This window comes from uncultured Phyllobacterium sp. (assembly GCF_902479695.1).
Lineage (GTDB): Bacteria > Pseudomonadota > Alphaproteobacteria > Rhizobiales > Rhizobiaceae > Phyllobacterium > Phyllobacterium calauticae.
In genome coordinates this window covers 1-49,683 of the sequence record NZ_CABSQF010000034.1, presented here as the reverse complement: position 1 = coordinate 49,683, position 49,683 = coordinate 1, and the positions used below count along the sequence as shown (strand labels likewise).

General features: G+C 60.9%; 45 protein-coding genes and 1 pseudogene. 23 read left to right on the top strand and 23 right to left on the bottom strand.

The features are described 5' to 3' along the window. Nucleotides 1-239: 239 nt before the first annotated feature. Nucleotides 240-449 (top strand): annotated as a pseudogene (locus RDL77_RS18470) (pyridoxal phosphate-dependent aminotransferase); the annotation flags it as partial. 99 nt (nt 450-548) lie between these two features. Next, nucleotides 549-965, top strand: coding sequence for a DUF423 domain-containing protein (locus tag RDL77_RS18465; RefSeq protein ID WP_288194159.1), 417 nt, complete (start codon nt 549-551; stop codon nt 963-965). A gap of 51 nt (nt 966-1,016) precedes the next feature. Here the strand turns inward: RDL77_RS18465 and RDL77_RS18460 are convergent, their stop codons facing one another. After that, nucleotides 1,017-1,472, bottom strand: a complete 456-nt coding sequence (locus RDL77_RS18460; RefSeq protein ID WP_288194157.1) for a hypothetical protein — start codon at nt 1,470-1,472, stop codon at nt 1,017-1,019. A 213-nt stretch (nt 1,473-1,685) separates the two neighbouring features. Between RDL77_RS18460 and RDL77_RS18455 the strand changes: the two genes are divergently transcribed. The 7 genes from RDL77_RS18455 to RDL77_RS18425 all read left to right on the top strand — a co-directional run bounded on the left by RDL77_RS18455 (nt 1,686) and on the right by RDL77_RS18425 (nt 8,707). Beyond that, nucleotides 1,686-2,306, top strand: coding sequence for a TetR/AcrR family transcriptional regulator (locus RDL77_RS18455; RefSeq protein ID WP_288194155.1), 621 nt, complete (start codon nt 1,686-1,688; stop codon nt 2,304-2,306). Nucleotide 2,307: 1 nt separating this feature from the next. Continuing rightward, nucleotides 2,308-3,471 carry an isovaleryl-CoA dehydrogenase gene (locus RDL77_RS18450; RefSeq protein ID WP_288194154.1) on the top strand — a complete coding sequence of 388 codons (1,164 nt, stop codon included), beginning with the start codon at nt 2,308-2,310 and terminating at the stop codon, nt 3,469-3,471. Nucleotides 3,472-3,569: 98 nt separating this feature from the next. Continuing rightward, entirely contained in the window at nt 3,570-3,959 is a 390-nt protein-coding gene (locus tag RDL77_RS18445) for an AbrB/MazE/SpoVT family DNA-binding domain-containing protein (protein WP_288194153.1), read from the top strand. Continuing rightward, nucleotides 3,956-4,339, top strand: a complete 384-nt coding sequence (locus RDL77_RS18440) for a type II toxin-antitoxin system VapC family toxin (RefSeq protein WP_288194152.1) — start codon at nt 3,956-3,958, stop codon at nt 4,337-4,339. The genes RDL77_RS18445 and RDL77_RS18440 overlap by 4 nt, the downstream gene beginning before the upstream one ends. Nucleotides 4,340-4,347: 8 nt before the next feature. After that, nucleotides 4,348-5,955: a carboxyl transferase domain-containing protein gene (locus RDL77_RS18435; protein WP_288194150.1), complete on the top strand. Its 1,608-nt coding sequence runs from the start codon at nt 4,348-4,350 to the stop codon at nt 5,953-5,955. 20 nt (nt 5,956-5,975) lie between these two features. Continuing rightward, nucleotides 5,976-7,985, top strand: coding sequence for an acetyl/propionyl/methylcrotonyl-CoA carboxylase subunit alpha (locus tag RDL77_RS18430; protein WP_288194162.1), 2,010 nt, complete (start codon nt 5,976-5,978; stop codon nt 7,983-7,985). Nucleotides 7,986-8,179: 194 nt separating this feature from the next. Then, nucleotides 8,180-8,707, top strand: a complete 528-nt coding sequence (locus RDL77_RS18425; protein WP_223611346.1) for a Dps family protein — start codon at nt 8,180-8,182, stop codon at nt 8,705-8,707. A gap of 80 nt (nt 8,708-8,787) precedes the next feature. On the opposite strand, the gene RDL77_RS18420 is transcribed toward RDL77_RS18425, so the two are convergent. After that, nucleotides 8,788-9,033 (bottom strand): hypothetical protein, encoded by a 246-nt coding sequence (locus RDL77_RS18420; protein ID WP_223611347.1) that lies wholly within the window; start codon nt 9,031-9,033, stop codon nt 8,788-8,790. A 497-nt stretch (nt 9,034-9,530) separates the two neighbouring features. On the opposite strand from RDL77_RS18420, the gene RDL77_RS18415 reads away from it, so the two are divergent. Both RDL77_RS18415 and RDL77_RS18410 read left to right on the top strand, forming a co-directional pair. Beyond that, nucleotides 9,531-9,719 carry a hypothetical protein gene (locus RDL77_RS18415; protein ID WP_288194148.1) on the top strand — a complete coding sequence of 63 codons (189 nt, stop codon included), beginning with the start codon at nt 9,531-9,533 and terminating at the stop codon, nt 9,717-9,719. A 131-nt stretch (nt 9,720-9,850) separates the two neighbouring features. Then, nucleotides 9,851-10,711 carry a LysR family transcriptional regulator gene (locus RDL77_RS18410; RefSeq protein WP_288194147.1) on the top strand — a complete coding sequence of 287 codons (861 nt, stop codon included), beginning with the start codon at nt 9,851-9,853 and terminating at the stop codon, nt 10,709-10,711. A gap of 175 nt (nt 10,712-10,886) precedes the next feature. On the opposite strand, the gene RDL77_RS18405 is transcribed toward RDL77_RS18410, so the two are convergent. Both RDL77_RS18405 and RDL77_RS18400 read right to left on the bottom strand, forming a co-directional pair. Then, nucleotides 10,887-11,153 carry a sel1 repeat family protein gene (locus tag RDL77_RS18405; protein WP_223611350.1) on the bottom strand — a complete coding sequence of 89 codons (267 nt, stop codon included), beginning with the start codon at nt 11,151-11,153 and terminating at the stop codon, nt 10,887-10,889. 133 nt (nt 11,154-11,286) lie between these two features. Further along, nucleotides 11,287-11,454, bottom strand: coding sequence for a hypothetical protein (locus tag RDL77_RS18400; protein WP_288194146.1), 168 nt, complete (start codon nt 11,452-11,454; stop codon nt 11,287-11,289). Nucleotides 11,455-11,624: 170 nt separating this feature from the next. On the opposite strand from RDL77_RS18400, the gene RDL77_RS18395 reads away from it, so the two are divergent. From RDL77_RS18395 to RDL77_RS18380, 4 genes are all read left to right on the top strand, one after another. Beyond that, nucleotides 11,625-11,972, top strand: a complete 348-nt coding sequence (locus RDL77_RS18395) for a DUF2147 domain-containing protein (RefSeq protein WP_223611351.1) — start codon at nt 11,625-11,627, stop codon at nt 11,970-11,972. A gap of 509 nt (nt 11,973-12,481) precedes the next feature. Then, nucleotides 12,482-12,958, top strand: a complete 477-nt coding sequence (locus RDL77_RS18390; RefSeq protein WP_223611352.1) for an SRPBCC domain-containing protein — start codon at nt 12,482-12,484, stop codon at nt 12,956-12,958. Between the two features lie 61 nt (nt 12,959-13,019). Further along, nucleotides 13,020-13,808, top strand: coding sequence for a DUF899 domain-containing protein (locus tag RDL77_RS18385; protein WP_288194145.1), 789 nt, complete (start codon nt 13,020-13,022; stop codon nt 13,806-13,808). Between the two features lie 27 nt (nt 13,809-13,835). After that, nucleotides 13,836-14,240 carry a GFA family protein gene (locus RDL77_RS18380; protein WP_288194143.1) on the top strand — a complete coding sequence of 135 codons (405 nt, stop codon included), beginning with the start codon at nt 13,836-13,838 and terminating at the stop codon, nt 14,238-14,240. A 33-nt stretch (nt 14,241-14,273) separates the two neighbouring features. On the opposite strand, the gene RDL77_RS18375 is transcribed toward RDL77_RS18380, so the two are convergent. Then, nucleotides 14,274-14,975, bottom strand: a complete 702-nt coding sequence (locus RDL77_RS18375) for a glutathione S-transferase N-terminal domain-containing protein (RefSeq protein ID WP_223611355.1) — start codon at nt 14,973-14,975, stop codon at nt 14,274-14,276. Between the two features lie 170 nt (nt 14,976-15,145). Here RDL77_RS18375 and RDL77_RS18370 point away from each other — a divergent pair, with 170 nt between their 5' ends. Together RDL77_RS18370 and RDL77_RS18365 are read left to right on the top strand one after the other, a co-directional pair. Next, nucleotides 15,146-16,654: an AMP nucleosidase gene (locus tag RDL77_RS18370; RefSeq protein ID WP_223611356.1), complete on the top strand. Its 1,509-nt coding sequence runs from the start codon at nt 15,146-15,148 to the stop codon at nt 16,652-16,654. Between the two features lie 579 nt (nt 16,655-17,233). Then, on the top strand, nt 17,234-18,247 hold the full coding sequence (locus RDL77_RS18365; RefSeq protein WP_288194142.1) for an endonuclease/exonuclease/phosphatase family protein: 1,014 nt from the start codon (nt 17,234-17,236) through the stop codon (nt 18,245-18,247). Here the strand turns inward: RDL77_RS18365 and RDL77_RS18360 are convergent, their stop codons facing one another. Continuing rightward, nucleotides 18,248-18,553 carry an NIPSNAP family protein gene (locus RDL77_RS18360; protein WP_288194140.1) on the bottom strand — a complete coding sequence of 102 codons (306 nt, stop codon included), beginning with the start codon at nt 18,551-18,553 and terminating at the stop codon, nt 18,248-18,250. A 95-nt stretch (nt 18,554-18,648) separates the two neighbouring features. Then, the gene (locus tag RDL77_RS18355) at nt 18,649-20,316 is read right to left on the bottom strand and encodes an electron transfer flavoprotein-ubiquinone oxidoreductase (RefSeq protein ID WP_288194139.1); all 1,668 of its coding nucleotides are present in this window, start codon (nt 20,314-20,316) and stop codon (nt 18,649-18,651) included. 426 nt (nt 20,317-20,742) lie between these two features. On the opposite strand from RDL77_RS18355, the gene RDL77_RS18350 reads away from it, so the two are divergent. From RDL77_RS18350 to RDL77_RS18340, 3 genes are all read left to right on the top strand, one after another. Continuing rightward, entirely contained in the window at nt 20,743-21,342 is a 600-nt protein-coding gene (locus RDL77_RS18350) for a hypothetical protein (protein ID WP_288194137.1), read from the top strand. 71 nt (nt 21,343-21,413) lie between these two features. Then, nucleotides 21,414-22,244, top strand: a complete 831-nt coding sequence (locus tag RDL77_RS18345; RefSeq protein ID WP_288194136.1) for a uracil-DNA glycosylase family protein — start codon at nt 21,414-21,416, stop codon at nt 22,242-22,244. A gap of 102 nt (nt 22,245-22,346) precedes the next feature. Further along, a complete protein-coding gene (locus tag RDL77_RS18340; protein ID WP_223611363.1) occupies nt 22,347-23,594 on the top strand; it encodes an MFS transporter in 1,248 nt (415 codons plus the stop codon). 2 nt (nt 23,595-23,596) lie between these two features. On the opposite strand, the gene RDL77_RS18335 is transcribed toward RDL77_RS18340, so the two are convergent. Next, complete coding sequence (locus RDL77_RS18335) at nt 23,597-24,511, bottom strand: DMT family transporter (protein ID WP_223612367.1); 915 nt, start codon at nt 24,509-24,511, stop codon at nt 23,597-23,599. 292 nt (nt 24,512-24,803) lie between these two features. On the opposite strand from RDL77_RS18335, the gene pepN reads away from it, so the two are divergent. Next, nucleotides 24,804-27,449 (top strand): aminopeptidase N, encoded by a 2,646-nt coding sequence (pepN, locus tag RDL77_RS18330; RefSeq protein WP_288194135.1) that lies wholly within the window; start codon nt 24,804-24,806, stop codon nt 27,447-27,449. A 302-nt stretch (nt 27,450-27,751) separates the two neighbouring features. Beyond that, nucleotides 27,752-30,097 (top strand): PAS domain-containing sensor histidine kinase, encoded by a 2,346-nt coding sequence (locus RDL77_RS18325; protein WP_288194134.1) that lies wholly within the window; start codon nt 27,752-27,754, stop codon nt 30,095-30,097. Nucleotides 30,098-30,103: 6 nt separating this feature from the next. On the opposite strand, the gene RDL77_RS18320 is transcribed toward RDL77_RS18325, so the two are convergent. The 4 genes from RDL77_RS18320 to RDL77_RS18305 all read right to left on the bottom strand — a co-directional run bounded on the left by RDL77_RS18320 (nt 30,104) and on the right by RDL77_RS18305 (nt 36,864). Beyond that, a complete protein-coding gene (locus tag RDL77_RS18320) occupies nt 30,104-33,088 on the bottom strand; it encodes a bifunctional [glutamine synthetase] adenylyltransferase/[glutamine synthetase]-adenylyl-L-tyrosine phosphorylase (protein WP_288194133.1) in 2,985 nt (994 codons plus the stop codon). Continuing rightward, a complete protein-coding gene (locus RDL77_RS18315; protein ID WP_223611367.1) occupies nt 33,085-34,488 on the bottom strand; it encodes a HAMP domain-containing sensor histidine kinase in 1,404 nt (467 codons plus the stop codon). The genes RDL77_RS18320 and RDL77_RS18315 overlap by 4 nt, the downstream gene beginning before the upstream one ends. Further along, entirely contained in the window at nt 34,485-35,171 is a 687-nt protein-coding gene (locus tag RDL77_RS18310) for a response regulator transcription factor (protein ID WP_223611368.1), read from the bottom strand. Before RDL77_RS18310 ends, RDL77_RS18315 begins: the two co-directional genes overlap by 4 nt. A gap of 157 nt (nt 35,172-35,328) precedes the next feature. After that, nucleotides 35,329-36,864, bottom strand: coding sequence for a Do family serine endopeptidase (locus RDL77_RS18305; protein WP_223611369.1), 1,536 nt, complete (start codon nt 36,862-36,864; stop codon nt 35,329-35,331). Nucleotides 36,865-37,049: 185 nt separating this feature from the next. On the opposite strand from RDL77_RS18305, the gene RDL77_RS18300 reads away from it, so the two are divergent. Beyond that, nucleotides 37,050-37,916 (top strand): MBL fold metallo-hydrolase, encoded by an 867-nt coding sequence (locus RDL77_RS18300; RefSeq protein ID WP_288194131.1) that lies wholly within the window; start codon nt 37,050-37,052, stop codon nt 37,914-37,916. 10 nt (nt 37,917-37,926) lie between these two features. On the opposite strand, the gene RDL77_RS18295 is transcribed toward RDL77_RS18300, so the two are convergent. From RDL77_RS18295 to RDL77_RS18245, 11 genes are all read right to left on the bottom strand, one after another. Further along, nucleotides 37,927-38,406 carry a cytochrome c-type biogenesis protein gene (locus tag RDL77_RS18295; protein WP_288194129.1) on the bottom strand — a complete coding sequence of 160 codons (480 nt, stop codon included), beginning with the start codon at nt 38,404-38,406 and terminating at the stop codon, nt 37,927-37,929. Further along, entirely contained in the window at nt 38,403-40,397 is a 1,995-nt protein-coding gene (locus tag RDL77_RS18290) for a heme lyase CcmF/NrfE family subunit (protein ID WP_288194127.1), read from the bottom strand. The genes RDL77_RS18295 and RDL77_RS18290 overlap by 4 nt, the downstream gene beginning before the upstream one ends. Then, nucleotides 40,394-40,840: a cytochrome c maturation protein CcmE gene (gene ccmE, locus RDL77_RS18285; RefSeq protein ID WP_288194125.1), complete on the bottom strand. Its 447-nt coding sequence runs from the start codon at nt 40,838-40,840 to the stop codon at nt 40,394-40,396. Before ccmE ends, RDL77_RS18290 begins: the two co-directional genes overlap by 4 nt. Further along, the gene (gene ccmI, locus RDL77_RS18280) at nt 40,840-42,018 is read right to left on the bottom strand and encodes a c-type cytochrome biogenesis protein CcmI (RefSeq protein WP_374042750.1); all 1,179 of its coding nucleotides are present in this window, start codon (nt 42,016-42,018) and stop codon (nt 40,840-40,842) included. The genes ccmE and ccmI overlap by 1 nt, the downstream gene beginning before the upstream one ends. Nucleotides 42,019-42,116: 98 nt before the next feature. Beyond that, a complete protein-coding gene (locus RDL77_RS18275) occupies nt 42,117-42,554 on the bottom strand; it encodes a hypothetical protein (protein ID WP_288194122.1) in 438 nt (145 codons plus the stop codon). An 88-nt stretch (nt 42,555-42,642) separates the two neighbouring features. Continuing rightward, the gene (locus RDL77_RS18270) at nt 42,643-43,986 is read right to left on the bottom strand and encodes an ATP-binding protein (RefSeq protein ID WP_223612369.1); all 1,344 of its coding nucleotides are present in this window, start codon (nt 43,984-43,986) and stop codon (nt 42,643-42,645) included. Between the two features lie 79 nt (nt 43,987-44,065). After that, nucleotides 44,066-44,737, bottom strand: coding sequence for a response regulator transcription factor (locus tag RDL77_RS18265; protein WP_223611375.1), 672 nt, complete (start codon nt 44,735-44,737; stop codon nt 44,066-44,068). 52 nt (nt 44,738-44,789) lie between these two features. After that, nucleotides 44,790-45,089, bottom strand: coding sequence for a hypothetical protein (locus RDL77_RS18260; RefSeq protein ID WP_374042749.1), 300 nt, complete (start codon nt 45,087-45,089; stop codon nt 44,790-44,792). Nucleotides 45,090-45,188: 99 nt separating this feature from the next. After that, nucleotides 45,189-45,407, bottom strand: coding sequence for a hypothetical protein (locus tag RDL77_RS18255; RefSeq protein ID WP_223611376.1), 219 nt, complete (start codon nt 45,405-45,407; stop codon nt 45,189-45,191). 28 nt (nt 45,408-45,435) lie between these two features. Further along, the gene (locus RDL77_RS18250) at nt 45,436-49,257 is read right to left on the bottom strand and encodes a glycoside hydrolase/phage tail family protein (RefSeq protein ID WP_288194119.1); all 3,822 of its coding nucleotides are present in this window, start codon (nt 49,255-49,257) and stop codon (nt 45,436-45,438) included. 12 nt (nt 49,258-49,269) lie between these two features. Next, a partial coding sequence (locus RDL77_RS18245) for an NlpC/P60 family protein (protein WP_288194118.1) occupies nt 49,270-49,683 on the bottom strand: 414 nt, incomplete at its 5' end.

Sequence of the window (49,683 nt, the reverse complement as noted above, 5' to 3'; positions counted from 1 at the left end):
GTTATCGACTTATCGACAGAAAGGGCGAGTGATAAGCCCCAGCGGGCCGGTGGTGTACCAGCGGCGGTTGCCGCGACTGCGGGCGTCGCGACCGACGGCCCGGGGGAGGCGGGGCAAAAAAAAAGCCCAGGGCCCCGACCCCCCCCCCCCCGACGGCCCCCCGCCCCAAGACCAGGCCACCGGACCCGCCGCCCACCCTCCGGCCGAGCGCCCCCCCCGGGCACCCCGGGGCCGCCCACCCCCCCGCCACCGATTTCGCCGCCATCGACTGCGGGCGCGATGGTGCCTATGCCGCCAGCGTGCTGAGTGGTCTCATCGAGCGCGACATTTTCGTCCGCAAGCCCATGGCCCCCGTGCTTGACCGCTGCATTCGTGTCAGTGTCGGACTGGAGGAGGAACTGGACCTGTTCGAGGAAAAGCTCGCCGAGACGCTGGCCGCATTGAAATAGATCTCGGAAATAGATCTGGGAAATAGATCCGGGAAACAGATCTGAAAAGCACACTGGGAAAGCAGACCACAGCTGCACCGACATAGACTGGAACCGAACATGGCATTGAATGGCGACACCCACCTTGGGGATACCAACAGCGGCACCCCGCACCGGCACGACCTCAACCGGACATTCGCCGGCCTCGGCGGCCTGATCGGCGCCGCTGGCATCGCCGCCTATGCAGCCGCCGCGCACAGCGCCAGTCCGCATATGGCAACCATTGCGCCCATCCTGTTCATCCACGCCCCGGCTTTCCTCGCCCTCGCGGTGCTGGCGAAAATCAGCCGCGCAGCCTATGGCGGCGGCCTCGCGCTGTTGCTCGGCCTCCTCCTGTTCATCGGCGATCTTGCCTCCCGCGATATCACCGGTGACCGCCTGTTCCCCGGCGCCGCACCCGCCGGCGGTACACTGCTCATTCTCGGCTGGCTGCTCGTTGCCGCCACAGCCTTCCGCACATTCGATTTCAGGAAATAGCTGCCACGATACAGAGAGATATGACGCTCTGCCGTCTGACGACCGGCGAGATCAGCTTATTCCCTTCAGCTTGTTGTTGCACAGCTTGTAGTAACCACCGCCTTTCTCGATCCAGCGCATGCCCCCCAGCGTATTGTTGTCCTTGTTGATGTGATAGTGCTCCAGGCAGGTGTGCATGCGCGCCTTGGCCGGTTTCTCCGCCGCAAATTTGCTGGAAACGGCGCCCGGAAACACGAGTGATTTCGGCAGTCCGGCCGTCGGGGCGGCCTTTGGCGCAATCTCCGGTTTTGCCTCCGGTGACGCAGTTTCCGCCGCCGCAGACGCCGCTTTTGCGCATTCCTGCTTGCGGAATTCGTTCCAGCCCGTTGTGCTGCCTGCCGCTTGCGCAGCTTTGTACTTGGCACTGCACTCCTTCATTGAAACGGCCTGCGCCGGCACACCCCCTGCCAGCAGAACAATTGCAGCGGCCAGCGCAGGCAACAGATGTTTGAATTCTCGACCAACCATGCTTTTCAACTCTCAGTCTTATGAAAAACGCTATTCAATCAAAGGCCTATTGAAGACTGGCAATGAACTGAATCTACCCGATTTTGCGCCGCGGCACCATCGGACGCCTCTTATCACTTCGTCTGAGAGCCTTCGTCTCCCAGTTGTGCAAACCAGTATCGAGGGTTGAATTTGCCTCTTGAATGAATTGAACGTTCGTTTTATTAATATCCTATGGCGAGAACAATTGGCTCAGACGGCGAGAAGACCCAGGCTGCGATTCACCTCGCGGCACGGCGGCTGATTGCCAAGGTCGGCTACGAGGCCATGTCGATGCGCCAGCTGGCGGAAAAGGTCGGTGTTCAGGCGGCGGCCCTCTACCGCTATCACCCGACCAAGCAGGAACTGCTGTTCGCCGTGATGCGCGACCACATGGACCGGCTGCTGGCGGCCTGGCGGACCGAGAGCCAGACCCTGACCACGCCGCTGGAGCGGCTTGCCGCCTTCATCCGCTTTCACATCCGCTATCACGTGGAGCGCCCGGACGATGTGCACATTGCCAATATGGAGCTGCGCAGCCTGCAGGGTGACAAGCTGGCCATTCTGGTGGAATTGCGGGCGGTCTACGAGAACGAGCTGCGGCTGATCCTCGAGGCGGGCAGCACGTCCGGTCAATTCGATATCGACGACATTCCGCTGACGACCCGGGCCATCATTGCGATGACCACCGGCGTGAATGTCTGGTTTCGCCCGGATGACAGGCTTACTGTCACGCAGATTGCGGAAAAATACGTCACTATGGGATTGCGCCTTGTGGGCGCCAAGAATGTCACGACAAAGGACATGGGAGAGTAGCATGTATCAGTCAGGTCTGCGATTTGGACTTTCAGATGATCTCGAAGCGCTGCGCGAGACGGTGCACCGGTTCGCGCAGGAACGCATCGCACCGCTTGCCGCCGAAACGGACCGGTCCAACCAGTTCCCCATGCATCTCTGGCAGGAAATGGGCGCGCTCGGCCTGCTCGGCATGACGGCAAACCCGGATTTCGGCGGCTCGGGCCTCGGCTATCTCGCCCATGCCATTGCCGTGGAAGAGATTTCCCGGGCATCGGCGTCCGTCGGCCTGTCCTACGGCGCGCACTCCAACCTCTGCGTCAACCAGATCAACCGCTGGGGCACGGACGCGCAGAAGGCGAAATACCTGCCGAAGCTGTGTTCGGGCGAGCATGTGGGCTCACTCGCCATGTCCGAGCCGGGCGCGGGCTCCGACGTCGTGTCGATGAAGCTGCGCGCCGACAAGAAGAATGACCGCTATGTGCTGAACGGCAACAAGATGTGGATCACCAATGGTCCCGATGCCGATACGCTGGTGGTCTACGCCAAGACCGATCCCGCCGCCGGGTCGCGCGGCATGACGGCGTTTCTGGTCGAGAAGGGTTTCAAGGGGTTCAGCACGGCGCAAAAGCTCGACAAGCTCGGCATGCGCGGCTCCAACACCTGCGAACTGGTGTTCGAAGATTGCGAAATCCCGTTCGAGAACGTGCTCGGCGAAGAGGGCAAGGGCGTGCGCATCCTCATGTCCGGCCTCGACTATGAACGGGTCGTGCTTGCCGGCGGTCCGCTCGGCATCATGGCCGCCTGCCTCGACGTGGTGGTGCCCTATGTGCATGAGCGCAAGCAGTTCGGCCAGCCGATCGGCGAATTCCAGCTGATGCAGGGCAAGCTTGCCGATATGTACACGACGATGAACGCCTCGCGTGCCTATGTCTACGCGGTGGCTGCCGCCTGCGACCGCGGCGAGACCACGCGCAAGGATGCCGCTGGCTGCATTCTCTATGCGGCGGAAAAGGCCACCTGGTGCGCTCTGGAGGCCATCCAGGCGCTGGGCGGCAATGGTTACATCAATGATTACCCGACAGGACGCCTGCTGCGCGACGCCAAGCTCTATGAAATCGGCGCAGGCACCAGCGAAATCCGCCGCATGCTGATCGGGCGCGAAATGTTCGGGGAGAGCGCCTGAATGGCATGAATTCTATTTTATGTCATTCTTTGGTAGAATTGCCATGTTTTATGAATGATGGCAGGTTTCTTCCATTGTTCTCAAAGAGGTCTTCAACAATGGCACGCAAGAAGAATGAAGGTTTCCGTGAGGAATCGCAAGCGTTTGACCACGATACCGACGCCACGTCGGCACCGTTTTCCTGGGCTGTGACTGCTACGATAGGTGATGGCGGCCGCTTGGTTATCCCGGCCGAGATGCGCAAGCTCATGAACGTGAAGCCGGGCGACACCGTCGCCCTGCGCATGGTCGACGGTTATCTTCAGGTTGCCTCCCAGAGTGCGACGCTGAAAAAGATCTGGGAGAGCGCCGAAAAGCTCAAAAGGCCGGGTGTCAGTCTGGTGGACGAATTCATTGCGGACAGACTGGCCGAACAACGCGCTTCCGATGCGCGGTTTGACAGGCTGGCGCGCGAAGCTGCGGAAATCGCCAAGGCGCAGAAGAAATGACGAGGATTGTTCTTGATGCGTCAGCTGTTTTGGCCGTTCTCTTGCAAGAACCCGGTGCAGACCGTGCGCAGGCCTGCCTTTCCGGCGCGCTCTGCACGACCGTCAACCTGGCCGAGATCATGGCCGCCTGCGCCGACAAGGGCCTTTCCCTTGCCGTTCCCGATGCACTGATGACCGGACACAGTGTCCGGTATGTTGATTTCGACAAGGATCTCGCACTGACCGCCGCCTTGCTGCGCCCCGCAACCCGCCACAAGGGTCTTTCTCTCGGCGACCGCGCCTGCCTTGCTCTTGCCATACGGGAAGGCGCCACTGCCATTACCACCGACCGCGCCTGGGCTGACCTTGATGTCGGCTGCCACATCGAAGTGATCCGATAGGAGAATACATGAGCATACTTCAGTCCCAGATCACCACCACATCCGAAACCTTTGCCGCCAATACGGAGCGCATGCGCGCCCTTGTCGATGACATCAAGGCCAAGGCTGCGCTGGTGAGCAAGGGCGGCACCGACGAAGCGCGCAAGCGCCACACCGCGCGCAACAAGCTGCTGCCGCGCGACCGGCTGGTACAGTTGCTTGATCCCGGTTCGCCCTTTCTGGAAATCGGCCAGTTTGCCGCCTGGGACATGTATGGCGACAATGTTGCATCGGCGGGGCTGATCGCCGGTATCGGGCGCGTGTCCGGCAAGGAGGTGATGATTGTCGTCAACGACGCCACGGTCAAGGGCGGCACCTATTATCCGCTGACCGTGAAGAAGCATCTGCGCGCGCAGGAAATCGCGCTGCAGAACAACCTCCCCTGCATCTATCTCGTCGATTCCGGTGGCGCGAACCTGCCGAACCAGGACGAGGTTTTCCCGGACCGCGAGCATTTCGGGCGCATCTTCTACAACCAGGCGAACATGTCAGCGGCGGGTATTCCGCAGATCGCGGTGGTCATGGGCTCCTGTACGGCGGGCGGTGCCTACGTGCCGGCCATGTCGGAAGAAACCATCATGGTCAAAGGTCAGGCGACCATCTTTCTCGCAGGCCCGCCACTGGTGAAGGCCGCGACCGGCGAGGACGTGACGGCGGAAGACCTTGGCGGCGCCGAGGTGCACACGCGCGAGTCCGGCGTTGCCGATCACTATGCCATGGACGATGCCCATGCCCTTGCCATCGCCCGGCGCATCGTCGGAAACCTGAATCGAAAGAAGGTGATAGGGCTCGACCTTCGCAAAGTGAGTCCGCCCCTTTACGATCCGCATGAACTCTACGGCATCGTGCCCACGGACCTGCGCCAGCCCTACGACGTGCGCGAAGTCATCGCCCGCGTGGTCGACGGTTCCGAATTCGATGAGTTCAAGCAGAATTACGGCACCAGCCTCATCACCGGCTTTGCCCATCTCTATGGCATGCCGGTCGGCATCATCGCCAACAATGGCGTGCTGTTTTCCGAAAGCGCGCTGAAGGGCACGCACTTCATCGAGCTGTGCACCCAGCGCGGCATTCCCCTGGTCTTCCTGCAGAACATCACCGGCTTCATGGTGGGCCGTTCCTATGAAGCGGGCGGCATCGCCAAGGATGGCGCCAAGCTGGTGACGGCGGTTGCCACGGCGCGCGTGCCCAAGGTGACGATGATCATCGGCGGATCGTTCGGCGCGGGCAATTACGGCATGTGCGGCCGCGCCTTCTCGCCGCGCTTCCTGTGGATGTGGCCCAATGCCCGCATTTCCGTCATGGGCGGCGAACAGGCGGCAACGGTGCTGGCGCTGGTCAAGCGCGAGGGGATCGAACGCAAGGGCGGTGACTGGCCCGCGGCCGACGAGGCAGCCTTCCGCGCGCCGATCCTGGAAAAATACGAGCGCGAGGGCCACCCGCTCTATTCCTCGGCGCGCCTGTGGGACGACGGCATCATCGACCCGGCCAAAACCCGCGAGGTTCTCGCCCTTTCACTTTCCGCAGCCCTGAATGCACCCGTGGAGGATACCACATTCGGTATCTTCAGGATGTAAGGAGAAAAACCATGACAAAAATGTTCTCCAGAATCCTCATTGCCAATCGCGGTGAAATTGCCTGCCGGGTCATCCGCACGGCGCAGAAGATGGGTATCGGTACCGTTGCCGTCTATTCCGACGCCGATGCCGATGCGCTGCATGTGGCAATGGCCGACGAGGCCGTGCATATCGGCGGCTCCTCCGTATCGGAAAGCTATCTGCGCGCCGACCGCATCATTCAGGCGGCCATCGATACGGGCGCCGAAGCCATTCATCCCGGCTACGGGTTCCTGTCGGAAAACCCCGGCTTTGTCGATGCCGTGGTCAAGGCCGGACTGGTGTTCATCGGCCCCTCGGCCGATTCCATCCGCGCCATGGGCCTGAAGGACGCCGCCAAGCGGCTGATGGAAAAGGCGGGCGTGCCTGTCGTTCCCGGCTATCACGGTGAAGCACAGGAACTCGTCGTGCTCGCCTCCAAGGCGCGCGAGATCGGCTATCCCGTGCTGATCAAGGCGCGCGCCGGCGGTGGTGGCAAGGGCATGCGCAAGGTCGACAGCCCCGATGATTTCGCCGAAGCGCTGGGCAGCGCCCGGCGCGAAGCCAAGAGCGCTTTCGGCGATGACCGTGTGCTGGTGGAAAAATACGTCTCCAAGCCGCGCCATATCGAAGTGCAGGTGTTCGGCGACAATCACGGCAATGCCGTGCATCTCTATGAACGCGACTGTTCGCTGCAGCGCCGCCACCAGAAGGTGATCGAGGAAGCCCCTGCTCCCGACATCACGCCGGAGATGCGCGCGGCGATGACCGACGCCGCCGTGAAGGCGGCCAAGGCCATCCATTATTCTGGCGCGGGCACGATCGAATTCATCGTCGATGCCAGCCAGGGCCTGCGGCCGGACGGCTTCTGGTTCATGGAAATGAACACGCGGCTGCAGGTCGAGCATCCCGTGACCGAAATGATCACCGGGCTTGACCTGGTGGAATGGCAGCTGCGCGTGGCAGCAGGCGACCCCCTGCCGCTGACGCAGGCGCAAATCCCGCTGAATGGCCACGCCGTGGAAGCGCGGCTTTATGCGGAAGACCCGGCCAAGGGTTTTCTGCCAGCCATCGGCACGTTACATCACCTCGCCTTTCCCGCTGCCGTCAGGGAAGGCACGGTGCGGATTGAGACCGGCGTGCGCCCGGGCGACACCATTTCCCCCTATTACGATCCGATGATTGCCAAGATCGTCGTTCACGCCAAAGATCGCGCGACCGCGCTGCAAGCCATGGAAGACGCCCTTCTGAACACGGAGATTGCCGGAACGGTCACCAATGCAGCATTTCTCGCCGCATTGGCGCGGCATCCGGGTTTTGCCGCCGGTGATGTCGATACCGGCCTGATCGACCGGGATCTTCACAGTCTGGTCGTTCCCGTGGCCATGCCGGCGGGCGCAAAGGAGCTGGCCGTGCTCTATGCCAGCGGCCTTCTGACAAAGGTCACCTCCGACGATCCCTGGACGGCACTGCGCGGCTACAGCCATCTGGCGCCGCCGCAATACCCGGTTACGCTGGGCGAGCCCGGCCATACGCTCCGCTATGGCATTACGGTTCTGGATGACGATCGCTTCGAGGTCGCTGTAGCCGACGCCACCCTTGACCTGCGGGTGCGGCGCGATGGCAGCGGCTGGCACATCACCGGCAAGGGCATCAACCTGCGGGCGAAGACCGCGGCAATACCGCAAGGCATTGCGGTCATCGCCAGGGGCGTGGTGGCAATTTTTGCCGTGCCTGATCCCCTGCAGCAGGCCGACGAGGCCGGAGGTGCGGGTGACCGGCTGACCGCGCCGATGCCGGGTCTGGTGAAATCCGTCCGGGTCTCTGCCGGCGATCTCGTCAGGAAGGGACAGGTTCTCCTGGTGCTGGAGGCCATGAAGATGGAACATTCCATCACCGCTCCGCATGACGGAAAAATTGCCGAGATCGTCAACGAAGGGGCTCAAGTCAAGGAGAAGACGGCCCTTGTGCGCTTCGAAGAGGCGGAAGTCGCCGCGTTGACCAAGATTTGAAGCAGAAATGACAAACAGTCGTGCTAGTCGTATATCTGTGACGAGTGGAACGAATTTGACATTCGCATCCCATTTGACATGACGCGCGGCATGCGAATGTATCGAAGGGATGCAAATGTCAGAATCGGACCGCTAGCACCACTTGCCTACTCAAGTCGTAAGAATTTCCCATTCACAGCAGAGGAGATCGACCCATGGCTACCAAATCATTGCAGACGATCAAACGCGCGCCCACCGCAACGCCCACCGATCTCGGCGCGGACGCGACCCGCGACATCGCAGCCGCCGTCAACGCGCTGCTCGCCGATACCTTCGCGCTCTACATGAAAACGAAAAACTTCCATTGGCATATGAGCGGGCCGCATTTTCGCGATTATCACCTGATGCTGGATGAACAGGGCGCCCAGATTTTTGACATGACCGACGTTCTGGCGGAGCGCGTGCGCAAGATCGGCGGCACAACATTGCGCTCCATCGGGCAGATTTCCGCCCAGCAGCGCCTGCTCGACAACGACGCCAATTTCGTGACGCCTGAGGACATGCTGGCCGAACTGCGCGACGACACGAAGAGCTTTATCAGCTATCTGCGGCAGGTGCATGAGCTTTGCAGCGAATACCATGACAGTGCCACCACGAGCATCATCGAGAATTACATCGATGAATCCGAGCGCCGCCACTGGTTCCTGTTCGAAGCAACCCGCACCGGTCCTGCCAGCGTCTGATGTGCTGAAAACGGTTTTATCGACAGAACGGCATGAACAGCGCCTCTATCGGCAACAGGGGTTCATGCCGTTCAATCCTTTTAATCGTTCGCCTTGGTCATTTTCGCGCGTTTGTCGCGGTTTTGCGTATCGGCAATCAGGGCTTCCACGGCGGAAATGTTCAACGCCAGTGTGGCTATCCTTTTCAAGGTATTATTGTCAGGAAAAGCATTGGTCTTTGCAGTCAAAATTATCAACTCTTTTTGAGCATGGCTCAACCTTGATAATAATGCCCCAAGCTCGTCCTGCATAACTTCCCCATCTTCTTTAAGAATCAAAAATTCCATAAACTGTTTACTTAGCTGATATCCCGGTGTTCGCAACCCCTAAGAGTTGCGAAAGTCTCACTAAAAAACCACATTAAATCGAATTAACTATCATAATTCTAATGATAGGTTTAATCATAGCCCATCACAGAAATTCATAACAAAAAGACAAAACAACATAAAAAATGAGCATTGTTACAAAATCAATTCTAATATGATAAATATATATCTGAATTAAAACTTTATACTACACATCGTTTAGAAGAAAATATTTGCATTACTGTGACAATTCAAAGCATCTTCCTCCAGATTCTCCCGAATGTGCAGCCGCCCCCTGAAATCAGGCCGGTAACTCAGACCTGCCGGGTTGCCGCGACGCTCCCATGACAACAATGCCCCCTCACCGCGATACAGTCTAACGGCCAGGTTGCAATCACAGCAATAATCTCGTCCTGATTGCGTCAATAATGTGGAATTGCCGAAGAAGAGTGTTCAGCGTCGAACCGGCAGCCGTATCAATGGCACGGCTGGTTCGAGTGCCGCAGGAGTACCTGCAGCCGCTTCAGGCGATAACAGCAGGCGATCCCGGCTACGTCCTGGCGCGTGATGCCGGCATCACGCAGCAAATGTTCACCCGGCTTGCGCGACAGTACCGCGAGTTGGCGAGCCTCGCGATCAGCGATCCGCAAACCCTTCCAAAGATTTGAAAACAAGCAGAAAACAGACATGGAGCTGGTCTCGAATGGCGAATAGTCACCATGCTTGACGCAAGCATTGACATACATCAAACGAATAGAAATTATGCCTGTCATTCGAAATTTTAATTGCAGGAAACACCATGAACCCGCCGCTCGACAGCGATCTGCTCCGCACGTTCCTGGCCGTGGCAACGGCCGGCAATGTCACCCGCGCGGCGGAAAGGATCGGGCGCACGCAATCGGCCGTGAGCGTCCAGATCAAGCGGCTTGAGGAGGTTCTGGGAGAAAGCGTTTTTGCCCGCGGCTCGCGCGGCGTTGCGCTGACCGCGCAGGGCGAAGCACTGCTCGTCAACGCGCAGCGCATCGTCGCGCTGCTGGATGAAACCATGGCGACGATCCGGGCCAAGCCGCTTGGCGGCCCCGTGCGGATCGGCCTTCCCGAAGAATATGGCTACACGATCCTGCCGCGCGCCCTCGCCGCCTTTGCCAGCCAGCATCCGCAGGTGGAAGTAACGGTCAAATGCGGATATTCGGCGCAACAGCTGGCCGCACTGGATGCGGACGAGCTTGATCTTGCCGTCATATTCAACTGGGAGCCGCCGGCAACCGGCGAGGTTCTGTTTGTCGACCCGACTGTCTGGGTCACCTCGGAGGTGCATTGCGTGCATGAAATCACGCCCGTTCCCATCGCGATCTACGAGCGATCGGATTGGTGCAGGAAATTCGCCATGGGATCGCTGGAACGCAACAGGATCGATTATCGCGTGGCCTATAGCTGCGATACGGGCGGAGGCTTGAAAATAGCAGCGGTTTCTGGCCTTGCCATCGCCCCGCTCGCGCGCAGCAATATTCCGCCGGGCTGCCGTGAACTGACGGAAGCAGAGGGATTTCCGGTCATTGATTCATCAAATGTCGTGCTGCGGCGCAATCCGCGGATGATGAGCCCCGCGATTGACGGGATGGCCAAGGTGATCCGCGATGCGTTCCAGCCGACGGGCTGAGCCATTGTTGTCTCGTGCCGCTGTGGCTTGAGCGCTCATGCGTGGTTCGACAAGCTCACCATGAGGAAGAGTGAGGATTGCAGGGAGTTACGTTCTGCAACGTTTGTGATTAACCTTGCACCAAACCACCTCCCTCATGGAGAGCTTGTCGAACCACGCACCAAGCATCGGCAGTTCAGTGCGTGGTCATCCATTCGCGGGCTTCGCGCATGGCCGTCGCCAGATCGGCCTTGGACATGGTTTTCACCAGTTCGGCGCGCAGTTCCGCAGCCCGGTCGCTGCCTTTGATTGCCGCAATGTTGAACCATTTATGCGCGGCGACATGATCAACGGCACAGTCACGGCCCGTGGCATACATGATGCCCATTTCAAAGAGGATGTCCGTTTCTGCGGTGCCGCCGACATGTCCGGCATCGATATTCTGAAGATCAAAGCGTGCCATTTTACCGAGTCCCTGTTTAAACCGATAAGCCCTGTTAGACTTCTGAGAACCGCCTGATTTGTTTGTTTTGGCGTGCTCTTTCGATGTTTTCGAGAATGCCACACAGCCCTCAAATTGCTGTTAAGGGGCATGATTAACTGGAGCCAAACAAAACAAAAACAACTGGTAAACTTCGGAATTCATTAAATATATCGCCCCAGCAATTGCAGGCATTTGGATCAAATTCGCTTAAAATGCCGCTGTCCGATTTCAAGCCTTTGCTAACCAAGGCACAGCTTCTTTTTGCCGGGCTTAGAGCCATTCACACGGGAATCTCCTCGCCGTTCCGCAACGCCTGCCTGCAAAAAACCCCGGCTGCGAGCGCGCATAAGGCTTCCTTTCAGGATTTTTTTGAATTACGTTTACGTAAGGGACATGCAAATGGACGCGGAGAGATCCCATTTGCCGCACAACCCTTATTGGGAGGAACATATGAATCGCAAACTCTTATTGGCATGCGCCGGCGTTGTATTGATGGCAGGTCCGGCACTGGCCGAGGAACCGATCGTCGGCACGTGGAAGCGGCCGACCGGCACGCTCATCCAGTACTCGTCCTGCGGCGCCGACAAGTATTGCGGCACGGTCTTGACCGGCGAGTACAAGGGCAAATCCATCGGCGAGATGTCCGGCAAGGGCGGGTCCTACAAGGGACAGGTCAACAAGCTCGACGAGGGCAAGACCTATAATGGCAAGGCCAGCGTCAGCGGCAACACCCTGTCCCTGTCCGGTTGCGTGCTGGGCGGGCTCATCTGCAAGAGCGAAAGCCTGACACGCCAGTAATTTTCAGACGGCATGCCAAACCCCGTGAAAGCGTAGAGCTCTCGCGGGGTTTTTGTTTGCTTGCATCAGATATGGCCGGCCCGGCCGGGTTGCGCCGTCTTGCGATGCGCTTACCGCTGCCCGTATCGTGCACCGAAACCCCAAGGCGTGCACCGCTTGCCCTCTCCAGGTCTTTGAACGCGGCTTCGATATCCCGCTCCTTCGCTGCGCCCGCCGGTCTGATCGACAGCGACAGGGCCGGAACAACCGGCATGGACCCAACACGTGCAGCGCGGCGTGTAATATGACCTGACATGTCTCATCTGCGTCTCCGGAATCGTGAATCGCAAGGCGGTCCTTGCCGGAGCGGAAACTGATGCCGGATGTGGCGCTTTCCAAGGAAAATGTGTGACGCAAAAAAGTAAGCCCCGGCAATGTTGACGTTGGCAAAATCAGAGTGTATTAAACCAAAAGGTTATTTAACCTATGAGTTAGATATGATCGGTTCGGAATGGGAAGGAAGAGGAACCATGACCGCAGCGCTGGCCCGCAGGGACAATGATCGCGAACTGACAATCGTCCGGATCGTCGATGCGCCGGTGGCGCTCGTTTTCAAGGTCTGGTCACAGCCGGAGCATGTCGTGCGCTGGTGGGGCCCGAAGAATTTCACCTGTCCGAACTGCCAGATCGATTTCAGGGAGGGCGGTGCCTATCGCTCGTCCATCCGCTCTCCCGATGGCGAGGACGCCTGGATGGTCGGCCGCTACACCCAGATCGTCGAGCCGGAGCGGATCGTCTTCACCTTTGCCTGGGAGGATAGCGATGGCCTGCGCGGGCCGCAGACATTGGTAACCGTCACCATGAGCGCGCAGGGACAGCGCACGCGGCTCGTCTTCCATCAGGCACCGTTCGATTCCGCCGACGACCGGGATTCGCATGAGAATGGCTGGACCGAATGCATGGAACGGCTGGAGGCCTATGTCGAGCCGCTGGGCCGCCTTCACTGAGGAGCGCATGCCCCCCGCTCACGGACTGATTATCGCTTGAGCCAATATCAAGGAGGAAACGATGAACACCCATGCACACCCGGACGACCGCAAGGTTGTTTCCCGCGCCGAGTGGGACAAGGCCAGAAAGGCCTTTCTGCTGAAGGAAAAGGCCTTCACCAAACAGCGCGATGCCCTGAACCGCGAGCGCCGTGCACTTCCGATGGTGCAGATCGACAAGGATTATGTGTTTGAGGGACCGAAGGGCAAGCTCGGCCTGTCCGATTTGTTCGAGGGGCGCCGCCAGCTGATCGTCTATCATTTCATGCTGGGACCGGGCGAAGGCGAAGGCTGCCCCGGCTGCTCCTTCCTTGCCGACAGTATCGGCAATCTGGCGCATCTGCACGCCCGCGACACCACGCTGGTGGTGGTCTCGCGCGCGCCCCTCGCCGAAATCGAAGCTTACAGAAGACGCATGGGCTGGACCTTCCCGTGGCTGTCGTCCCATGGCAGCGATTTCAACTATGATTTCCATGTCACGCTGGACGAGACGGTCGCGCCGCCCATCTACAATTACACCACGGCCGAGGAATATGAGCGCAAGGGCATGCCCTGGTTCATGCGGGGCGAACAGCCGGGAACCAGTGTCTTCCTGCGCGACGGCGATACGGTTTACCACACCTATTCAAGCTATGGACGCGGCGGCGACCTGCAGCTTGGCACCTACAACTATCTCGACCTGACGCCGCTCGGCCGGCAGGAGGGCTGGGATGGCACGCCCGATCTTGGCGGTCTCGGCAAGAACTGGGTCAAGCGCCATGACGAATATGCCGGTGCGGCCAAATCCGCCGACGATAGCTGCTGTCACTGATTTCGATCACTCCAGCGGAGATATCCGATGAAAAAAACCTATCATGGCAGCTGTCATTGCCAGACCGTGCGTTTCGAATGCACGATCGATCTCGATGCCGGCACGAGCAAATGCAATTGCTCGTTCTGTGCCAAGCTGCGGTTCTGGAAAGCCTTTACCGGCGGTGATGCCGTACAGATCCTCGCAGGCGCCGACAATCTCACGCAATACCAGTTCGGCAGCAAGACCATCACGCATTCCTTCTGCAGGACCTGCGGCGTCAAGCCGTTCGGACAGGGCAACCTGGAGGTGATGGGCGGGCCCTTCTATGCCGTCAACCTGTCCGTTCTCGATGACCTTTCACTGGAAGAACTGCTGGCAGCCCCTGTGCAATATCAGGACGGCTTGCACGACAACTGGGGAGAGGCGCCGACGGAGACGCGGCACCTCTAGGGGATGATCCTGCCCCTGACAATGGCTCGCCTGTCAGCGCGCCCGTTGGCCGAACAGGATTTTCTGCGCTTCCTTGTCGTCGGCGAGATTGCGGCGCGCTTCCTTGCCCAGATCCCTGCCCCGCTGAACGGCAGGGCGGGCGCTTATGGCTTCAAACCAGCGCTTGAGATTGGGAAAATCATTGAGATCCTGCCCCTGATTGGCGTGGGAGACAACCCAGCCGAACGACGCCATATCGGCGATGGAATAGGCATCGGCAAGATAGTCCCGGCCTTCCAGACGCCGGTTCATCACACCATACAGACGGTTGACCTCGTTGGTGTAGCGGTTGATGCCGTATTCGATCTTTTCCGGTGCATATTGCCGGAAATGATGCGCCTGCCCGGCCATGGGCCCGAGGCCGCCCACCTGCCAGAACAGCCACTCCTCCACGGCGACGCGCTTGCGCTCGTCCTGCGGATAGAACTTGCCGAACTTGCGTCCGAGATATTGCAGGATGGCGCCGGATTCGAACACGGAGATCGGTTCGCCGCCGGGCCCTTCCGGATCGATGATCGCGGGCATGCGATTGTTGGGCGCGATCTTGAGGAATGACGGTTCGAATTGTTCGCCCTTGCCGATATTGACCAGCTTGAGATCGTAGGGAACCCCAAGCTCTTCCAGCATGATGGAAATTTTCCAGCCGTTGGGTGTCGGCCAGTAGTAGAGTTCAATTGGCTTGGTCTGCGTCGTCATATCGATCTCCTGGGAGCTTAATCTATCCGGTCAAACATAAGTGCCCGATGCCCGATCGCAATAGCCGGTGGCCGATTTCCGGCCGGCTTTGGCAGGCGGCCTGAACCGAATTGAAATTTCAGGCTTTTTGCCATCTCCCAACTGACATCCGATTTCACTATATTAAGAGCATGAACAATCGAATCGGAATAAAGAAACCCGTCGCCATCAGCATGCCGCCCCATGTTGAACCCGAAGAATTCACCGACGCGAAAGCCGCCGTGCAGGCGTTAATCGCCCTTTACGAGCGGAACACGCAGTTTCTGCGCGATGGCTTCGACAAGGTCGCCAAGGGCGAAGTGGAAAACAACACGCATTTTCGCGCCTTCTATCCGGAAGTGCGCCTGTCCACGTCAAGCTATGCGCAGATCGACTCCCGCCTCGCCTTCGGCCATGTCTCGGCACCCGGCCAGTATTCGGCCAACATCACCCGGCCCGATCTTTTCGAAAGCTACCTGGAAGAACAGATCAGGCTGCTGATCCGCAATCATGGCGGCCCGGTTACGGTGCAGGAATCCACGACACCGATCCCCATCCACTTTGCCTTCCTTGAAGGCACCTATGTGGAATCCTCGGTTGCCGATGCTTTCCAGCGCCCGCTGCGCGATCTCTTCGATGTTCCCGATCTCAACGCCACGGATGACCGGATCGTCAATGGCGAATATGAGACCGACGATATTGACGGGATCATGCCGCTGTCGCCGTTTACGGCGCAGCGCGTGGATTATTCCCTGCATCGCCTGTCGCACTATACCGCGACCCGCCCGGTGCATTTCCAGAACTATGTCCTCTTTACCAACTATCAGTTCTACATCGATGAGTTCTGCGCCCTGGCGCGGCGGCTGATGGCCGAGGGTGGCGGCGGCTACGAGCGGTTCATCGAACCGGGCAACCTGATCACCGAAGCCGGTGACGACGCGCCGACTTCGGGCGTGCCGATTGGACGGCTGCCGCAGATGCCTGCCTATCATCTGGCGAAGAAAGACAATGCCGGCATCACCATGGTCAATATCGGCGTCGGCCCCTCCAACGCCAAGACCATCACGGACCACATCGCGGTTCTGCGCCCGCATGCGTGGCTGATGCTCGGCCACTGCGCCGGTCTGCGCAACACACAGGCGCTCGGCGACTATGTGCTGGCCCATGCCTATGTGCGCGAGGATCACGTGCTCGATGACGACCTGCCGGTCTGGGTGCCGATCCCGGCGCTGGCTGAAGTGCAGGTGGCGCTCGAACAGGCGGTCGCCGAAGTCACGGGACTTGAGGGCTATGATCTGAAGCGCATCATGCGCACGGGCACGGTTGCCACCATCGACAACCGCAACTGGGAACTGCGCGACCAGCGCGGACCGGTGAAGCGCCTGTCGCAATCGCGCGCCATTGCACTCGACATGGAGTCGGCGACCATTGCCGCCAACGGCTTCCGCTTCCGCGTGCCCTATGGAACGCTGCTGTGCGTCTCCGACAAGCCGCTGCATGGCGAATTGAAGCTGCCGGGCATGGCAACGGAGTTCTACAAGCGTCAGGTCGCCCAGCATCTGCAGATCGGCATCCGTGCGCTGGAGAAACTGGCGGAAATGCCGCCGGAAAAACTGCACTCGCGCAAGTTGCGCAGCTTCTTCGAGATGGCCTTCCAGTAGCAGAGACGAGCTTTTCTCGGCGGATGGCCTGACGATTTGGCGATTGTTGCTTGGAAACAAGGGCGAAATGCCGTATTCTTCTGGAGTGGAGATGGGCTTTCGCCCACCTCCTTTTTCTAGATAGTGAATTGAACCCGGAGGATCAGTGACCAGCTGCTCCGGGTTTTTTTCACTTCCAGTGTGATGCTCAGTGGCAGATACCACATCGCCTCACCTCCAGTTTTGAGAGCAAGGCCATTGCCCCTTGCGTGATCTGAAAATCAGAATGATTTTCGAAAAGATCACGCAAACTTTAAGTTTTGCAGCGTCTCTTACGCGCCTATGGCGCGTGACGCTGCAGGCGAGGCGGCCCATCGTCCCGATGTACCGGCTGGCTCGGTGCGTGCTGCTTCACTCTCAAACGCCTGAGTGATGGACACCTTTGCAAATCCCGCGAAAACAGCAACGCATGCAGAGTTGAATGTTGAAGACGGTGTGCATTTGGAGGTTGCGGCGATGGCTCGTTGCTGAATGAGCGGAGAACGCGATCTGACATTCCGCATCTTGATTGCGTCGCAATTGACCGTTTAATGCGTGACCATGACAACAACGACAAAATCATCCTGGGTGAAGCTCGCGGCCGTGCTTGTACCGGTCCTGCTGTCGGTACCGCTGGTGCTCGGATTTTTCGGTTCCGTGCATCCGGTTTTCGATGCATTCGCGCACTTCCGCATGCACCTCGCCGCGCTCATGATCCTCACGGCACTGCCAGCCCTTTTCATGGGGTTGTGGCGGGAAAGCCTGATGACCATCATTCTGGCGGTCATGGCCCTGTCGACCGTGCTGGCCCCAGCTCCCGCGCCCGCATCAGCCGGAACGCCGCAAGCCGCCACGCCATCCGGCCAGCCGCAATACACGCTGCTGCAGTTGAACCTTCGCTTTGACAATGCCGACCAGACGGAGGTTATCCGTCTGATTGCGCAGCAGAGCCCCGACGTCATCACCCTGCAGGAGGTTTCGGACAGCTGGCGGCCGAAGCTCGCGGCGATCGAAGCGCGGTATCCCTACAATCTCTACTGCCCCAGCAGCAAACGCATCGGTGGCGTGGCCATCCTCTCCCGCCGCCCCTTTGCGCTGGGCACGACGCCGCAATGCATCGGCAACGCCCTTGCCGGCCTCGCCCGGATTGACTTCGGCGGCCGCACCGCACTGGTTGCCGCCCTGCACCTAGACTGGCCCTGGCCGTTTGCGCAACCTGATAATGTTGAGGAAATGCGCGCCTATTTCGAACGGCTGCAGGGGCCGATGATTGTTGCCGGTGACTTCAATGCGGCACCATGGAGCCAAACCGTTCGCCAGATCGCGGCGGCAAGCAAAACCATGCCGGTGGATGGATTGCGCCCGAGCTGGCTGATCAACGGCACGCTGGCGAAAGCGGCCAGATGGATCGGCCTGCCGCTTGATCATATTCTCGTATCAAGCCGCATCTCGGGCGTAAGCGTCGAAACGCTCGCGCCTGTCGGCTCGGATCACCTGCCGCTGCTCCTGCGGTTTGCAATCGATGCGGCGGCCGATGACGGTCCGGATCTGCAGACCGTGATGCTGACGCAGTGATTATTCGAATACCGGCCTCAGGAAACTGCGCTCGTAGCTGACGATGCTGCGATTGTGTTTTTCCATTTCAAACACCGCCTGGCATTCGGAGTCTTTTGCCATGCGCTGCCGGTATGTTTCATAGTCAGCAAGACTGGGAAAGCTGAACATCGCATAGGCGATGTTGCTTGCCCCTTCACTCGGCAGGAAATAGCCGTGATGGTTTCCGCCCAGGCGAGTGACGAGCGCGATCCAGCGGCGGCCATATTCCTCGAATTCGGCAAGCTTGTAGGGATCGATGACATATTTGAGATAGCAGGTGATCACGGGTAAACTCCGGTACGGGTCGGTTGATCGACAAAAGACGCGAGCTTTTACCCGGGTCTCAATCGGAAAAAAGCCCGGATCAACCGGGCTTTTCATCACATGCTGGTATAGACCGGCCCCTCGCCGCCCTGCGGCGGCACCCAGTTGATGTTCTGGTTCGGGTCCTTGATATCGCAGGTCTTGCAGTGAACGCAGTTCTGGGCGTTGATCACGAACTTCGGTCCGGTGCTTTCCTCGACCCATTCATAAACGCCCGCCGGGCAATAGCGCGTCGATGGCCCCGCAAAGACATCGTGTTCCGACGATTTCTGCAGCGCTGCATCCTTGACGATGAGGTGGACCGGTTCGTTTTCCTCGTGGTTGGTGTTGGACAGGAACACCGAGGACAGGCGGTCGAAGGTCAAGACGCCATCGGGCTTGGGATAGGCGATCGGCTTGTGCTTGGCCGCCGGTTCCAGCGACGCCGCGTCGGACTTGCCATGCTTCCACGTGCCGAAGGGCGACCAGCCGCCGAAAATCGTGTTCAGCCACATGTCGATGCCGCCAAGCACCACGCCGCCGACGGTGCCGAGTCTCGACCACATCGGCTTGACGTTGCGCACCCGCTTCAGGTCTTTGCCGATCTCGCTGGTGCGCCAGGCGTTTTCGTAGGAGATGAGTTCGTCATTGGCCCGTCCCGCAGCCAGTGCCGCCGCCGCATGTTCCGCCGCCAGCATGCCCGAAAGCATGGCATTGTGCGATCCCTTGATGCGCGGCACGTTGACGAAACCGGCGGAGCAACCGATCAGCACGCCGCCGGGGAAGGACAGTTTCGGCACCGACTGCCAGCCGCCTTCGGTAATGGCGCGCGCACCATAGCCAAGGCGCTTGCCGCCCTCGAACGTACCGCGAATGGCGGGATGTGTCTTGAAGCGCTGGAATTCCTCGAACGGCGACAGATAGGGGTTCTTGTAGTTGAGGTGCATGACGAAGCCGACGGCCACCGTATTGTCCTCGAGGTGATAGAGGAACGAACCGCCACCCGTCTTCAGGTCAAGCGGCCAGCCGAAGGAATGCTGCACCAGGCCCAGCTTGTGCTTGGCCGGATCGATCTGCCAGAGCTCTTTCAGGCCGATACCGAACTTGGCCGGTTCCTTGCCTTCATCGAGCTTGAACTTGCTGATGAGCTGTTTGGCGAGCGAGCCGCGCGCGCCTTCGGCGATGAGTGTATATTTGCCGAGCAGCGCCATGCCGCGCGTATAGGCCGGACCGTGCGAACCGTCCTTTTCGATGCCCATGTCGCCGGTGGCCACACCGATGACCGCGCCGCTATCGTCATAGAGAACTTCGGAACCGGCAAATCCGGGATAAATCTCGACGCCGAGCTCTTCCGCCTTGGTGGCGAGCCAGCGGCAGACATTGCCCAGCGAAACAATGAAATTGCCGTGATTGTTCATCAGCGGCGGCATGGCGAAATTCGGCAGGCGGACGGAGCCTGCCGGCCCCAGAACCAGAAAATGATCCGCTGTCACGGGTGTCTTGAAGGGGTGTCCCTCCTCGTCCCGCCAGCCGGGCAAGAGCTTGTCGACGCCGATGGGATCGACGACCGCGCCGGAAAGAATATGGGCACCGACCTCGCCGCCCTTTTCCAGCACGACGACCGACAGTTCGGGATTGATCTGCTTGAGCCTGATCGCCGCTGACAGGCCCGATGGGCCACCGCCGACAATCACGACATCAAACTCCATGCTCTCCCGCTCTGGAAGTTCGTTTGTCTCGCTCATGAAGTCCTCCTGAATGCTATGCCCCGCAAACACTTCGCCTGTGTTTTTCCCATTTGTAACGCAACAATAGCCGTATGACAGAGGCTAGCATCCATTCAAGATGCGGCCAATTGCCCTCATCCTACGACCATTTCCACAATTTATAATTTACCTTAACGTAAACGTCAATATTTTAGCCCGTGTGCAGCGGAATTTCCAATGGGCGGGGAACAGGATAACGGCTGTGACATCAAGGGCATTTGCCGGTGTTTCTCAGGCGAGATTGCAGGGCCATTGTGCATGGTTCGCCCTTCGACAAGCTCAGGCCATCCGCAGGCCGGTCAACCCAGTTGCGCCTTTGCGCATTTCGTTCATACTCGCCTCCATTGACATGTCTCGCATAAAAAACTGCTGGTGGATCGGGGATAACCAACAAGCGGGGACGGGATGAGATCACTCTGGATGATCCGGACAATGGGCAGTGTTCTGGCTGTCACCATGATTTTTACCCATTCTGCGGCGCAGGAGCAGAAAAAATGGACCGTTGGGCCCTATAGTTTTTCTGATGAAATGGGCGGGTTCAGCATCCGCTCGGTCAGTGGCACCGGCACAACCGAAGATCCGATCGTCATCACCGAAGAGCTGAATGATATCGTTCCGGTCACGCTCGTCATTCGCAACGCCAGCGTGGGGAAGCCAGGCTTCGTGCCCCAGGGTTTTGGCCTGCTGTTCCATCTGCAGATCCGGGCCATCAACGGCAGCGGCCGCCCGTGGCAGGAGTTTTTCTTCGAATTGCAGTCATTGCTCGGGGAGCCGAGCGACTATAGCGACGGGCTGTCCTTCTGCCAGCCCTGCGATGTGACCGGGATGATCCATTCCAATCTGTTTACCGCCTACGACGACGATTTCGAGCCCTATGACCGCATGCTGTTTCATGATGGCAAGGTAGATCCAAAGGCAAATGTGAGCATGGATTTCCCTATCGGCGATTTTACGCCCAAACGCATCTTTTATCTGGTGCAGGAGCCGCGCATTCCCTCCACCTGACCTTGCAATCACGCGCGCAATTTGCGACTTGAAGGGGAGACCCGCTCCAATCCGGGTTCAAGGATCAGCCATTGCCCGACCTGCGTGAACTCTTGCACTTTTATGCCGAAGCCGGTGCCGACACACCGCTCGAAGACGCGCCGGTCGATCGCTTTGCCGCAGTGGAGCCCGCACGCAAGCCTGTTCAGCCGCCCGCAGCAACGCGCCAAGCAGTACCGCAGGCCGAGCGGCCACGCCCGGAGCCGCAACCGGTGGCAGCGCCGGCCTTGAACAAGACCTCCGTCCCCGACGACACCAAGATTGCGCTGGCGCGGCAGCTCGCCTCGAGCGCCACCACGCTTGAACAGTTGCGTGAGCAGCTTGCATCCTTCGATGGCTGCAATCTGAAATTCACTGCCAAGAACCTGGTCTTTGCCGACGGCAATCCGCACGCCCCCATCATGTTCGTCGGCGAGGCACCGGGACGCGAAGAGGATCTGGAAGGCGTGCCGTTCATCGGCCGTTCCGGGCAGTTGCTCGACCGGATGCTCAGCGCCATCGGCCTTGACCGCACCGGCGTCTACATCGCCAACACCATTCCCTGGCGCCCGCCGGGCAACCGCACGCCGACGCCGCTGGAAACCGAGATCTGCCGCCCGTTCTTCGAACGGCAGATCGAACTTGCCGGCCCCAAACTGCTGGTTGCCCTCGGCGGCCCCGCCGCCAAGGCGTTGACGCATGCGCCGGAAGGCATTTTGCGGCTGCGCGGCAACTGGAAAACCCACCGCACGGCTGCGGGGATCGACATCCCGGTCATGCCGACGCTGCATCCGGCCTATCTCCTGCGCAATTCAGCCCAGAAGCGCTTTGCCTGGCGTGATTTCATTGCCGCCAAAATACAGTTGCGCGCCCTCACGCAATAATTCATATGCCATGGCGCAAAACTGGAATGACAGTGTCGTAATTTCCGGCTCTGAAGCCCGGTGAAAGCTGTACTTTCCGGTGCAGAAACGCAGGGTCCCCATATGTTTCGCCAGCTCTTGCCGATTGCGGCACTGTTGACCAGCACCTTCCTGATGCTGACCGCCGGCGGTTTGGCAGGCATTCTGCTGCCGTTGCGCGCAGGAATAGAAGGCTGGTCGCCGACCACGGTCGGCTGGCTTGGCACGGGCTATGCCCTCGCCTTCACCGGTGGCTGCATTGTCGTTCCGCGTCTGGTGCGCCGCGTCGGCCACGTCCGCGTCTTTGCCGTTCTCCTGACCCTGCTCAGCATGTCGATGCTGCTGCACGGGCTCATCATCGACCCGTGGGCCTGGACCCTGTTCCGGGCGCTTGCCGGCTTCTCGCTGGCCGGCAGCTACATGGTGATTGAAAGCTGGCTGAACGAGCGCGTGACCAACGCCACACGCGGCATGGTGTTTTCAATCTACATGATCGTATCGATGATCGGCCTGCTGGTCGGGCAATACATCCTGCCGTTCGGCAACCCGGCGACACAGGCGCTGTTCATGATCGGTGCGCTGATCTATGCCGCAGCCCTCGTGCCAACCGGGCTTTCCAATGCCCAGTCGCCGCGCCCGCTGACCGAGGTTTCGCTCGACCTGTCCGGCCTCTACCGCAAATCGCCGGCGGCGATGATCGGCTCGCTGATTGCCGGTATCATAGCGGGCGCGTGGAATTTCCTGTCAGCGATCTATGGCCGCGAAATCGGTCTTTCCACCTTCGATATCGCCACGATGATTGCCAGCGCCATGATCGGCGGCGCCATCTTCCAGTATCCCATCGGGCGCATCTCCGACTTTGTCGACCGGCGCTATGTGATGGTGGTGGCCGGTATTGTCGGCGTCCTGTTGTCCGTGACCATGATCATCGTGCAGCCTGTTACCCCCTGGGTCATCTATTCCCTGATGTTCGCCTTCGGCACGGTGCTGTTTCCGATCTATTCGCTCAACGTCGCCCATGCCAATGATTTTGCCGAGCCGAGCGAATTCGTCAAAGTCTCGAGCGGGCTGCTGATCGTCTACGGCATCGGCAGCATGATCGGCCCGCAGATTGCCGGGCGGCTGATGGATGTCACCGGCCCCGCCGGTTTCTTCATGACCATGGCGGGCTGCTACGCAGCCTACGGTTCCTACGCCTTCTGGCGCAGCCTGCGCCGGGCCCGGCAGGTGCCGTCGGAGCGGCCGGACTTCGTCTACCGCGCGCCGGACAGGCCGCAGACGCCGGAAACGCTGCAGCTCAACCCGGCCATCAGCGCGGCCAAGGACGACTAGGGTCAGCCCTGCGGCGTCGAGGCCTTGCGCGCCCGTGCCCGGGCAAGCCCGAGCTGGCGCTCGCGATAGATGATGAAGATGCCGGCGCTGATGACGATGACCGCACCCGTCATCATTTCGCTGGACGGAATATCGCCGAACAGCATGTAGCCGATGACCAGGCCGAGCAGCATCGACGTATATTCAAACGGCGCGATGGTCGACATGTCAGCGTGCCGGTAGCTCTCGGTCAGAAGGATTTGCGCCACGCCGCCGGCAATACCGGCCATGACCAGGAATGTCGCCTGCATCGGCGTGGGCCAGACCCAGCCGAAAGGCAGGCTGACCAGCGCGATGACGCTCGAGGCAATCGAGAAGTAAACGACGATGGTCGGGGTGCGTTCAGTCTGGACCAGTCGCCGCACCAGCAGCATGGCGATGGCCGCAAGCCCCGCCCCGCAAAGGGTGGCGAGCGCGCCAATTGCCTCTTCCCCGCCGAATTCGCTTTGACCGGTGAAGAACGTCATGCGCGGCCAGAGAATGATCAGCACGCCGATGAGCCCGACAAACACAGCGCTCCAGCGGTAAAGCCGCACGGTCTCGCGCAGGAACACGGCGCTGCACAATACGGTCAGCAGGGGCGTGGCATAGCTGAGGGCAATCGCTTCCGGCAACGGCAGCTTGGTAAGGCCGTAGAAACTGGCACTCATGGCGCTGACGCCGACAAAACCGCGCCAGAAGTGGCTGAAGGGTTCGTTGGTCTTGAACGCGACGTTCAGCTGGCCCTGCCACGCGATGAACACGACAACCGGAAAGATGGCGAAGAAGGAGCGGAAAAACACCAGCTGTCCCGCGGGGATGCCGTCCGACGCCTTCAGCAGGCTCGACATGCAGACGAAGACGCAGACCGAAGCGACCTTGAGGCCAATTCCGAGCATGACATTGGTGCTGCGCACCTTATCCGTGAGGGGCGGTCCACCGTCTTTCTGGTGAACGATAGTTGTCACGACTGGTATTCCTTGAGGGAGCGAACGGAGAGAAACAGAATTGATATATCTGTATAGGTTACTTTGACGAATCCTTCCAGATACCAATGCGATCACGTTGCATGTTCCAAGCACATACGGAAGTGAACAAAAGCAACAGCATACGCGGAAAAAACCGGCTGCTTTGTTGTATGCCGGGGCAAACACGGCTACGGTCCGGCACCACAAAAAGGACAGTTTCCCAATGCGTACCGATACCGGCCAGATCTTTCATCTTGAAGATTACAAGCCAACCGATTTTCTTATTCCTGAAACCCACCTTGAATTCTCGCTCCATCCCGAGCGCACCATCGTCAAGTCGACACTGCATATCGAACGCCGGCCGGGCGTTGCCACCGATGCACCGCTTGTCCTTGACGGCGACGAACTCACACTCATCGACATCAGCATCGACGGCGTCGCATTGGGCGACAATGCCTACGTGGCAACACCGGACCGCCTTGAAATCAGCGCCCTGCCCGAGAGCGGCACGTTCACGTTGCAGATCACCACGGAAGTCAATCCGACCACCAACCGCCAGTTGACCGGCCTCTACCGGTCCAGCGGCGTCTACTGCACCCAGTGCGAAGCCGAAGGCTTCCGCCGCATCACCTATTTCTATGATCGGCCTGACCTTCTGTCCGTCTATACGGTCCGCGTTGAAGCCGATGCCGTGGAAGCGCCGCTGCTTCTGGCCAACGGCAATCCGGGCGAAAAGGGTGTCCTGGCCGATGGCCGGCATTTTGCCGTCTGGCGCGATCCCCATCCCAAGCCTGCCTACCTCTTTGCACTTGTGGCGGGCGATCTCGGGGTCATCACCGACAGTTTCACCACCGCCTCGGGCCGCCCCGTCGATCTCGGCATCTATGTCGAGCACGGCAAGGAGCCGCGCGCGCTCTACGCCATGGATGCGCTCAAGCGTTCGATGAAGTGGGACGAGGATGTTTTCGGCCGCGAATATGATCTCGACGTCTTCAACGTCGTTGCTGTCTCCGACTTCAACATGGGCGCGATGGAGAACAAGGGGCTCAACGTCTTCAACGACAAATATGTGCTTGCCGACCACGAGACCGCGACCGACATCGATTATGCCGGCATCGAAGCGGTGATCGCCCACGAATATTTCCACAACTGGACGGGCAACCGCATCACCTGCCGCGACTGGTTCCAGCTGTGCCTGAAGGAAGGCCTGACGGTTTTCCGCGATCACGAATTTTCCGCCGACATGCGCTCGCGCGCCGTCAAGCGCATCGCCGAGGTCAAGGGTCTCAAAGCCCACCAGTTCCCGGAAGATGCCGGCCCCCTCGCCCATCCCGTGCGCCCGCGCCAGTTCCGCGAGATCAACAATTTCTACACGGCAACCGTCTATGAAAAGGGCTCGGAAGTCGTGCGCATGATCCGCACCATTCTCGGCGCCGATCTCTTCCGCAAGGGGATGGATCTGTATTTCGAGCGCCATGACGGCGATGCGGCGACAATCGAGGACTTCATCAAGGTGTTCGAGGAGGCCTCCGGCGAGGATTTGAGCCAGTTTGCCCTCTGGTACGATCAGGCCGGTACGCCCAACCTCGCCATCACCTATGATTACGATCAGGCGACGCAGACCTTCGAAATCGAGATCGAACAGTCGCTGAAGGCCACCCCCGGACAATCGTCGAAGAAGCCCATGCACATTCCCGTGCAGTTTGCCCTGCTGGGCGCCAAGGGGCGTGAGCTGAGGCCGAAATCCGTCAAGGGTGGAACGGTCAAGGGCGATGTCATCCATCTGTTCAAGCGCAAGGAACGGCTGAGCTTTTCCGGCATCACCGAACGGCCGGTGCCCTCCCTCTTGCGCGGTTTCTCCGCTCCGGTCACCATGACCAGTGAACTCACCCGCTCCGATCTGACGTTCCTCGCCCGCCACGACGGCGACGCCGTCAACCGCTGGCAGGCACTGACGCAGCTGCTGACGGCGAAACTGACCAGCAACGCCAAGCGCGTGCGCGGCGGCAAGTCCGCCACCATTGAAAGCTCGTCGATCAAGCTTCTCGGCGAAATCGCCTTCAACAGCAATCTGGACGAGGCCTTCCGGGCGCTGTGCCTTGGCCTGCCGTCGGAAAGCGATATCGCCCGGGAACTCGGCAGCAATATCGACCCCGACGCGATTCTGGGCAGCCGCGAGGCGTTCATTCTCGCCGTCGCCGAAGCGCATGCCGCCAAATTCGATCAGCTGCATGACGATCTCGACCACAGCGGCCCGTTCAAGCCGGATGCGACAAGCGCCGGACGGCGTGCCTTGCGCAATGTGCTGCTCGATTATCTCAGCGCTGCCGACGGCAGCCCGAAACGCGCGGCGGCCCAATTCAGCCATGCGGACAACATGACGGACCGCGTCGCGGCACTGGCGGTGCTCGTCCAGCGCTTCGGCGACAGCACCCAGACAAAGAATGCGCTCAAGGCATTCGAGGACCGCTTCGGCAATGATGCCCTCGTCATGGACAAATGGTTCATCGTCCAGGCGACCCAGCCGGGCGAAGGCGCCCTGGCCAGGGTGCGCTATCTGATGACTCACAAGCTGTTCTCGCTCGACAACCCAAACCGGACACGCGGCCTGATCGGCGCCTTCTCCAGCGGCAACCAGACCGGTTTCAACCGTGCCGATGGCGAGGGTTACAGGTTCTTCGCCGAGACCATCCTGACCGTCGACAAGAAGAACCCGCAGCTTGCGGCGCGGCTCCTGACAGCCATGCGTTCCTGGCGCTCGTTCGAGGCGGTGCGGCGCGAGCATGCGCGCGAGGCCCTGGCCTCCATCGCCGTGGTCAAGGACCTCTCCGCCGACGTCAGCGACATCGTTCAAAGGACGCTCGCCTGAGCCTGCTTCACACCGGTTTTGCCTGAAGATTCGGTTGTCTCTTCCCCGTTTTGATGCCCCGGCCGGTTATCCACCGGCCGGGGCATAGTTTTACCCCTCGCCGGCCTTTTCCGGACGTGGAGTCTTTTCAAAGGCTTAGTCGAATCGGCTGCAAAACTGATTCATGGTTGCCACAATGATTGCTAAATATTTAACAAAAGGACTGGACACACCGAATCAGTTTTGATTCACTACAGGTGCTTCGGATGTGCGGCGTGGCGAAGCAAATCACTGATTATACAGGCAATTGAGGGGGCCATTCGATGGCAAATGCGGACGCGTATCGCGCGCCGACGGGGAAGGATTATGCCGGAAAGCGGGAGACTGCGCGGGGGCGCACCCGTCTTTCCGGTCATATCAAACTTCTCGCTGACCCTGCCTACGGCAAGCTGCTGGCGGCGGAGCCTTACCTGCGCCGTGCCATTCCACCGCTGATCATTATTTTCCTCATCATCCTCGCAACGGCCCGTGCGATGTCGCTCCTGTCATGGCGCGACGACACGGAGCGGACGGCCCGCGCCACGCTGGCGCTGGCCGCGAACCACATGGCGAGCATCATCGACAACCGGATGAAGGCCGGCCAGAAACTCGACAGCGGCGAGCTGCAGAACATCATCGCCGAGATGCGTTCCAACGACCTCATCCCGCATGGCATGTGGATCGCCATTGCCTCGGGTGAATCGAAGATCGTCGCCTCGTCGGATGGCGGCGACCGCTGGCGCGACAAGAATCTGGAAAGTTTTGTCACCGACGGCCAGCCGCTGTTCCTGTTCGGCGAACGCGCCGGGGTGATGGAAGTGCGCATGAACGGCACGACGGGCCTTGCCGCGTTCAGCCGGACCGGCAGCGGCGGCTATTCCGTCTTCGTCATGCATCCGGTCGATGCGATCTTTGCCGAATGGCGGCGGATGATATCCGTCAATGTCACCCTGTTCGCCGGAACTGCCGCGATCATGCTGGTGGTCCTCTATGCCTATTTCAGCCAGTCGGCCCGGGCGCAGGATGCCGATGCGCTCTACCAGCACACCCAGGCGCGGGTGGATACGGCGCTGGCACGCGGACGCTGCGGGCTGTGGGATTGGGACATGGCGCGCGGCAGGGTCTACTGGTCGCGGTCCATGTATGAAATGCTCGGCTATGAAGCCTATGACGCGATCCTGTCGCTGGGGGATATTTCATCCATCATCCACGAGGACGACGACAAGCTGTACGGTCTGGCCGCCCAGGTGGCAGCGGGCGAGATCAGCCAGATCGACCGGGTGTTCCGCATGCGTCACGCCGAGGGCCACTGGGTCTGGATGCGGGTGCGCGCGCAGGTTGCCGATGCCACCGTCGGCGACACGCATCTCGTCGGCGTCGCCGTCGATGTCAGCGAACAGCACCGCTTTGCCCAACAGACCGCACAGGCCGACCAGCGCATCCGCGAAGCCATCGAGAGCATTTCCGAAACCTTCGTTCTCTGGGATGCGGACAATCGCCTCGTCATGTCCAACAGCAAGTTCAACGAATATTCCGGCCTCGCCAATGAATGCCTGCTTCCCGGCATCGGCAGGGATGAACTGGAGCCGCGCATCCGCGCTGTTGCGTTTGAAAAGCGCATGGCCAATGAACACGGCCGTGCCGGCGCGCTGACCTTCGAACGGCAGCTGGCCGACGGCCGCTGGCTGCAGGTCAATGAACGGCGCACGCAGGATGGCGGTCTGGTGTCGGTGGGCACGGACATTACCCAATTGAAGGTGCACGAAGAGCGGCTGGTCGACAGCGAGCGCCGCCTGATGGCGACCATTCACGACCTCAGCCTTGCGCGCAAATCCGAAGTCGAGCGCACGCTCGAACTCACCGAACTCAACAGCAAATATGCGGTGGAGAAGGAACGCGCCGAGGCGGCCAACCGGGCGAAATCCGAATTTCTCGCCAACATGTCGCACGAGCTGCGCACGCCGCTCAACGCCATCATCGGCTTCTCCGAAATCATGCATTCCGGCACGTTCGGCCCGCTCGGTTCAGACCGCTACGAGGAATATGTGCAGGACATCCACACCAGCGGCAATTACCTGCTCAACGTGATCAATGACATTCTCGACATGTCGAAGATCGAGGCCGGTCACTTCTCGCTCGACCGTGAAGAGATCGACCTTTGCCCGCTGATCAACGAGACGGTGCGCGTCGTCTCGCTGCAGGCGCTGAACAAGGACGTGAAGGTGGAAACAAAAATCGCCGACAGCGTCACGCTCAATGCCGACCGGCGGGCGATCAAGCAGATCCTGATCAACCTTCTGTCGAACGCGGTGAAATTCACCGATATGGGCGGACGCATCTCGGTGCGGGCGCGCAAGGTGTCGGGCGCGCTGGTGTTCACCATCGAGGATACGGGCTGCGGTATTCCGAAATCGGCGCTGAAGAAGATCGGCCAGCCATTCGAACAGGTGGAAAACCAGTTCACCAAGACCCATACGGGTTCGGGCCTCGGGCTTGCCATTTCCCGCTCGCTGACCGAGCTGCATGGCGGCGCGCTGAAAATCCGCTCGACCGAGGGCGTCGGCACCATCGTCTCCGTGCGCATCCCCACCCGGACCATCGGCCCGGTGCGGGAGGAATGGCGGGTTTAGAACGCTCTACTTTCCGCTGGATTTGTTTGCACGCGCTTCACGCAGTACTGCATTGAATGTCTTGCGGACGGATTTGGCCGTGTCTTCCAGATGGGTTTCCACCCGCCCGAGATCGGGAAGGTCGCAGGCGCGGCACAGGAGATCGCCGAGACCGGGCGGAAAATCCTCGCGCCGGGTGTCGCTGTTCAGGCACAGCCGGATGATCTGGGTCAGCTCCGTATAAAGATTGGCAGCGCCCACCAGTTGATCCGTCACGACAGGTTCGGCAAAACCGGCCTTGAGCTTTGTCAGCACCTCAGCCGTCGAATGGGCGATGATCGGACCCTCGACATTGCCGGTGAGCACGGCGAACTGGGCGATGAATTCCAGATCGATGATGCCGCCGGGAACCAGCTTCATGTCCCAGGCATCGCGCGGCGGCTTCTCCGTTTCCAGCAGTGCCCGCATTTCGGCCACGTCCTTGGCAATCTTTGCCGAATCGCGCGGCAGACTGAGAATCTCGCTGATTTCTGTTTCGATCTCACCGAACAGCGCGGTATCGCCCGCCACGGGTCGCGCCCGGGTCAACGCCATGTGTTCCCAGGTCCAGGCTTCCGTGCGTTGATACTTACGGAAGGAATCGATATGCGTCGCCACCGGCCCCTTGTTGCCGGAGGGGCGCAGGCGGAAATCCACCTCGTAGAGAACGCCCTCCGCCGTCGGGGCGGAAAGCGCCGCGATCAGGCGCTGGGTCAGCCGCATATAGTATTGCGATGGCGCCAGCTGCTTTTCGCCATCGGATTCCTCGGCATCCGCATCATGGTCATAGAGCAGGATGAGATCGATGTCGGAGCCTGCGGTCAGCTCGCGGCTGCCCAGCTTGCCCATGCCGAGAATGGCGATGCGCCCGCCGGACACGACGCCGTGCTTGCTGGCGAATTCGTCGATCACCGCCTGCAAGGCCCGGTCGATGACCAGATCGGCGAGATCGGAAAAGGCCTTGCCTGCCCGGATACCGTCGATGGCGCCGGTCAGAAGCCGGATGCCGATGAGAAAGCGATGCTCGGCTGCAAAAATCCGCAGGCGGTCAAGGATGTCCTCATAGACTTTGGCTGGTCCAAGAAAATTTTCCAGCCGCTCGGCCAGATAGGCGCGGGTCGGTATATCGGCAAAAATCGCCGGATCGAGCATGCCGTCGAACACATGCGGCTTGCGGGTGATGATGTCGGCAAGGCGCGGCGCGGCGCCCATGATCAGGACGAGCAGATCAAGCAGCCGCGGGTTGGACTGCAAAAGGCTGAACAGCTGGATGCCGGCGGGCAGGCCCTTGATCATCTCATCGAAACGCATCAGCGCTTCGTCGGCCCGGCTCGTCGCGCCGAAGGCCTTGAGCAGCACGGGCGTCAGTTCAGTCAGGCGCTCGCGCGATTCCGCCGATTGGGTGGCGCGGTAGCGGCCGAAATGCCAGGTGCGGATGACGCGGCAGATATCGCTCGGGCGTTCGAAACCGAATTTCGCCAGGGTTTCCAGCGTATCAGGATCGTCGACATCGCCGGTGAACACCAGATTGCCGGCCTCGCCCGCCAGTTCCTGCGCCTGTTCGAACAGCGCCGCATAGTGCGTTTCGACCGTTTTCAGCGACTGGCGGAAATCGGCGGCAAAGGCGTCACCGTCGCGATAGCCCATCATGTGGGCCACCCGCAGGAAATTCTCGTCGTCTTCCGGCAGCATGTGGGTCTGCTCGTCGGCGATCATCTGGATGCGGTGCTCCACATCGCGCAGAAAGCCGTATTTCTCCACCAGCGTGTCGCGTGCCTCCGCACTGATCCAGCCAAGGCCGTTGAGCGCCGCCAGCATGTCCACCGTGCGCGAGCCGCGCAGCTGCGGAAAGCGGCCGCCGGCAATCAGCTGCTGGGTTTGCACGAAAAATTCGATTTCGCGGATGCCGCCCCGACCAAGCTTGACGTTGTGTCCACGCACGGCAATTTCACCGTGGCCCTTGTGGGCATGGATTTGCCGCTTGATCGAATGCACGTCGGCAATGGCCGCATAGTCGAGATATTTGCGCCAGACATAGGGCGCAAGCTCCGCCAGCACCTGCCTGCCCGCGACGATATCGCCGGCGACGGGCCGCGCCTTGATCATGGCGGCACGTTCCCAGTTCTGGCCGCGCCCCTCATAATAGTTGAGCGCTGCGCCGACGGGAATTGCCAGCGGGGTTGATCCGGGATCCGGGCGCAGGCGCAGATCGGTGCGGAAGACATAGCCGTCGGCCGTGCGGTCCTGCAGGATGCGCACCAGACGCCGCGTCAGCCGCGAAAACGTTTCGACGCATTCATAGGGATCGGGAATGGCCGGGCTGTGCTCGTCGATGAAGACGATCAGGTCGATATCAGAGGAATAGTTCAGTTCGAACGCGCCGAACTTGCCCATGGCGAGGATGATCCAGCCGCACTGCTTCTCCGGGTGTTCCGGGTCCGGAAGCTTGAGTTTGCCGGACTCGTGCGCATCGCGCAGCAGGAACCGCACGACCGCCCGTACGCTTTCTTCCGCCAGCCGCGACAGCCAGCGGGTTGTTTCTGCCGTATCGAACACGCCGGAAAGATCGCCCAGCGCGATCAGCACATGCCCCTCCAGTTTCAACTGGCGCAGGACAGCCATAATGCCGGTTTCGGTGATGTTTTCGGCTTCCGAGCTTGCCGCCACGCTCTGCATGAGCGCGTCAAGACGCTGTGCCAGCGGCATGGTGAACAGCGGCTCCAGGATGGCAGGGCGGCGGATGAAGACCGTGCGCAGATAGGGCGAGAGGTCGAGGACAGCCGCGAGGAAGGCCGCCGCTTGTCCATGGCCCTTCACGCCAGCGGTGGCAGGGCATTCCTTCCCGGCGGCGCTGTCGGCAAGCTCGGCCAGAAAGGCGGCAGCCGCCTTCTTGTCCAGCGGTGTCAGCGGGCGCAGATCGCGGGCGAAAAACGCTGCATCATCAAGGCCGGATGCCCTGGTCCTGACATTCATTTGGTCTCCTCCCCCACCGGGAAAGCGAGCACAGCGCGCAGCCCCGGAGCATTGTCCTGCAATTCCAGAGTGCCACCGTGCAATTTCATCACCGCCTTGGCAAGACTGAGACCCAGTCCTGACCCCGGTTGCGAACGGCTTTCCTCCAGGCGCACGAAACGCTCCGTGGCCCGATCCACCTGATCGGGCGGGATGCCCGGGCCATTGTCGGTGACAATCACCCGGATCGTGTGATCCTGCTTTTCCACAGCGAGGGATATTTCCACCGGCTTTTCACCGCCGCCGGCATATTTGATGGCGTTGTCGACCAGATTGGAGATGGTCTGCCCGACCAGTTCACGGTTGATGCGGACCGGCGTTGCATCCTCCGCGCCGAGCACGAAACGGATGCCCGCCTCTTCGGCCGTGGGCTCGTACAGCTCATAGACGTCCTGCACGACCGTCGACAGTGGCAACAGCTCCATCGTCTCGGAGGAATAACCGGATTCCAGCCGCGAAATCATCAAAATGGCATTGAAAGTGCGGATCAGCTGGTCGGAATCGGCAATCATCCCATCCAGCGCGGCCCGATAGGCCTTGGTGGTCGTGGCATTGGCAAGGGCGGATTCCGCCCGGTTGTGCATGCGGGTCAGCGGTGTCTTGAGGTCATGCGCGATGTTGTCGGAGACATGGCGCACCCCCTCGTTCAATTCCTGGATACGCGCCAGCATGCCGTTGAGATTGGCGGCCAGACGGTCGAACTCATCGCCCGACCCGCTGACCGGCAGGCGTCCGGCGAGATCGCCGCCCATGATGCGCTGCGACGCGGCGGAAACCTCATCGATCCGGTGCAATGCGCGCCGCCCGACGAAAAACCAGATCAGAAACGCACCGACGCCCATGATGCCCAGCGCTGCGCCGAGCGAGCGCCGGACCACGAGCCGGATCTTTTCCGGCTCGCCCAGATCGCGGCCGACCATGACGCGGATGCCATTGGGCATGACGATCACCCGCGCGATGGCGGTATGCACCTGCGGATCGCTGCTGGTTTCGCCATAGCGTTCATAGGCAATCGGCCGCTCGATCCAGCCGTCGGTCTGCAGAACACCCGCCTCGATACTCTGCACATTGCCGGCGACGATGCGTCCGGCGGGATCGGCGACGAGATAGAGATAGGCGCCGGGCTGACGGCTGCGCCGGTCAACCGAACGTACAAGACCGGCAATGCCGGCGCGCTGATAGGACTGGCCGACGCTTTCGACCTCCTCGTTGACGGCGGCTTCAGTCTGGGATGTGAGAAGATTGACGGAAAGACTGGTCATGTAGAAGACCAGCACGATGGCGCAAACGGTAAAAAGCAGAAGATACAGCGCTGACAGCCGGACGGCTGTCATTTTCATCATGGCAAGAAAGCGGCTCATGCATCGATTCCGCCAGCCTTGAGCATGTAGCCGGCGCCGCGCACCGTGTGCAGCAGGGGCGTGTCGAAACCTTTCTCGATCTTGCCGCGCAGGCGCGAGACATGCACGTCGATCACATTGGTCTGCGGGTCGAAATGATAATCCCAGACATGCTCAAGCAGCATGGTGCGGGTCACCACCTGACCGGAGTGACGCATCAGATACTCCAGCAGGCGGAATTCACGCGGCTGCAGGACAATGGCCTGGCCGGCGCGCTTGGCCGTGTGGGACAGGCGGTCGAGTTCCAGATCGCCGACCCGGTACATGGTTTCCGCCTCTTTCGGGCTGGAACGGCGCTGCAGCACTTCGATGCGCGCCAGCAATTCCGAGAATGCATAGGGTTTGGTGAGATAATCATCGCCGCCGGCGCGCAGGCCGGTCACCCGGTCATCCACCTGCCCCAGCGCGGAAAGAATGAGCGCCGGCGTATCGATGCCCTGGGCGCGCAGGGCGGCGACAACGGACAGGCCGTCACGGCGCGGCAGCATGCGGTCAACGATCAGCGCATCATAGCTGCCCTGCTCCGCCAGGGTATAGCCGGTCTCGCCATCGCCTGCCAGATCGGCGGAGTGCCCGGCCTCGGCAAAGGCCTTTTCCAGATAACGGGCCGCTTCACGGTCATCTTCAATAACGAGAATTTTCATGACGTCATTCTAAGCCGGTTTTGAGACAGAGGTAAGCACCATAGCAATGGCACCCTTTACGGCAAGCGGGCAGCAGATCTGTCGACAATCTGCTGCCCTTTGCTTTGGCGCTAACGGGGGGACAGGTGCAGCGCCGCTGCAATCCTATCCGGTCCGCTTAGCCCTGGTTGATGGGCAGGGCCACGAACCGCGACTGGTCGTTGGTCTGCACCTGCAGGAGAACGGCCTTGCGTCCGCTCTTCGTCGCTTCGGCAATCGCCGCATCGATGTCGGAGCCGCTCTTGACCGGCTTGTTGTTGACCGAGACGATGATGTCGCCGGTTGTGATGCCCTTGTCGGCGGCATCGCCGGAGCGATCCACATCGGTCACCACGACACCCTTGCCATCGTCGGAAGGAACAACCGTCAGGCCGTAATCATCCAGCACCGAAGCCGGATCCTGATGCTTGCCGCCGCTGTCCTTGTTCGATGCCTGCTTGTCATCGCCGGGCATCGACTTGATCGACACGTTGAGCGACTTGGCCTCGCCCTTGCGCCAGACAGTCAGTTCGGCATCCTTGCCCGGATTGATCGCGGCAATCTTCTTGGCCAGATCGCGGGGATCGGAGACCGTCTCGCCATTGACGGCGGTGATCACGTCGCCCGACTGGATACCGGCCTTGGCAGCGGGCCCATCGGACTGCGGTTCGGCAACCAGCGCACCCTTCTCTTCGGAAAGGCCAAGCGATTCGGCGATTTCCTTGCTGACCGGCTGTATCTGCACGCCGATCCAGCCGCGAGAGACGGTACCGGTCTTGATCAGCTGGTCGACGACCATCTTGGCCGTCGTCGACGGGATGGCGAAGGCGATGCCGACGCTGCCGCCGGACGGCGAATAGATCGCGGTGTTGATGCCGACGACTTCACCGTTCAGGTTGAAAGCCGGACCGCCGGAATTGCCCTTGTTGACGGCCGCATCGATCTGCAGGAAGTCATCATAAGGACCGGCGCCGATATCGCGGCCGCGCGCCGAAATGATACCGGCCGTCACCGTGCCGCCGAGACCGAAGGGATTGCCGACCGCAACGACCCACTGGCCGACACGCATCTTGTTGTCATCGCCGAAGGACACGTAGGTGAACTTGCGCTTGTCGTCGACCTTGAGAACGGCGAGATCGGTACGCTTGTCCTTGCCGATCAGCTTGGCATCGAGTTCGGTGCCGTCATTGAGTACAACGGTGTAGGTGCTGCCGTCTTCGACCACATGGTCATTGGTGACGAGATAGCCATCCTCCGAAATGAAGAAGCCCGAGCCCTGGGCGGTGGGACGCATGCGGTCCGGACGGTTCTGGTGATCGCGCGGACCTTTGCGCGGCTGCATGCCGCGCTGGCCGTTCGGGCCGCCGAATTCATAGAAGAAGCGCTTGAGCGGATGATTGTCGGGAAGCTGATCGAAGCCGGGAATGCCCGAACCGTCATCGGCGGTCTGCTGGACGGAGCTCTTCACCCGGACGCTGACAACTGCGGGGCTCACCTTTTCAACGACATCGGCAAAGCCGGGCTGCTGCGCGCCGTCTACACGCACGGCTTCAGCCTGCGCAGGCACAACGGCAGCGAGCGGGCCTGTGGCCAGCAGTCCCCCGGCGAGCGCCGAGGCGAGCAGCGCGGCAGCAATGCCCTTGCGGTATGTGGAGGACGTACGATTGTTAGACATAAAACTTTCTCCTTGGACGCCCGATCGGAAATCCGACCGTTTAATAACCAACAGTGATACAGATAAGAACGTTACGCCGCCATTTCCGCAACATGACAAATTTGTAAGATAATTTTCTGGCGCTGCGATTCGTCAGCCACTGGAGGATAGCCCATATGCCATCAATGCCACCGCTCGGATCCACAATGCGTACGCACCAGCCCTATCCGGGCGTTTATGCATTTTACGATGGCAGGATAGACGGCGCGCGCGCCTATTCCGCCGATCCGAACTGGCTGGATGACGGAGCCTATACGCTTGGCCTGTGCTCCTACGCCATCGTTTCCGGCGAGGAAGCTCTGGTTTATGACACCAGTATTTCAAACCAGCATGCGGCGCTGATCCGCAACACGCTGCAGGAGGCAGGCGTGCGGCACATCCGCGTGGTGCTCAGCCACTGGCATGTGGATCATGTGGCGGGCAATGCGGTGTTTGCCGATTGCGAGATCATCGCCAATGACCTAACGGCCAAGGCGCTTACCGACAACAGGCAACGGCTGGAGAACGGCACGCCGCCCATCCGGCCACTGGTCATGCCCAACAGCATCTTCACGGGCGAGCGCGACCTGAAGATCGGCGACATCGCGGTGCAGCTGCGCCACGTGGATATCCACAGCCATGACGGCACGGTGATGATCCTGCCGCATCTGAAGCTGCTGTTTGCCGGCGACGCGCTGGAAGAGCCGATCACCTATGTGGCGGAACCGGAGCGGCTGGAAAACCACCTGCTCGATCTGGAACGGATTTCAACCTGGGATATCGAAAAAATCCTGCCCAATCACGGCGCGGAGAATGTGATCGTGGCCGGCGGCTATGGACCGGAGCTGATTGCCGCCACGGGGCGCTATGTCAGCAAGCTGATGCGCCTGCGCAACGAGCCGGAGCTGGCTGGCGATGACCTGCAGGCGTTTACCGCGGATGATTTCCGTTCGGGCGTGCTGACCTATTACGCACCCTACGAGCCGGTCCACAGGCAGAATGTGGAATCGGTCATCGGCGCGCATCGCAAATAGCGGTTGCGGATCAATCGTTGGAAGCAGCCAGGAGTTTCTTGAGCTGCTTCTTTTCGCTGTCGGACAGCGGCGCCGTTTCCAGAGGAGAACGGCGGCGGCGGCGAATCGAAACCACGATGGCGATTGCACCGGCAACCAGCGCCGCAACGGGAAAGCCCCACAGCAGGATCGTGCTCAGCATCAGGCGCGGCTTCAACAGGACGAATTCGCCGTAGCGGGCGACGATGAAATCGAGCACCTGCTCGTCCGTATCGCCTGCCGTCAGCCGTTCACGCACCAGCACGCGCAAATCCCTGGCCAGGTCCGCGTTGGAATCATCGATCGACTGGTTCTGGCACACCATGCAGCGCAGCTCGGTGGACAGGGTGCGCGCCCGTGTCTCCAGTGCCGGGTTGGCCAGCATCTCGTCGGGCGAGACGGCGCGTGCGCCGGTCGCCGCGAAGCTCAGGGCCGTCAGCAACAGCAAAATCGCGGCAAGCGCGCGTCTCATGCCACGGCTCCCCTCGCCCGCTGAGGCTTGGCAGCTTTTGCCTTGCCGGGTGCGCCGACCCGCAGGCGCCGGTCAGCCAGGGACATGGCACCGCCGGCCATCATCACCAGCGCGCCGAGCCAGATCAGCGTGACATAGGGTTTCCACCAGACGCGCACGACCATGCCGCCATCCGGCGTGGCGTCACCCAGCGAGACATAGAGCTGGCTGAAGAGGAATGTCTTGATGCCCGCCTCGGTGGTCTGCATCTTGCGCACGGGGTAGAAGCGCTTGGACGACATCATCGTGTCCACCTCCCGCGCCGCGCTGTCGAGAATGGTGAACTTGCCCTGATCCTCGGTGAAATTCGAATCCTTGACCGGATCGATGCGGTCAAAACGCAGCGTGTAATCGGCGACCCGGATGGTCTGGCCCGGCTTCATCACCGTCACGTCTTCCGTGGCAAAGGTCGAGACGACAACAATGCCCAGGAGGGTGACGCCAAGGCCGAAATGGGCGAAGGCGGTGCCGAACACCGATTTCGGCAGGCCGGCCAGCCGCCGCAGCATGATGCTGACGGGTGCCTTGCCAAAACCGGCTTTCAGGGAAAGATCGGTGAGTGCGCCCAGCATCAGCCAGAACGCCAGGCCGATGCCGAACGCCGAGAAGATCGCCGTGCCCGAGGTCTTGTAGAGAACCACGGCCACCACCAGCAGGGCGAGGAAGAATGCCATCATCAGCCGCTGCGCGACGCCGAGAATATCACCGCGCTTCCATGCCATAAGCGGTCCGAACGGCACGGCGGCAAGCAGCGGGATCATCAACGGACCAAAGGTCATGTTGAAAAACGGCGGCCCGACGGAAATCTTTTCGCCGGTCAATGTTTCCAGGAGCAGCGGATAGAGCGTGCCGATCAGCACGGTTGCAGCAGCCGTCGTCAGGAAGAGGTTGTTGAACACCAGCGCCCCTTCCCGCGAGATCGGCTGGAACAACCCGCCCGGCGCGAGCGTCTGGGCGCGGCGTGCGAACAGCGCCAGCGATCCGCCGATGAAAAGCACGAGAATGGCAAGAATGAACAGGCCGCGGCCCGGATCGGTGGCAAAGGTATGCACCGAGGTCAGGACGCCCGAGCGGACGAGGAAGGTGCCGAGCAGCGACAGGGAGAAGGTCAGGATGGCCAGCAGCACAGTCCAGATTTTCAGGGCCGAGCGCTTTTCCATCACCAGGGCCGAGTGCAGCAGCGCCGTTCCCGCCAGCCACGGCATGAACGAGGCGTTTTCAACCGGGTCCCAGAACCACCAGCCGCCCCAGCCAAGCTCGTAATAGGCCCAGTAGGAACCCATGGCGATGCCGCCGGTCAGGAACATCCAGGCCGTCAGCGTCCATGGCCGCACCCAGCGCGCCCAGGCGGCGTCGATACGCCCGTCGATGAGCGCTGCCACGGCAAAGGAGAAGCAGACGGAAAAGCCGACATAGCCGAGGTAAAGCAGCGGCGGATGGATGGCGAGACCAATGTCCTGCAGGATCGGGTTGAGGTCCTGTCCTTCGATCGGCGCGGGACTGGTGCGTGTGAACGGATTGGATGTTGCAACGATGAACAGCAGGAAGGCCGAGCCGATCCAGGCCTGCACGCCCAGCACATTGGCTTTGAGCGAAGGCGGCAGATTGTTGCCGAAAAAGGCAACCAGGGCGCTGAAGAACGTCAGGATGAGCACCCACAGCAGCATGGAGCCTTCATGGTTGCCCCAGACGCCGGTGATCTTGTACAGCATCGGCTTTTGCGAATGCGAGTTCTCCCAGACATTCTGCAGGGAGAAATCCGACACGATGTAGGCGGATGTCAGTGCGACAAAGGCAAGTGCGATCAGGGCAAAGACCGTGAAGGCAGCAGGAACGGCAACGGCCATCATGCGGTCGTCATTGCGCCGCGCACCCCACACGGGCACCACGGCCTGCACGATGGACAGGGCGAGCGCCAGAACCAGTGCGAAATGTCCGAGCTCAACGGTCATGGCTGCTTGTTCTCCCCCTGCCAGACGCCCTTGGCCTTCAGACTGTCGGCAACTTCCTTGGGCATATAGTTTTCATCATGCTTGGCAAGCACACTGTCCGCCTGAAATGCGCCGCCCGGCGCAAACGTGCCCTCGATCACCACGCCCTGATCCTCGCGGAAGAGATCGGGAAGGATACCGTCATAGGTCACGGGAACGCTCTTGATGTGATCGGTGACGGCAAAGGTGATCCGTGTGCCCGTGCCGCGCACCACACTGCCCTTTTCAACCAGGCCGCCCAGCCGGAACCGCGATTGCGACTGCAGGTCCGCAGCGGCGATATCCGAAGGCATGCGGAAAAACGCGATCCGCTGCTGCAGCGCAAACAGCACCAGGCCGGCCGCGCAGGCCAGCACCACCAGGGCGCCGCCGATCACCGAAAGCCGTTTCTGCTTGCGCGTCATTATTTCTTCTCCCGCGGCGTGTCGCCGGGTTGTTCCACCAGCCCCAGATCATCGGCGACTGCGTCGAGACGCGCAACCTTGTCGGTGCTCAACACTTTGCGAGCATTCGCCAGCGCTTCCAGCGCATCGTTGGGGCGGTTGAGAACCACATAGGACCGGACCAGCTTTTCCCAGCCCTCGACATCGTCGGGTGATTGCTTGAGTTTTTCGGCAAGGCTGGAGACCATGCCCTCGATCATGGCGGCGCGATCCTGCACATTCATCCCGGCCGCCGCCTCGACCTGCGACGCGTCGGGACCTGTCGCCCTGTCGATGTCGCTGACATCGGGCGCATCGCCGGCGATCTCCTTGTCGAGCCGCGTCAACGCCGCCTGCGCCTCGTCGCGCCACGGCACGTCGCTGGGTGCATCGACCAGCAGCTTGCGGATCAGGTCACGCGATTCAACCAGCTTGCCCTGCTGCATCCAGCCGTTGATGATGAAGAACTGCGGGCGCATATCGCCGGGATTGAGCGTGAGCGCCCGGTTGAAACTGGCTTCCGCCTCGGGCGTCATCGTGCCGCCCGCTACGGCGCTCAACGCTTCACCCAGACCCATTTGGCGCGGACCGCTGTCACCGTTCAGGCGGATGGCATTGCGGTATGCGGTCACCGCATCGGCGGGGCGTCCCGTGCGCAGGTAGATCGGCGCCAGCACTTCCCATCCCTGCCCGTCATCGGGATTGAGGGTGAGATGCGCTTCGGCACGGGCAATCAGTTCGGCGGGTGTCGCCTGATCCGCCGGACGGGACAGGCGCTCGGCCAGCGGCTGCGCCGGCAGATCCGGCGAGCCGGGCTTGGCATAAATGCTCCCGGAAAGCAGCGGGGTGGGCAGCACGGGCACCCGCGGCAGCCATTCGCGGGGGGGGCTCTTCTGCGGGCGGTAGACCGTTTTGTCGGCTTCGGCGGCTGCCGCCGACTTCAGCAGACGCCGGCTGATTTCAGCGCGCGCCTGTTCGCTGCTGGCCGCATCGATGACGCCGCGCTTCTCGTCAGCCTCCAGCTCCCGCAACTGGTCACGGTAAACCTCGACATCATATGTGTTGTCCGACACGCTTGTTTTGACGCGGCGTGTCAGCGGCAATAGCACCACGAGCGTTGCGATAACGGTCAACAGTGCGGCAGAAATCCAGAAAACCATGCGTTGAGACATAGTCTGCAAGCGCCGTAAAATCCAAATGGATTTCATGGCTAGGGCAATTCGCCGCAAAGCGGGCAAATGATCGGGCTAGGGAAGCGTCAGATCAGCGGCGTCCAGCTGCCGTCTTCGTTGCGGCAGGCCGTCCCGCGGGACGTCTGCGGCGTTCCGTCGATGCGGATGGTGTGGGTATACTGGCGGCAGTTCTGCGAACCGACCTGATAGGGCTGCGCCGCCACCACTTCGCCGCTGCGGCTGCCCGAACTGTTCTTCCAGTCGACAGCCTTGCCGGCCGGCGAATATTCCAAAGCCTGATATTCGGCCTGAAGCGCGCTCTTGCGGTCAGCCGGATCGAGCGAAGCCGCCAGGCGGCTGCCGAGCAGGCCATTGCCGAGCGGCGCAAGCACGCCCGAGGTCGCCGGCTGGGACGATTTGCCGGTCAGGCGGGCAAATGTGCCTCCGCCCTTGGCGCCGGACGTGGTCGAACACGCGGAGAGAAGAAGAACGGCAATAAGCGAAAGAGCAATCTGGGATTTCATCATGGGTCCGTTTTTACGGGGCCTCGCAACAAAGGCAATAGCTGGCAATTACTTATGACCCGATTGGGCGTGCGGTTGCAAGCGCCATTCAGTCGCCGGCCACCGGAAGCGTGATCCGCGCGCGCAAGCCGCCAAGGTCCTCGCTGCGTTCCAGGCGCAGCGTTCCGCCATATTCGCGCACGGTGTCATGGACGATGGACAGCCCGAGGCCGGTTCCCGGCTTGCTCTCATCCAGGCGTTTTCCGCGCGTCAGTGCATCCTTGATCTGGCCGGGCGCGAGACCCGGACCGTCATCCTCGACGCTGATATCGAAAGCATTGTCCATGGTTTCCCGATTGGCAGCTGACACTGTAAGCCGGATGGCGCTGCGTCCCCATTTCCCGGCATTTTCCAGAAGGTTGCCGACGATTTCCTCAAGGTCTTCCTGCTCGCCCGCAAACACGGCATCGGGCATCCTGTTGTCGAAGCGCATATCCATGCCCGGATTGAGCTTGGCGGTGACACGCACGAGACGCGTCAGGATCGGGGTGACGGACGCGCGAAAGACCACGCTGTCGCGCTGCGCCGCCACGCGGGCCCGCTGCAGATAGTGCTGAATCTGCACCTGCATGGCCGCGCTTTGTTCAGCGACGATCTTGCCCTTTACACCGCCAATCGTCCGGCTTTCATTGGCCAGAACCGACAGGGGCGTTTTCAGGGAATGGGCGAGATTGCCCACCTGCGTGCGCGAGCGCTCCATGATGCGGCGGTTGTTTTCGATCAGCGCATTCATTTCACGCGCCAGCGGCGCAATCTCGATGGGCAGATCCTCGTCAAGCCGCGAAACCTTGCCCTCGCGGATATCGGCGAGCGAACGGCGTACGCGGTCAAGCGGGCGCAAGCCGAACAGGATGACCGCCGCATTGATCAGCGTTCCGGCAATGCCGAAAACGCCGAGGTAGAAATAGAGCGTGTTGCGGAAATCGGCGATTTCGCCTTCCAGCTCGCTCAGATTGCCCATCACACGAAACCGGGCGACACGGTTCTCCGCATCCAGCACCACTTCCGTTTCGACAATGGAGAGCTGTTCGCCCTTCAGGCCGGGTTCCGTATAGGAACGCTGGAACGAGGTGTCGAAGGGAACCATCAGGGTTGACGGGGAATCGATGCTCTTTCCGCCGAGCGAGATCGACCGCAGCGAACCCTTGAGATTGTCCGCGACCGGGTCGACGGACCAGTACCAGCCGGAAAACGGGCTGGAATAGCGCACTTCGCCGGGGTCCGGCCGTCCGACCAGCGTGCCGTCATTCACGCTGACGGAGGCGATGACGCTGAACAGATGCGCCGAAAGCAGCTGCTGGAAGCTGTGCTGGCGCGCTTCGCCATAGAGCGCCGAAATGATGGTCGCGATGGCAACGAAGGATACGATGGTCCACAGTGTCGAGAAGAGGATGACACGCAGGGAGAGTGACCGGACATTGGGGAGATAGCGGGTCAGCCGTATGATCACGCGTGTGCCCTGCTCCTGCCCGTCAGGCCTTGGTGTCCTGGGATTTGATGCGATAGCCCATGCCGCGAATGGTTTCGATCAGATCGATACCCATTTTCTTGCGCAGCCGCCCGACAAACACTTCGATCGTGTTCGAATCGCGGTCGAAATCCTGATCGTAGAGGTGCTCCACCAGTTCGGTGCGCGAAACGACCTCGTCCATGTGGTGCATGAGGTAGGACAACAGGCGGAATTCGTGCGAGGTCAGCTTCAACGTTGTGCCGTTGACCGCCGCCTTCGACGTCTTGGTGTCAAGGCGCAGCGGGCCGCAGGTGATTTCCGACGAGGCATGACCCGCCGCACGGCGAATCAGCGCGCGCAAACGTGCCAGCACTTCCTCGATGTGGAACGGCTTGGCGACGTAGTCATCGGCCCCGGCATCGATACCGGCCACCTTGTCGCTCCAGCGGTCGCGTGCCGTCAGCAACAGCACGGGCATGATGCGCCCGTCGCGCCGCCACTTCTCCAGCACCGTCAACCCGTCCATCTGCGGCAGGCCGATATCGAGGATCACCGCGTCGTAGGGTTCCGTATCGCCGAGAAAATGCCCCTCTTCGCCGTCGAAAGCGTGATCCACCACATAGCCGGCTTCGGTCGTTGCCTCGACCAGCTGGCGATTCAGATCACGGTCATCTTCAACGATGAGTATTCTCATGCACAACTTTCCCCGCCGGACAGGCTGAACAACAGATCAAACGGCATCCGGCTCAGTTCGCTGGAACCGCAACCTCGACGCGGCGCGGACGTTCACCGTCCTTGCCGGGAATGAGCACCACGACCACGCAAACCTCGCGGCCGTTCTGCGTCTGCGAGGTGGCGCGCGCCAGGGTGCCTCCCTGGGACTGGGCCACCTGCTGGCCGACCTGCGAGCAGTCGGCTGCAGCCAGCTGAAGCAACGCACCGTTCTGCGATGCATCGGGTGCAATCGGAACAGCCCCGGCATGAAGCACGCCGGATGCTGAAATCAGGGCCGCTAGGGGCAAGGAGAAAAGTGTGTGTTTCATCATGGCGCTATTATTATCAATCGCAGTCTGAACGATGCATGAACAGTTGGACGTGGCGTGAGCCCTTGATAACAGGTTTGCCACAGGTCACGTCTTTTAACACTATATTTCTTTACGTGAAATGAGCGCCGTCGCACTCAACCGGCCAAAAAGCGCGGCGATGCCGCTGAGCGCCGTCAGAAACTGCATGATGGTATCGGCAAGCCGGGCCTCGAGGTCATGATCCAGCGACACATTGAAGAAGCTTGAACATGACAGGACGATCGTTGCGATTGCTGCCCAGATGGTCTTTGACAGGTACCATTGTTTTTCATTGGTCATAATCAATTCCTTTTGAAACAGTTTGATTTTAAAGGGCTTTTGTCTGCATGTTGAAAATCGTACGGGCGAATCTTCCCGCACCGGCTGCACTGGAAATCATGGCAACGCTGAAATCGACTGCGCTTGCAAGACTGCCGAAATCCGCCAGGCGCAGCGCCGCCGGATAAAGCCATTCCGGTCGTGCAACCTCGGCCGACCGGATCAATTTGCCGCTGTTGCGTATTTCGATCCGATAGGCCTCGCGCTCCTCACCCAGCGGAATTTCCGCAGCCAGCCAGCTGTCCGCATCGATGCGCCCGCGCCGTATCCAGGCAATATGCAGATTGCCCTGCTCATCTGTCCTGCCGCTGAGGTGGACAGGTTCGAGCGGCTCGAGCGCCCGGATGCTTCCGGTCATTGGGACCGTGCTGAAATAGCGGTCGGAAAAATCCTGGCCCGCCGCACCAATGCGCCAGCGCAAGGCCAAGCCCGTTTCCCGGGCTTTCAATCCCGCCGGCATCACCGCACCGTCCAGAAGGATGAAGGGCGTATGCCTTTCCCGCGGCTGCAGCGCCTCCCGCTCGGTTCCGCATTGCCCGCGCAGCAGGCCGGACAAACGCCATCGCTCGGCAGCAACCTCCTCGGCATGCAGGAATTGCAGGATTTCCCATTGACCGTCGGGGGATGCCAGAAGGACCGAATTCGACCCGTTGAAGAGCTGCGGCAGCGTGGTTGAACGCAGCTCGCCAAAGTCAAGATCGACCTCCAGACCGGCATTGCCGAGCAGCCGGCCGCTGACACCGCCCGGCAGCGTTTCCGCCAGCCTGCCCATCACCGCCCGCTCCGGCAGCGCGGCCCGCGCCTCAAAACCGGTGTCTTCCGGCGAGGCATGCACGGATGCGCCAGCCCACGGACTGGCAAAGGCGGCAACCCGCAATTGATCAAGCGGATTTTCAGCACCCGGCCACATCGGCAGATCGCACAGATGAAAACGCGGACGGCCGAACACCGTCGTTGCCACCCCCGTTGAAGCGGGCAATCCCGCCCTGTCCGCATGCCGCACATGTCGGGGCAGGCCTTTTGCCTCGACACGGCGGGTTGCCCCGTCTTCAATGGAGGTGACGAGATAATCCTTGACTGGCATGGAGCCATCCAGCCGGATGCGGCTGCCCACCTTCAATGCGGCATGCTTCCACGGCAATTCGAACGATATGGTCCGCCGGGCGGCACGGCGTGCCTGCAGCCAGTCCTCCGCCAGGCCTTTGACCTGACCCGCCTCAAGCATGGCCGCAACAGCGAGATTTTCCGTTCCCTTGCCGTCCGGCCTGCCGGCGGATGCCATCGCCACCTGATAGTCGAGCATCGGATCGCGATAGGCGATTTCGACCCGGGCGGGCTGCTCCATGATTTCATGCAGCTTTCGCTGCACCGGCCCCCTGTCATCGGGCTCGACGAATTCATCGATCAGTGCGGTTTGTACGGGCATACGCGCCGCGCTTTGAAACACCAGCGTCGCACCGTCTTCGAAGGCGTTGATGCCGAAAACCTCCAGCAGCGGCTCAAGGACAGACCGGGCATGTGCGGGCTCTTCGACGATCAAACCGCTGACAAAACCATCCGCCGCGCTCGCATCCACCCCGGCAACGCCGAAATCGGCGAGAACAGCGCCGATCAGCTCATCGAGCGCGACCCCGGAAAGCCTGCCGTTCAGCCAATGCCCCGAGGTCCAGTTGTTGCCGTCGGACCAGAGCTTGCGGTTAAGGGGAAATTCCGGAAACGGCCTCGTATCCCAGGCCCAGACATAGACGCGGCCCGTATTCAGCATGGCGCCGCCATGGCTGCGCCAATGGTCTAGATGGGCACGCAGAAAACGGTTTTGCGCGAGGTCACTGCGGCCGTGATCGGAAAAATACGGAAACGCCCCCTCGGAGGATTTGGCATCGGGAAAGACATTGGGCTGATTGGCGCCCTTGTCGACCGCCGGACAGCCCAGTTCCGTCAGCCAGATCGGCTTACCCATAGGCTGCCACGCCGTGGCATTGGCGCTCTCGACGCCGCCCTTGCGGTTGTAGTGCGGGTTTTTCCACCAGGCCTCGATGTCCTTGTAGCGGTAGACCCAAGGCTTGCCCGAGCCGTCGGTGATCGGCGTGCGCCGCCGTGCGGTTCGATCCGCATCCGATGCATAATACCAGTCAAAACCCTCGCCGCCGGCAATCTGGCTTTGCAGCGCCGCTAGGTCATAGGGGCCGGAAAAACCACTGGCGCTCGGGGCGCTGTAGTCCTCGTCGCGCCAGTCGCTGAGCGGCATGTAATTGTCGATCCCGACCGCACCGACGGCCGGATGTGCCCACAGCGGATCAAGATGGAAAAAAACGTCGTTCGATCCGTCCTGCGGGTGATGACCGAAATATTCGGTCCAGTCCGCACCGTAGGTCAAAAGACAGCCACTGCCGAGCACGGTGCGGACATCGCCCGCCAGCGTGCACAGGCCGGAGACAAAGGGAAAACTGTCGCCCTCTCCCCTGATACCCGTCAGACCGCACAGTTCCGAGCCGAGAAGAAACGCATCCACACCGCCGGCGCAAACGGCGAGATGGGCCAGATGCAGGATAAAGCGCCGATATCCCCAGTCATCGCCCTCACCATGGTAGATCACCGATCCCTCATCGGTTCCGAACGAGCGGATCTCGGCCGCCCCCAGGAAAGCGGTGACCTCGGCGGCGGCCGCAGCCGTGCCGTTGCTGCTGCCCGGTCGATAGGGTGCGGGGTGACAACTGATGCGGCCGCGCCACGGATAGGCCGCCTGCCGGGGGCTGCCATGGGGATCGGGCAATGTGTTATCGGCGGCGATATCAAGCATCAGGAACGGATAGAGCGTCACTTTCAAGCCCCGCGCCTTCGCTGCGCGGATCGCCTCGGTCACGCTGCGATCCGACGGCGTACCGCCATAGGCGGCACAATCGCCGCTGCGCGACATCAGATGGGCCTCGTCGCGGGCGACATCGCCCGCCCGCCATGCCTCGCTTTCGTCATAGCCCTCGCGGTCCATCACGCCCGGCCGGATGCGGCAATGGCCAGCGCGCAGATCCGTGCCGAACCACGGCACGACAATGGCAATGTTTTCCAGGCTCGGACAAAGCGCCTGCAATTCGTCGAGCGAAGCCTGCCAGTCGGTCGCGCCGCGCAGGCAATTGCGGTTCAGGCCGCGCGTTTCGCCGGGTGCGGGCTCGCAGGTGACCGGCGTCGGCGACAGGCCGAATTCGGTGGCCCCGGGAATGAGCGCGACCGCCTTGAGATCGCGGGCAAGTGCACCGACAGCGCGCACCACCTCGAACTGGAATTGCGGTATGCGATTGCCATACATCTCAAGTGGAAATCGCTCGAACACCACATAGGCGGTGTTGCGATAGGCCGGCGCGTTGCCGGTTCCCTGTTTCGCCTCGATCAGCGGGTCGGGCAATTGCGACGCACCGCCCTTGTGGACGCGCAGGGTCAATGCATTCTGGTCCACTTCCCTGCCGTCGGCCCAGATCCGCCTGACAAGGCTGATTTCACCCTCCGCCAGGGCAATGGCAAAATTGCCGACATAGGAATACTCCGTCACCTTCGGTCCGCCCTTGGCACCGCTCCGGCGCCTGGACTTCACCTCATCGAAGCGCGTCGCCCAGATCAGGGTGCCGGTCAGCCGCACGGAACCGTAGACTTTCGGCAAGGCGGCCCCTTCCTCGGCGGTCATCGGCTTCATGGCAGCCAGCCGGGAACCCTCGATATGCTTTGTGCCGGAGAAAGCCCGATCAATCAGATAGGCGCCCAGCGAAGTCACGGCACTGCCGATATAGGCTCCGACTCCTTGAAGAATAAGCGTGGCCATGCCGGGTGGTTCCTATCTGTGGACGGGAAAGGCGAAGACCGCCGCGATGCGTTTTCGCCATTGCGGTACCAGCGCCGATTCGATGACCCGGTGCCCCTCATAGGCGTGAATGAAGCGCTCCTCGCCCGTCACAATGCCGAGATGCTTGGCTGCCATGCCGTCACGCCAGCGGAAGAGGATGAGATCGCCCGTGTCCACATCCTGCACGGCCTTCTCGGCCATGTGACGCCTCGCTGCCTGCACAAGCGGATCGCCGCGGCCGGCTTCCGCCCAGTCGGCGGAATAGACGGGAATCGCCTCCGGTTCGCATCCGTAAAGCGTGCGCCAGACGCCGCGCACCAGCCCAAGGCAATCGCAGCCGACGTGGAGCGTGGAGCCGCCATGCCGGTACGGCGTACCAATCCAGCGGCGCGCTTCGGCGACAAC

Excerpts from the sequence above, each read along its gene's own strand:
- RDL77_RS18465 (WP_288194159.1), top strand. The coding sequence starts at position 549 with ATGGCATTGAATGGCGACACCCACCTTGGGGATACCAACAGCGGCACC.
- RDL77_RS18460 (WP_288194157.1), bottom strand. The coding sequence starts at position 1,472 with ATGGTTGGTCGAGAATTCAAACATCTGTTGCCTGCGCTGGCCGCTGCA.
- RDL77_RS18455 (WP_288194155.1), top strand. The coding sequence starts at position 1,686 with ATGGCGAGAACAATTGGCTCAGACGGCGAGAAGACCCAGGCTGCGATT.
- RDL77_RS18450 (WP_288194154.1), top strand. The coding sequence starts at position 2,308 with ATGTATCAGTCAGGTCTGCGATTTGGACTTTCAGATGATCTCGAAGCG.
- RDL77_RS18445 (WP_288194153.1), top strand. The coding sequence starts at position 3,570 with ATGGCACGCAAGAAGAATGAAGGTTTCCGTGAGGAATCGCAAGCGTTT.
- RDL77_RS18440 (WP_288194152.1), top strand. The coding sequence starts at position 3,956 with ATGACGAGGATTGTTCTTGATGCGTCAGCTGTTTTGGCCGTTCTCTTG.
- RDL77_RS18435 (WP_288194150.1), top strand. The coding sequence starts at position 4,348 with ATGAGCATACTTCAGTCCCAGATCACCACCACATCCGAAACCTTTGCC.
- RDL77_RS18430 (WP_288194162.1), top strand. The coding sequence starts at position 5,976 with ATGTTCTCCAGAATCCTCATTGCCAATCGCGGTGAAATTGCCTGCCGG.
- RDL77_RS18425 (WP_223611346.1), top strand. The coding sequence starts at position 8,180 with ATGGCTACCAAATCATTGCAGACGATCAAACGCGCGCCCACCGCAACG.
- RDL77_RS18420 (WP_223611347.1), bottom strand. The coding sequence starts at position 9,033 with ATGGAATTTTTGATTCTTAAAGAAGATGGGGAAGTTATGCAGGACGAG.
- RDL77_RS18415 (WP_288194148.1), top strand. The coding sequence starts at position 9,531 with ATGGCACGGCTGGTTCGAGTGCCGCAGGAGTACCTGCAGCCGCTTCAG.
- RDL77_RS18410 (WP_288194147.1), top strand. The coding sequence starts at position 9,851 with ATGAACCCGCCGCTCGACAGCGATCTGCTCCGCACGTTCCTGGCCGTG.
- RDL77_RS18405 (WP_223611350.1), bottom strand. The coding sequence starts at position 11,153 with ATGGCACGCTTTGATCTTCAGAATATCGATGCCGGACATGTCGGCGGC.
- RDL77_RS18400 (WP_288194146.1), bottom strand. The coding sequence starts at position 11,454 with ATGGCTCTAAGCCCGGCAAAAAGAAGCTGTGCCTTGGTTAGCAAAGGC.
- RDL77_RS18395 (WP_223611351.1), top strand. The coding sequence starts at position 11,625 with ATGAATCGCAAACTCTTATTGGCATGCGCCGGCGTTGTATTGATGGCA.
- RDL77_RS18390 (WP_223611352.1), top strand. The coding sequence starts at position 12,482 with ATGACCGCAGCGCTGGCCCGCAGGGACAATGATCGCGAACTGACAATC.
- RDL77_RS18385 (WP_288194145.1), top strand. The coding sequence starts at position 13,020 with ATGAACACCCATGCACACCCGGACGACCGCAAGGTTGTTTCCCGCGCC.
- RDL77_RS18380 (WP_288194143.1), top strand. The coding sequence starts at position 13,836 with ATGAAAAAAACCTATCATGGCAGCTGTCATTGCCAGACCGTGCGTTTC.
- RDL77_RS18375 (WP_223611355.1), bottom strand. The coding sequence starts at position 14,975 with ATGACGACGCAGACCAAGCCAATTGAACTCTACTACTGGCCGACACCC.
- RDL77_RS18370 (WP_223611356.1), top strand. The coding sequence starts at position 15,146 with ATGAACAATCGAATCGGAATAAAGAAACCCGTCGCCATCAGCATGCCG.
- RDL77_RS18365 (WP_288194142.1), top strand. The coding sequence starts at position 17,234 with ATGACAACAACGACAAAATCATCCTGGGTGAAGCTCGCGGCCGTGCTT.
- RDL77_RS18355 (WP_288194139.1), bottom strand. The coding sequence starts at position 20,316 with ATGAGCGAGACAAACGAACTTCCAGAGCGGGAGAGCATGGAGTTTGAT.
- RDL77_RS18350 (WP_288194137.1), top strand. The coding sequence starts at position 20,743 with ATGAGATCACTCTGGATGATCCGGACAATGGGCAGTGTTCTGGCTGTC.
- RDL77_RS18340 (WP_223611363.1), top strand. The coding sequence starts at position 22,347 with ATGTTTCGCCAGCTCTTGCCGATTGCGGCACTGTTGACCAGCACCTTC.
- RDL77_RS18335 (WP_223612367.1), bottom strand. The coding sequence starts at position 24,511 with ATGCTCGGAATTGGCCTCAAGGTCGCTTCGGTCTGCGTCTTCGTCTGC.
- pepN (WP_288194135.1), top strand. The coding sequence starts at position 24,804 with ATGCGTACCGATACCGGCCAGATCTTTCATCTTGAAGATTACAAGCCA.
- RDL77_RS18325 (WP_288194134.1), top strand. The coding sequence starts at position 27,752 with ATGGCAAATGCGGACGCGTATCGCGCGCCGACGGGGAAGGATTATGCC.
- RDL77_RS18320 (WP_288194133.1), bottom strand. The coding sequence starts at position 33,088 with ATGAATGTCAGGACCAGGGCATCCGGCCTTGATGATGCAGCGTTTTTC.
- RDL77_RS18315 (WP_223611367.1), bottom strand. The coding sequence starts at position 34,488 with ATGAGCCGCTTTCTTGCCATGATGAAAATGACAGCCGTCCGGCTGTCA.
- RDL77_RS18310 (WP_223611368.1), bottom strand. The coding sequence starts at position 35,171 with ATGAAAATTCTCGTTATTGAAGATGACCGTGAAGCGGCCCGTTATCTG.
- RDL77_RS18305 (WP_223611369.1), bottom strand. The coding sequence starts at position 36,864 with ATGTCTAACAATCGTACGTCCTCCACATACCGCAAGGGCATTGCTGCC.
- RDL77_RS18300 (WP_288194131.1), top strand. The coding sequence starts at position 37,050 with ATGCGTACGCACCAGCCCTATCCGGGCGTTTATGCATTTTACGATGGC.
- RDL77_RS18295 (WP_288194129.1), bottom strand. The coding sequence starts at position 38,406 with ATGAGACGCGCGCTTGCCGCGATTTTGCTGTTGCTGACGGCCCTGAGC.
- RDL77_RS18290 (WP_288194127.1), bottom strand. The coding sequence starts at position 40,397 with ATGACCGTTGAGCTCGGACATTTCGCACTGGTTCTGGCGCTCGCCCTG.
- ccmE (WP_288194125.1), bottom strand. The coding sequence starts at position 40,840 with ATGACGCGCAAGCAGAAACGGCTTTCGGTGATCGGCGGCGCCCTGGTG.
- ccmI (WP_374042750.1), bottom strand. The coding sequence starts at position 42,018 with ATGGTTTTCTGGATTTCTGCCGCACTGTTGACCGTTATCGCAACGCTC.
- RDL77_RS18275 (WP_288194122.1), bottom strand. The coding sequence starts at position 42,554 with ATGAAATCCCAGATTGCTCTTTCGCTTATTGCCGTTCTTCTTCTCTCC.
- RDL77_RS18265 (WP_223611375.1), bottom strand. The coding sequence starts at position 44,737 with ATGAGAATACTCATCGTTGAAGATGACCGTGATCTGAATCGCCAGCTG.
- RDL77_RS18260 (WP_374042749.1), bottom strand. The coding sequence starts at position 45,089 with ATGATGAAACACACACTTTTCTCCTTGCCCCTAGCGGCCCTGATTTCA.
- RDL77_RS18255 (WP_223611376.1), bottom strand. The coding sequence starts at position 45,407 with ATGACCAATGAAAAACAATGGTACCTGTCAAAGACCATCTGGGCAGCA.
- RDL77_RS18250 (WP_288194119.1), bottom strand. The coding sequence starts at position 49,257 with ATGGCCACGCTTATTCTTCAAGGAGTCGGAGCCTATATCGGCAGTGCC.